Source organism: Vreelandella piezotolerans (assembly GCF_012427705.1).
Classification (GTDB): domain Bacteria; phylum Pseudomonadota; class Gammaproteobacteria; order Pseudomonadales; family Halomonadaceae; genus Vreelandella; species Vreelandella piezotolerans.
Genome location: NZ_CP048602.1, coordinates 3674316 through 3729748 on the forward strand (window position 1 = coordinate 3674316; position 55433 = coordinate 3729748).

Consider the following 55433-nt stretch of genomic DNA (forward strand, 5'->3'; position numbering starts at 1 on the left):
CTGGCCGGTATCGAAGCGCTGGCACGCTACCCCGATGCCACGCTGGTGGTCGTCGACCCACTCCCCGCAGGCGTGGAAGAGCAGTTGGAGGGGAGCGGCCTCTGGCAACACCTGCCGAGTGTTCAAAACGGCAACCTGCTGCGCCTGCCCCCGGTGTGGAGCTTTGGCGCGCTGCCTTCGGCACAACGCTTTGCCCGTGAACTCACCAGCGCGCTGAATGCTGACGTTGCTGGATAGTTCTTACTTCACCTGCTCCACTTCGGTAGCGCTCAACTCTTGAAATAAAGTAGGCTTAGCTAACGAACAGGCTCATTAAGCTGACTAAGTCGATGGATGACGTTGCGAGTGAGCGCCATGACGCTAGCGATTGTGGCCACGCGGGCAGGCGTGGGGTTGGAAGCACCGGCAGATCACCCCAAAGAGATCTAGTGTGATTTAGTTATCGTTGTTATCTGCCGCTAAAAGTAAATGAATTCGTTCAACTTCGCTCATTGAGGCTTTCTGTAAGGCTTTCCAGCTATCCGGTGGGTTGCCACTGCTGAGCATTTTCTGAAAGACAGAGTAAGCATCATGCTTACTGCCGTAAGCGCGTTTTGTGGCGTCATCATTGACCCATGCATAAATAATGATTTTGCTCGCAGCATCGTAGCGAAAGAAAAGCCGGTACTGCTGGTAGAACTTTGCTCGTTGCCAATGAGTGTGCTCTGTGCCAAGCGCGCTCCCTTGGCGGTAGTGAGTGCCTGATGGATCCTGCGGAATATCATTCAAGGCCAGCTTCATGATCGCTGCTAGGCGCTTGGTGGCCGCCTTGTTGCGATATCCGGCAGGATCTTTCGATTGAAGATGTCTCACCTTTAAGGTGAGTACTTCGACTTGTTCCAAGAACAACGGATGGGCATAAATCGTCCACCCATTAACCTTCAGAGGCTTCATTCGTCGTCATCATCCTCTTCCAGCGCCTCTTCGAGGTCTACCTCAACACCTGCGGTAAGCCGTTCGGCCTCGGCAAAGCTACTGGCAGTCACCGGGCGAATATTTTCCGGATGCGCCAGAAGATCGCGCTCTAGAAAATTGAGAAAGTTGACCATCACAGGGTCGTGCTTGGCCTCATCACTCGCCCGGGAAAGCACCACTTCTCCATCAGGACGAACGGTATAATGGATACGGTCTCGGCGCTTCAGCTTTAGCGCCCGGCGAATCGATGCCGGAACAGTCGTTTGATAGCGATCCGTCAGAGTTGAGTCGTCTTCGATAAGCGTGCTCACTGTTGCTCTCCGCTTGATAGCAATGCAAAGGTAATGCATCCAAAGTTAATGCAAGCGCATTACCTCGTCAAGCCGTCTCCGCTACTTGAACCAGTTGCTTAAGCGCTACCAAAGCCTTCTTAATTACGTTAGGTTAAATACTTAAGCTAATGTAGCTTTATCCTACATTGGAGTAAGTGACAACAGCAGAGGAAAGGCGATGACGCTAGCCATTGTCGCCACGCGGGCAGGCGTGGGGTTGGAAGCACCGGCGGTACATGTAGAGGTTCATTTGGCTAACGGTTTGCCGGGGTTGACCCTGGTAGGCTTGCCGGAAACCGCCGTAAAGGAGAGCCGCGAACGGGTGCGCAGCGCCTTGATCAACGCGGGCTTCGATTTCCCCAATACCAAGCGCATTACCCTCAACCTCGCCCCGGCGGATCTACCCAAAGAGGGTGGCCGCTTTGATTTGCCGATTGCGCTGGGCATCCTCGCCGCCTCTGGCCAAATCCCGGTAGATGCATTAGAAGGCATGGAGTGCGCGGGCGAACTGGCCCTGGATGGCAAGCTGCGGGCAGTGCCCGGCGTGCTGCCGTTTGCCCTGGCGACCCGCCGCGCCAATAAAGCGTTGATCGTCCCCCGCGCCTGCGCCGATGAGGCCGCCCTGGCAGGCGATTTGTCAGTGCTGCCCGCCGACTCGCTTTGGCAAGTGGTCGCCCATTTGCTGGGCCAGGAGAAAATTCAGCCCCATCAGCTCTCAGCCTCCGTCAAATCCACCGCCCCGGTGGCGGACTTAGCCGACGTGCGCGGCCAGCATCAGGCCCGCCGGGCGCTGGAAGTAGCCGCGGCAGGGGGCCACAACTTATTGCTGGCAGGCCCACCCGGCACCGGCAAAACCATGCTCGCCAGCCGCTTGCCCGGCATTCTGCCGCCGCTGTCAGAAGATGATGCGCTTCAAGTGGCAGCCGTGCGCTCGGTATGCGGCTTGCCGCTGGAAGCCGACTGGGGCCAACGGCCCTTTCGCCAACCCCACCACAGCGCGAGCGCCGCCGCGCTGGTCGGCGGGGGCTGTCATTTCCAACAATTGTTGCGACTAAACAATAATTGCTGCGACAATCTCTATGTTGAGTTTACATAGAGTGCGCCTTTGTGACCGTTTCTCTTAAACAATCCAGAACCTTTAGCTTCCATGATGGCACCCTAAAAAACGAGGCAGAGCGCTTGGTCGTTTGGTGGTACGGGCCTATATTTAAGAACAATCGCTTACGAAGCGTCCCTAAAATCCATATCTTCTTAAGAACCATCGACCATGAAAATAACTTAGGAGGCGTGATGAGACGTGAGACTGTCTTAACGCATCTTGGGCTATTGAGAATAGGGTCAGTATGGGAAAAGGGCGTGAGTAGCTCGCGTATTGCCTACGAGGAAAGAAAATTCTCCGTTTCTTTTTCTCCAGGCGGCTGGCGAATTGTCACCTTAGATGATTTACGACAATCAGGACGAAGCCTCTATACCGCTTTTCATGACTCGAACTACTTACCCCAGAAAAATCAGCACAAAACATACCTGATTGAATTTGACCTTCCAGATGGCAAACACTTGCTCATCCCTTGCACAGAATTTTTTATTCGCGTTTACGGCCGATCTTCTGAAATCAAGCGAGTGCTCGCCACTTACCCTTGGGAAGAAGTCAAAAAACGTCTTTATCGACCGCTTGATGCGCCTGCATCCCCAGGTACGTGGCCTGTCAAATTTACCTATCATGTTCATAAACACGATGCCATTTTGCTCGCGCATATGTTGTACGATCCGTATGCCAAGCGCGCTGCAAAATATATATATTCACAATTTGAAACCAGCTCCACGCCAGATGAGATGCTTTTAAAAGCCACCCCATGGTTTCAAGGCAGCGGGGAAATCTCTGTTTCTGGCGTTCCAATTGATGGTGGCAACACATTCCTAGGCTTGCAGATATTAGGCTGTACGCAGCCCGATGGTGCCACGATCCACCGCGAAAGAGAGAAGTCAACGACAGTACCAGCCACCGATGGCGATGATGCTCCCACTCAATTTCCCTATCATCAGCTTCAAGACATCCCCGATGTCATTGACCTGACGGATGATGAAGAGCCCGACCATGGCTCTTCTTGGCTAGACCTTCCTGAGGACGAATTCGTTATTTTAGGTAAGCCTCGCGCCGTCTTGGATAAACGATATACTCGAAAAAATGTGCCCGATACACGAGGCGTCCCCGTTCCGGGTGACGAAACTATTTTCTCCACTGGGGAGCCGCATGGATCAGGAAAAGGGGTCGGACAGGCCTCTATTCATGCTCCTATTACACTGGAATCACAGGGCTTTCTACGTGATATGTGGAATGCGCTTCTCTATTTGCAATCGGCCTATCCCGAAACGATTCGTGGCGTTAGCTGGTTTACCTTTGAAGACGGCTTTAGCACTTCCCCCGACCCTCGGTTGATCAGCCTCGAACCTTTCGAAATAGACGAGGAGGTGGAAACGTCAGTCGCTAATTGGGTTTACATTGATACTCAGACCAAGGTACCTCGCGGGGTGCTCGTCGTTCGGGTGCATGTGTTAGATCAAACGCTCTATCTCATGGAGATCCAACGACGCCCTCCAAAACCCAGAGCTGGCGGTAGCGAGGAGGCATCCAAGCCTCCTTCCTATAAAGGTTTAGTCTTCACGCTGAGCCACCAAGGCAGCTTCGAGCAGTGGTTACGCCAAGTGCTGTCTAACGTGCGGCACGTAGAAGGTGTTGTCCAAAAACTAGTTGGTCACTGCCCAGGATTCGCCGATACGTTCAAGCACCCTAAATCCAAAAAGGAACAGATACCCTGCGAAGCCTCTGTGTTAAATGCTTTTAGCAAGGTCAGTATTGGTCGCAGTGACTTAGCATAGGTACTATTTGCCACCTTTATGAGTAGCGGTGTCTGTTTTGTCGCTAAGAGCAACCTGTACACCCCGTGTGCAGGTTGCTCTTCTGACGAAGAGCCGATACGGCCATCCCTTCAGTGGCGGGCGAGGATCTTCGCTGCGATGGGCGAAGTGATCATTTGAATCACGGCAAAAAAAGCGGCTGGAATCGCGATCTCTGATGGCAAGCCGGAAACAGCGACAAACGCTGCAGCGATGCTGAATTCCTTTTTACTGACCGTGAAAAGATAGGTAATCACCTCTTTGCGATCAGAGGTGAGTAACCGTGAGGACATACCTACCAGGTACCCAATCAAATTGAGGCACAGGGCCGCGCCCGCAATCACAAACGCATACCAGCCATAGCCAATGATCGTGGTGGCATTCGGCCCGACCACGGCGAGTAGGATCAGCAGATACAGAATCGACCCTATCCCTGCATACGCTGAATCATGCCGTGCAAAGAAAGCCGAGAACTTTGTACGCAAGCTGACCCCAATCACGGTAGGAAGAAGCACGATTAGTGTTAATTCAAGAATAATTGATCCAAGCGGCACGTCTAACTGAAGGCCGGTGAGCCATAAAAACAGGGGGTATCCGGATTATCTGGTTGGTATGCGAGAGAGAAAGGTGGCCGACAAACTCAACCCACAACGGATTAGCTGGTTGATGGCTCGCTCAGTACGCTCACTTGCTAGAGAGCAGATATTTCACCAAACAGGCGATGCCCAGGACCAGCAGCAATAGTAGGGCAATTCCGATCACTGGCATTATCCAGCCCATCGCCCCCATCATCCCGCAATCGGGTAGTGTCGTGTTCATCGTGACAGAGCTCCCTGTGGTGTCCATGCCCAAAACCCGTGGTGCCGCCGCCCAGTGGCACCACGGTCGCGCTCATATCGTTCACCCGGCACAGCAGGACAACTGCGTCACATCCTTGGTGAAAGTCTGGGCACAGAGCTTGAGCCCTTCCACCATGGTCAGGTAGGGAAATAGCTCATTGGCGATGTCGTGTACGGTCATGCGTGCGCGTAGCGCCATCACCGCCGTCTGGATCAGCTCACCGGCTTCCCCCGCCACCGCCTGCACCCCCAGCAACCGGCCCGAGTCGCGTTCGGCCACCAGCTTGATGAAACCACCGGTGTCGAAATTCACCAGCGCACGCGGCACGTTTTCCAGGTCCAGCTCGCGGGTATCGACGCTGAAGCCTTGCTCGATGGCCTCGGCTTCCGTCAGGCCGACGGTGGCCACCTGGGGGTCGGTGAAGATCACCGCCGGCATGGCGCTCAGGTCCAGGGTGGCTTCGCCCCCGGTCATGTTGACGGCAGCCCGGCTGCCCCCGGCGGCGGCGACATAGACGAACTCCGGCTGATCGGTGCAGTCACCGGCGGCATAGAGCCCCGGCACCGTGGTGTGCAGATGCTCATCGACCAGAATCGCCCCACGTGCGGTTTCCACGCCGAGGCTCGCCAGGTTCAGGGCCTCGGTATTGGGTGTCCGTCCGGTGGCCACCAGCAGTTGATCCGCCCGCAAGGTGCCGGCGTTGGTATCGACAATGAATTCATTGTCGGTGTAGTCCACGCGGCTCGCCTGGGTCTGCTTGAGGACCTCGATGCTCTCGCGGCGAAACGCCGCCTCCACCGCATCCCCTACCGCCGGGTCTTCCTGGGAGAGCAGGCGGCTGCGGGCCAGCACCGTGACCCGGCTGCCCAGCCGGGCGAAGGCCTGGGCCAGTTCCAGGGCCACCACCGAGGCGCCGATCACAATCAGCCGCTCGGGAAGGGTGTCCAGTGCCAGCGCACTGGTAGAGGTCAGGTAGGGGGTGTCGGCAAGACCCGGGATCGGCGGTACTGCCGGTCGGGCGCCAGTACCGATTAAGGCGCGGTCGAAGTGGACGACCTGCTCGCCGCCCTCGTTCAGCTTGACCATCAGGCTATGGGCATCGATAAACCGGGCCTCGCCGTGCAGGACCGTGATGGCCGGGTGGTCGCGCAGAATCCCCTCGTACTTGGCGTCACGCAGTTCCTCGACACGTCGCTGCTGCTGCTCGAGCAGCTTGGCCCGATCCACCACCGGCGCCTGGGCGCTCAGGCCTGCATCGAAGGGACTTTCCGTACGCAAGTGGGCAATATGGGCCGCGCGAATCATGATCTTCGAAGGCACACAGCCTGTATTGACACAGGTACCGCCGACGGTGCCGCGTTCGATCAGGGTGATCCGGGCGCCGCGCTCGGCGGCTTTCAGGGCCGCCGCCATGGCGGCGCCGCCGCTGCCGATCACCGCGATGTGCGGGGCGTCTTCATCACGGCCCTTGGACACCGATGCGCCTGCCGGGGAAGTGGGCCCACTGTTGGCCAGTCGAGCTTGGTAGCCAAGTCGGGTCACGGCAAACGTCAACGCCGAGGCCGGTGTCTCCGGATCAACGGCTACCGATGCCGTCCCCTGAGGATAGGATACCTCCACCGACTGCACGCCGGGCAGCTTCTCCAGGGCTTCCCTGACATGATCCGCACAGCGGTCACAGGTCATGCCACTCACGTTGAGTTCAATCATCACGTTTCTCCGAGTCTTCATTAGTAAAGCCGGCATCCTGCTTCCGCTTGTGGTATCGCGCGTAGAGAGGTAAGCCGATGGCCAGGGCGGCAAACAGCAGGTAATCGAGATAGCCTGCCAACGCGGCCAGGCCCGCCGTACCGAATAGCACCAGGGCGATTGGCGCGGCGCAACACAGCACCATCAACCCGGTGCCAAGCACGACGCTTAAAAATTTCTGCGAATCTTTCACGCTTATTCCTTCACCGTGGCGGGCAAGCTCGTAAACAACTCACCCGATGACCGCGATGTGCAGCTGCTTGATGTCACTCAGGGGGCGTATTCCTTGATTTGATAGAGCCGTTGTCACAACAGGCGTCGAACTGCTTCTTACGCCAAATCGCATAAATGGTCAGGCCGATGAAGAAGGCCAGGGCCGGCAATAACACAACGTCGAGATAGCCCGTCAGCCCCGCCAGGCCCACCGTGCCAAGCAGGATCACCAGGATCGGCGTAAAGACAATGCCACCAGGACGGTGCCGATCACGCTCACGCGCAGCAGGGGCTTGGGATTCTTCATGATCACTCTCGATCCGCTTGCGAGGATGTCGGGGTTGATGGATACCCAGCGTTGATGGTGGCCTCGGTCAATGCCTCCACCGACGTTCGGGCGTCGTCAAAGGTGACCACGGCCTCGAGATCCGCGTAGCTCACGTCGACTTGCGAGACGCCGTCCACCTTGTTGAGGGCGGCCTTGACGGTGATCGGGCAGGCGGCACAGGTCATGCCCGGCACCGACAGCGTCACGGTCTGCAGGGCCGCTAAGGCGGGCGTGCTGAGCAGGGCGAGTAGCGCGATGAAGGCGAAACGAGCTTTCATGGTAGATCTCCTTTTAATAGAACAGGGGCAAGATGTAGGGGAATACCAGGGCGATTAGCACCAGCAGCGATACGAGCCAGAAGATCGCCTTGTAGCCCGTCCTGACCCGTGGCACGGCACACACCTCTCCCGGCTGGCACTTTTCCACTGGCCGAAAGACGCGACGCCAGGCGAAGAACATCGCCACCAGCGCGACGCCGATAAAGAGCGGGCGATAGGGCTCCAACGCCGCCAGATTGCTGATCCAGGCGCCGGAAACGCCCAGCGTGATCAGCACCAGCGGGCCGAGGCAACACGCCGAGGCCAGGAGGGCCGCGACTCCTCCGGCGGCCAGGGGCCCTCGCCCCGTTTTAGATGTCCGCATTGACGATTCTCCTTTCGGGATGGGGGGAGCTACGATAAGGTTACTTCCGTAGCTTGGTACGGAGTCAAGCATCATGAAGAGACATGCAGATAAAGTGGCGGACACCATGACCATTGGCGGCCTGGCCAAGGCGGCCGGCGTCAATGTCGAGACAATCCGCTATTACCAGCGACGAGGGCTATTATCGGAGCCCGAACGCCCTCCCGGAGGTATTCGACGCTATAGTGCCGCCGATATCGACAGGTTGACGTTCGTGAAAACGGCGCAGCAGCTGGGCTTTAGTCTGGATGAGATCAGTGACCTACTTCGGCTGGAAGATGGCGCCCACTGTCAAGAAGCCAGTGCTCTCGCAGAGCACAAGTTAGGGGACGTTCGCGAGAAGATCGACAGGCTTGAAAGAATTGAGAAGGTGCTGAGCGAAATGGTCGACAGATGCCATGCACAACAAGGCAATATCACTTGCCCGCTAATTGCGTCATTGCATGAAGGGCTCAGAGAAGCAGAAGACCCAAGGGAGTAACTCACCTTCAGTTCGTTGAAAACAACGCGGTCAAAGAGTCGCGATCATCTATGGACCATGTCGACAAGGAAAGTTTGCATGACTAGCTTGCCTGACAACATCCTTCACCTTCCCGAGTACCACGTCCTAGGCACCAAGATGGAAGAGCATGATCTCCACTACCAGGTCGAAGCTCCTGAGCCTCTAGCTTGCGAGGAATGCGGCGTTGAGAGTGAGTTTGTCAGGTTCGGCAAGCGCGATGTGGCCTATCGCGACCTACCCATCCACGGAAAGCGGGTCACCCTCTGGGTGGTCCGTCGCCGCTACACCTGCCGGGCGTGTGGAAGGACGTTCCGGCCAGCTCTTCCGGAAATGGTAGACGATCACCGCATGACGCGGAGGCTTTACAACCACGTCGAGAAGGAAGCCTTCAATCACCCCTACGCCTACGTGGCTGATACCACGGGCCTCGACGAGAAGACTGTCCGCGAGATATTCAAGAAGAAGGCTGAGTTCCTGGCAGCCTGGCATCGTTTCGAGACACCCCGCTGCCTGGGGATCGACGAGCTGTACCTGAACCGCCGCTACCGCTGCATCCTGACCAACCTGGAGGAGCGTACCCTACTGGACCTGCTGCCCGGTCGCCAGCAGGACGCGGTGACGAGGCGCCTCATGAGCATGACCGAGCGCCACCAGGTCGAGATCGTCAGCATGGATATGTGGAAACCCTACCGCCGTGCTGTCCAGGCGGTACTGCCGCAGGCTCGCATTGTGGTCGATAAGTTCCATGTGGTGCGGATGGCCAACGAAGCCCTGGAGAAGGTGCGTAAGGGACTCAGGAAGGATCTGAAGCCAAACCAGCGGCGGACCCTCAAGGGCGATAGGAAGATCCTGCTGAAGCGTGCCCACGACGTTTCAGATCGCGAGCAGCTTATCATGGAGACATGGACAGGGGCCTTCCCTCAGCTCCTGGCGGCCTACGAGCACAAGGAGCGGTTCTACCACATCTGGGACAGCACCACCCGGCGTGATGCCGAAAAGGCGCTGGCCCGCTGGATTGACGACATTCCACAGGGGCAGAAAGAGGTGTGGAAGGATCTCGTCAGCGCCGTCAGCGGATGGCGCGAGGAGGTGCTGGCCTACTTCGAAACCGACACCCCAATCACCAACGCCTTCACGGAGTCGATCAATCGGCTGGCCAAGGACAAGAACCGCGATGGCCGGGGCTACTCATTCGAGGTGATGCGGGCCCGGATGCTCTACACCACCAAGCACAAGAAGAAGGTGCCGCAGATCAAGGAATCCCCCTTCCTGGGCAAGGCCACCATGACCTACAGCATGGGTCTTCCCGAGCCTGAGAAAAACTACGGCGTCGATCTATCAACCTTCTGGGAGAGTTAAGGGTTCGAAGGAGCAAGGGGGCTCCATCTACCACTTAATCCGGATACCCAAAACAGGAAGGGAACAATAAACGGACATAACGCGGTGTTGACTGCGTTGAAAACAGCGGCAAGCGCCACATTGCCTTTTGCCATCAGTACCAAAAGAGGAGAGGACACATCTGTCGGCAGCGTGCCGAGCAAGGTTTGGCCAGCAGCCAGCGGGCCGCTTCCAAAAAATAGACGGCCCGTTAGCCACCCGGCAATCGACATAGGCCCATAGACCAGCCCCAATGCCAACAACTGCCGTGACGGCTTTCGGAACACGATGCGCACTGCATGCGCATCGAATGTGAGGCTGATAATCAACATCAGTAATGCCAGTAATGGCCCAATCGCGAACTTAAGCATTATTCCGGTGGCCGGAAAGAGTAAGCCTCCCCCCGCGACGACGATTACAAACCAGACAAGGTGCGCCTCGACAAAATAAATGAATCTACCCATGGTGGATTAGACGTTACCGGTTGAAGTGGATTGAGCCCCGCACCTAAAACATGATCACCTTCGGCCCAGCGCGCCATGGCTCGCTTGGTAGCTAGGGACGTGCTTCCCAATCCAGCGATGCAAATAGATAATGCTCAAGGGTTGAAGCTTTAGTTGCTAGAGGTTTTATAGTACCAAGAACAGATAATTCGAGAGAAGGTAACAGATGGGACATCATCATGATCATCCCCACATTGATCCTGCCTCTGGCGACCGGCGCGTCAGCATCTCCATTTGGGCCAATGGGCTCTTAACCATCGCTCAAATCGTCGGTGGCATTATGGCGGGGAGCCTATCGCTGATCGCTGATGCGTTACATAACTTTTCTGACATGGCAGCATTAGTCATTGCCTTTGCTGCTCGTAAAATCGCCAGACGGCCTGCCGATGTGCATATGACCTTTGGCTATGGCCGCATCGAGATAGTGGCAGCACTCATCAATTACACCACCCTCATTATTGTCGGTGTCTACCTGATTTACGAAGGCGCTATGCGGATGGTCGATCCCCCTGAGATAGAGGGATGGACGATCGTGATTATTGGTGGCGTCGCGCTCGTCGTCGATGCCCTTACCGCCATGCTCACGTGGTCAATGCAAAAAGAGAGTGTCAATATCCGCGCCCTTTTTCTGCATAACTTATCGGATGCGTTTGCCTCCATCGCCGTGATTATCGGTGGTTCGCTTATTTTACTGTACGACATGCGCTGGGTAGACCCCGCGATCACGATAGGGATTGCGCTATATATTCTTTACCTAGCCTTCTCTGAAATTGGCGGCCCTATCCGTACGCTAATGCTGGGATCTCCCCCGGACATTGACGGGCAGGCAGTCGTTGAGACCGTACGAGATATCGAGGGAGTCCAGGATATTCACCATGTGCATCTATGGCAGATGCAGGAAAACATGGCAGCCCTTGACTGCCACGTGGTTCTGACAGAAACCGGCTGGCAGCAGCTTGAATCCGTCAAAGCAGAGATCAAGGAGCAGCTTAAAATGCGCTTCAGTATTGCTCATTCCAGCCTAGAGTTTGAGCATAGTGACCACGCGCATCAAAATGCCAATCTATATGGGCATGAGTGACAGACCGAGGCCGGCTCCCAGCTCAGGTAGATAGCGAGCAGCTTACTCCCATAGCGATTGGCTTATTTTTCAACCCTACTTTTCCACCCCATCGTTGAGACAGAGAGAGAAACATGTTCAAAAAAGCGTCTTTTATATTGGCCGGTACGTTAATGCTGACCGCTGCGATCGTCGCCGTATCGAAGCCTGCCCTCTTAGACATGCAAGCTCAGGCAGCAAAAGAGAGCGGTGTCCAGGCCGAGGACTCCTTGGTGCGTTCACACTCCCCCATCTTGGGACGAGAAGACGCGCCGGTGACGATTGTGGAATTCTTCGATCCGGCTTGCGAAGCCTGCCGTGCTTTCTATCCCCTGACAAAAAGTATTCTGGAAACCTACCCAGAAAAAGTGCGGCTCATCGTGCGCTACACTCCTTTCCACGGCGACGTATCGGACAAGGCCATTCGGGTATTAGAAGTTGCTCGTCGTCAGGGCGTCTTTGAACCGGTACTGGAGAGGCTGCTGGCTCGCCAGGATCAATGGGCTTCACATGGCAGTTTTGATGAATCCGCTATCCTCGATATCGCGAGCCAAGGAGGCCTTGATTTAGCGGCTGCCGAAGAGCAACTGACTTCTGCTGAGGTGCAGGCGGTGATTGACCAAGACATGGCGGATGTCAGAGCCAATCAGATTCGCCAAACACCTACCTTTTTTGTCAATGGCGAGCCTTTAGACCCCTTTGGTATGCAAGAGCTGATTGATGCCGTCGAGAGTGAAGTAGCGGAGATCTCTGGGGAAGAGGATGGCCAGTGATGCAGCGCTGGTGGTTACTAGGCTTGGTGGGCTTTTACCCCTTGCTAGCCGAAGCCAATTGGCAAACGCATCTGTCATTGCCTCCGTCTGAACTTAGCCCTGTCAAGTTACAGGCGGCTAGCGAGCAAGAAGGCACATTACCGCTCGATAGCGTTGATACCCTAACCTTTGGGCGTGATGTCGTCATTGATACCACCCTCTACGAGGCCTTGGCAGCAGAAGGTGTCCCAACGCGTTTCGCCACTAAACTGGAAACACTGCTCAGCGAGTTTATCGCAGCGCCGCTGGAGTTTTCTGGCAGTGAACGTATTCAATTAGTGTGGGAGGAAGATCGACGCCAGGACGGCGCCCGTGTTGGGCCACCACGCCTCAGTTATGCCGCTCTGCCTGATCAGGCAGAGCCCTTGGAGGTCATATGGCCGGTCACCCAAAAGGGGGACGTAGCTCTTTTCAAAAGCGACACCCTGCTAGGCACGTTGCGGTTGCCCGTGCTTAGTGCCCGCTTAACGTCTCGCTTTGGGAATCGGCGACATCCTGTGTATGGAGGGATGCGTCCTCATAATGGAATTGACTTGGCTGCGCCGACAGGAACGCCGGTCATTGCCACCGCACCTGGGCGCGTATCCTTTATGGGTCGCCAAGGGGGATATGGGCAGGTGATCGAGGTGGAGCACGACACAGGGGCAATCAGTCGCTACACACACCTTAGCCGATTTTCCCCACAGCTAGTGGTTGGGGATTTAGTCAATGCGGGAGAGTCGCTCGGAGAGGTAGGTGCCTCTGGGGTCGCCACGGGGCCCAACCTACATTACGAAGTGAGAGTCAATAACCAGCCTGTTGACCCCCTTGGTCAAGGTCAACGCATCATGCTAGGCGAACAGCCGACTCAAAGTGAATATCAAGCGTCACTTTACGAGGCAAGAGATCGCTTAGAACAAGCTATCGGTACGGCGTCACTTTATGACTTGATCTCGTTTAACGAGCCGTAACCACTCGTGCTTAACAACGTTGCATGGGGGTTAGTAACGTGAACGTGCGCTTGTCTCGTTATGGAACCCAAGCCGTGTAATCACTCATCTATCACAACACAGGTAATCGGTATGGAAGAGGTTTCTCCCGTCACCATGGGGGTATTGGCAAGCCTTGCGGCGGGCTTGATGACGGCTGTAGGGGCGCTTCCTGTCTTGTTTACCAAAACACCGAATCGTGGTGTTCGCGATTTAGCGTTGGGGTTCGCCGCTGGTGTCATGCTAGCGGCCTCTTTCTTCTCACTGATCATACCCTCCTTAGAAGCCTCGGAGCTGCGTTATGGCGGTAGCGTGGTACCTGCTGCCATTGCTTGTGCGGCCATTTTGCTAGGGATTGGAATGGTCGCACTACTGAACGAGCTCTTACCTCATGAGCACTTCGAACAGGGGCGAGAAGGGCCAGAGGCTGCCTCACTACGCCGTATCTGGTTGTTTATTATTGCCATTACGATACACAACCTGCCAGAAGGGCTGGCCGTTGGCGTGGCCTTTGGCGCAGGGGGAAGCGAAGGAGGCATGCCGCTAGCGATTGGCATTGGACTTCAGAATGCCCCAGAAGGACTGGCCGTAGCAGTATCACTGCTAAGCGTGGGCTATTCACGTTGGCGGTCATGGACGATTGCCGCCCTTACGGGGCTTGTTGAGCCGTTGGGTGGCTTATTAGGCGCTGGAGTCATCAGCATGTCACAAGCGCTACTGCCCTGGGGGTTGGCCTTTGCAGCGGGGGCGATGTTGTATGTGATCAGTCATGAGATTATTCCCGAAACTCATCGGAGCGGGCACCAAAAAAAGGCCACGCTGGGCCTCTCCATCGGATTGGTACTCATGCTGTTTTTGGATGTTTCGCTGGGCTAACCATTGGGCGTGGGGCGTAGCGTTAGTGCTAACCCAAGTCGTGAGCCCCTCCGTGCGATTTTTCAGTGATACAGAGCTGATGATCACTGATGACCTCAATGATTCGGCAGCTTTCCACTTTACCACCGGCACACTGTGTGACCATCCGTTGAAGCTCCTCACGCAGTATGGACAGTCGTTGAAGGCGGGACTCCACTTTCTTTAGGTGATGCGTGGCGATGGCATCGACTTCTTGGCAAGGCATATCAGGTTGATCTGACATGGCCAAAAGCTCTCGCACTGACTCCACCGAAAAGCCAAAGTCACGGGCATGACGAATAAAGGTCAAGCGCCGCACAGCGTCGTCTCCATAGCGGCGCTGTCCTCCGCCGGTTCGTGTCGCATCGCGCAACAGCCCAATACGCTCGTAATAGCGAACCGTTTCAGGTTTGCAATCGGCTCGTCGTGCTAACTCACCAATGCTGATACTTTGCCCCATCATCGACATGGTAAAACTCCTTACGCAGGGCTTGAAGCTGTAGTTGCTACAAGGTTTACACTTCAAAACCATAGCTCATTGGGAGAAGAGGCACCATGAAAACATCAACGCAGGCGACAGCGCCTACCGTCTTGACACTGCGTGTTGAAGGCATGGACTGCGGCGGTTGTGAGCGCAAGGTTGTGTCGGCGCTAGAGCGGCTGGACGGCATTGAGGAAGTCACGGCAAGCTCCGTCACAGGATCGGTGAAGATTCACCAGCGCGATCATGGAGGCCCCTCGCAACAGACCATTGAGGGCATCCTGAACGAACTAGGCTATCAAGTGACTTCCCCTGCTGGCCAAACACGCGCATCTGGTGCTTCATCCTCTTGGTGGCAAACCGCTAAAGGGCGCTTGGTCATTATCACGGGAAATCTGCTGATCGTAGCCTTCGCGCTTCGTTTAGCATGGCCTGCGCTGGGTAATGTGCCGTTCATTCTGGCCACGCTGGTCGGCTTAATGCCCATTGCGCAGAGTGCCTGGGGCGCCCTCAAAATGCGCAACCCCTTTACCATCGAGATGCTGATGTGCATCGCTGCGGTTGGCGCATTGGCCATCAATGCTGCTGCTGAAGCTGCGATGGTCGTGTTCTTGTTCGCCGTAGGTGAGCTACTCGAAGGGGTAGCTGCGTCACGGGCGCGCCGCAGTATCTCAGCCTTGGCAAACTTAACACCCTCAACGGCGAGGCTGATGGACAACGGCCATCTGCGTGATGTCTCGGCGGAGTCACTTAAACCCGGTCAGCGTGTGCTGGTGCGGCCCGGTGATCGCGTACCCTGCGATGGACGCATCCTGGTGGGCACCTCCGACATTGACGAGTCGCCGGTAAACGGCGAGTCCATACCTCGTTCGCGAGCGCCTGGTGATGACATTTTTGCTGGCACAGTGAATCTTGATGCCGCCCTGGAGGTGGAGGTAACACGAGGCGCTGATGACAATACGATCGCACGCGTTATTCGTCTGGTTGAAGAAGCACAGGCCGCCAAGGCACCGATAGCACGCTTTATTGATCGTTTTGCGTATTACTATATGCCCGCCGTCGTCTTACTCGCCCTACTGATGGCGATAGTGCCACCGCTGGTATCGACCATGGCATGGTCGGAGTCGATTTACCGTGCGTTAGCATTGCTGTTAATCGCATGCCCCTGCGCGTTAGTCATTTCCACCCCTGCCGCCATCGCCGCCGGTCTCTCGGCGGGAGCTCGGCGCGGACTACTGATCAAAGGGGGAGCCGTTCTTGAACAGTTAGGTAAGCTTCGCTTGGTGGCATTAGATAAAACGGGCACCCTCACTGCGGGTACCCCAAGAGTCACAGATGTGGAGTCTTGGATTGCTGAGGAAGACGATAACAGCGTATTGCGGCTCGCCGCCGCAATAGAGCGGGATTCCAGTCACCCTATCGCCACGGCTATCGTTGAGCATGCCCGACAGTCGGGCATCAACCTCCCCACCGTCACCGGCGGCCGCGCTCTGGCGGGGCGCGGTGTTTCCGGCCAGGTGGAGGGTCGCGAGCTGAGCTTAATGACGCCTCGTCACCTTCACGAGAAAGTCATCCTTGAGGAAAGTCTCAGTGCTCGGATTGTCGCGTTAGAAGAAGCCGGTAAGAGCCTCGCTCTCCTCGTCGAAGGCGAGCGTTTACTGGGCTTGATCGCGGTTCGCGATGAGCCACGCGAAGATGCCATGGAAGGCCTAGCGGCGCTATCCCGTTTAGGCGTACAGGCGGTCATGCTCAGCGGTGATAATGCCCGCACCGTCGCTGCCACGGGGGGTCGCTTAGGCATTGAAGCGTACGGCGAACTAATGCCTGAAGACAAGGCAGCGTATGTTCGAGACTGGCAAGCGGCAGGCCGTGGCCCCATCGGTAAAGTAGGCGATGGCATCAACGATGCACCGGCACTCGCGGCAGCAGATGTGGGTATCGCGATGGGGGGTGGCACGGATGTGGCGTTGGAAACCGCCGATGCAGCCTTGCTCAAGAACCGCGTTACCGGCATCGCTGAGCTGATAGACCTCTCTCGTGCCACGCTGCGCAATGTGAAAACCAACGTTGTTCTCGCCCTTGGCTTAAAAGCCATTTTCCTAGTTACAACGGCGCTGGGTATTACCGGCATGTGGATTGCGGTGATGGCCGATACCGGTGCTACCGTCCTGGTGACGTTGAACGCCATGCGACTGCTGGGTTACCGCTTTTCGCCCAGTACCGCAATGACAGGCCTGTCACAAGGAAAAACAACGTCATGAGAACAGCGCCAAACGATAGCCCTTCACGTCGCTGGCCATGGTTCACATTAGCTTGCGTGATGGCTCTAGCCGATCAACTGGTCAAGGAAATTGTGCATGCCCAGATGTCGTTTGGCCAAGTCATTCCGCTAACGCCGTTTTTTAACTGGGTTTATACCGGGAACACAGGAGCCGCTTTCAGCTTTCTCGCAGAAGCAGGGGGTTGGCAGCGCTACCTCTTTCTTGGTTTAGCGTTGGTGGTGGTCGTCGTATTGGTTGTGCAGCTATGCAAACCCCTGTCGCGCTTGGAGGCCTGTGCGTACAGCCTGATTCTTGGCGGCGCGCTCGGTAATACTGTTGATCGCTTAGCGCGAGGGTACGTCGTCGACTATCTGGACATTTACTGGGGCGAATGGCATTGGCCCGCCTTTAACATGGCCGATATCGCGCTATTTGCCGGTGTATTGATGTTCGCGGTGGCGTTATGGCGTGAAAGTCCTGCTTTTAAGCGCTCTGAGTAACGCTATGGATGTGGTCGATAAAGATAAAGAATATACGCTTTTTGCTGGGCGCTCCTCACCAATAGTCGATTGCGTTGTAGCGCTCGCCGCTGGGGTGCTGACCACCTTGAGTGCCGCCCCCTTTTCCCTATGGTGGCTTGGCCCAGTGAGCGTGGCACTGGTCTATTGGAGAATAGCGTCGCTAACGCCCGCCATGGCCACCCTGCGTGGGTGGTGCTATGGGGTAGGCCTGTTCGGTTCAGGCACGTCGTGGGTCTTCGTTGCTATTCACGATTTCAGTGGCACCGGGGCCTTGGTGGCGATGCTCCTCACCACTCTTTTTGTCAGCGTCCTGGCGCTCTTCTTTGCAGTCCCCTTTGGGCTCTATCGACGCATCACGGGGCCACGGTTCGCCTTTCTTAGCTTTGCCGGTATGTGGGTGGTGAGCGAATGGCTACGCACTTGGATGCTCACCGGCTTTCCCTGGTTATTGCTGGGCACCTCTCAGATTGATTCTCCACTAGCCCCATGGGCGCCCGTTGGTGGTGTGTACTTGCTGTCACTCATGACCGCGCTGACAGGTACGTTAGGGGTAGAGGTACTGCGTCGCCGCTGGAGTTTCCTTGTCCCAATGGCCGCCTTGTGGATCGTTCCATTCCTATTGCCCGCCCAATGGACAACCCCGGCTGGCAAGCCCATCCGGGTGGCATTGCTGCAAGGGAATCTTGACCAGCGCATTAAGTGGACTGCCCAAGGGCAGCGCGAAGCGATCAGTATCTACACGACGATGACACGGGAGCAAGCAAGGGATATCGATCTCATCGTTTGGCCTGAGGCAGCCCTTCCCATGCTTGAGCAGGAAGCACAGCAAATACTTGAGCAAGTAGCGTCCGACCTGGGGCCTGACACCGCCTTGTTGACCGGCATTTTGCAACGCGACAGTGAAGGGCGCTCTTATAACAGCGTCATAGGGCTAAATGATGTGCAGGGCGAATACCAGAAGGCGCACTTGGTGCCCTTTGGCGAGTATTTGCCATTCCAAAGTCTCCTCGCTGGCACCCTTGCTTTTTTCGACTTGCCAGTACCTCGCCTGACCCCAGGGTCAGGCGAACAGGCTCCGTTACACGTGGCTGGAGCCACCATTGGCAATGCCATTTGTTACGAAATCATTTTTGCCGACCATGTCGCCCAACAGGCGCGTAATGCCGAGCTGCTATTAACGGTTTCCAACGATACGTGGTTTGGGCGCTCCATTGGCCCACACCAACATCTTCAAATGGCGCGTCTACGTGCCTTAGAAAATGGTCGTCACCTACTTCGAGCTACCAGTAATGGCGTGACGGCCATCATCGATTCACAAGGTCACGTCACAGCCCGTGCCCCACAGTTTGAACAGGCCAGTTTAACGGGCGAGGTGACCCCGATGCAGGGCCTAACTCCTTTCACACGCACCGGTAGTGGCCCCGCTTGGATACTCGCTGCGGTGCTGACACTGCTCGGGTTACAACTGAACTTATCTCGATCAAAAAACGACGCATTAGATGAAAAAGGAACCTAGCGATGCTCTTGGCAAAGAACGCAGCAATACTTAAGAGATTCCTCCCATGGCCAATGCAGATCGGCTTCATCGTGAGTGTGATGGTTTCGTTTCTGGCATGGCTCCCTGTCGCCATGGCGGCACAACCTTCCACTGCCCAGGAGACGGAATGGCCCAAGGGGCATTACCCGCTACCTGAGGAAGGCAATATTATCGGAGAGGCTGACACCTTCATCGTGAAGAATTACGAGGATACTCTGATTGATATTGCCAGACGTCACAACCTTGGCTACCAGGAGATTGTACGTGCTAACCCAGAGGTCAGTATTTGGGTGCCCGGAGTGGGTACTGAAGTAACCATTCCAGGACGCTTCATCCTGCCGAATGTCGAGCGTACTGGGGTCGTCATCAATATCGCCGAGCTGCGGCTTTACTACTACCCAGATGTCAAAACCGGTGAGACACCGCGCGTTGAGACCTATCCTATCGGCATCGGTCGCGAAGGGTTTGATACACCCCTTGGTGTGACCGAGACTACCATGAACATTAAAAACCCCGCATGGTACCCGCCTGAGTCGGTAAAACGTGAAGCGGAAGCACGCGGCGAAACCGCACCAAGCGTTGTACCGCCCGGCCCCGATAACCCGCTAGGAGACCATGCCATCATCCTAGGCTTCGATGGCTATTTGATTCACGGCACCAACCAGCCCGATGGCATTGGCATGCGCGCAAGCCGAGGTTGTATCCGCATGTTACCCAAAGACATCGAATCTATATTTGACCGCATTCCACCCGGCACCCAAGTCAACATCATCAATCAGCCGATCAAGATAGGTTGGGAAGGCGGTCAGCCGCTGATTCAAGCCTTTCCGCCGCTTGGAGAAGAAGAGCACAGTATGACCGCACTCACAGAGACCATGACACGCCTTAACCAATACAATGTCGATAACGTAAACCTCGATTACGAGCAGCTCAGCGATGTCCTGTCACTCTCTAACGGGCTTATAACCCCACTACATCCAAAGCAGGAACAGGAGCCACAGCGCCACAGCCCAGAAGAGAAGGCTATCAAGGGCATTTATGAAGACCTGGTTTTGACGTCATCTCAACGGTCATGACACGCCTTTTGGCACCCCGTTGAGCCCTGGCATATAGGTAGAGAGCCATAGCCCCGTCCAAACGGCGGGGCGACATTCGCCTACAGAGTCGCGGGGCCCTCCAAGTGACTGCGCGCTATCAGTGTCTTAGCACTCAATATCCAGAGGCAGCCAGTAGGTAACGCCACCCACTACCACCTGTATCCCGTCTGTCGTCCGCTCTACGGTCTGTTGTCGAAGCATTTTCTGCGTTAATTTTGTGTCATGGAAATACTCCATGGCAGCAACGATCCATGCCTCCCTCCAGGCCTCTCCTTGATCAGCACACCGGGCCATCGTCATCAGGGTGCGGGCTAGTGTTTCTTTTCGCCGCTTTCTTGCCCGTTTTACATCCACCCGAGGAGCCAACGTGGTGGCATGTTGGCGATTTAAGAAATTAGTAAACCCGTGACCGAGGCTGCTTGTCCGGGCACCGCATGCAAATAGTTGTCCACATCGCCCTGTTGAGGCAGTCGCTGCCCCTCCCGGTCAGTAGCGAGTAGCAATGCGGCTGCCGCTCTTAGTGCAAGTCGTGCGGAGGTGTGGGACGTTTTGCCCGCCTCTATACGGGTTTCCAATTGCAGCCAATAGGCTTGCAGCACTTGGTCTGATAGCGAAGCGAACGGCATAGAACTGAGACACGCTTGAATACGTCTTTTCTCTGAGTCGATCCGCTTTGCTTGGTGATCCGGCTCTACCCCTTGCTCTTCATGCAACCATCGCATGGGAAGCCTCACACGCCGCAAGCCCTCCGCCCCGAAGTGATGAAGTAGCTCCGAATAGCTCGGTATCCGTGACCATGCCTGGTCGAGCTCAAGGAAGAACGAGAAGAAATGATTGATCTTGAGGGCAGCCTTATGCGGCCCAGTGATACGAATCAGCCATTCACCAAATTCCCCAAAGGCCTCACTTAACGCTTTGGTAGTGATACCGGCTTGGCCAATGGTGATGCGTTTACGGCATGTTCGCGTCCAATAGCAGGGCTCACAGGCATCACCTCGACCCGCTGGCATGGGATTACCACACGATGGGCAGGCAATTTCCCCTTGCTCATTACAGGCTTTGCACAACGCATCCCCGTTGGGTGCCACCACCAATAAACGATGTCGACGACATGCAGAACAGGTACCGTGGTCTGCTGTCGAACAGCGTGGACATAAGCGATGATCATGCCCCGTACGCGCCACTCGGGTAAGACGTTGAGATGCTTTCCCACACGCCTCGCAGGGCTCTGGTTCTTTGAAATAGGGAGCGCAGGCGATACAGACAGGGCCGTAGGGAGTGACCTTGCCGATGTTGTAGTCTGAACTGGCTTTTCCACATCGTGCACACGGTTTGTCAACGTTGCACTGACGACAGACGGCGTCTGGGTCATTCTTAGGCAGACGGGCTAACTCACCACATCGTGGGCACATCCGCCGCTTAAACACACGAGCATAGCAAGTTGAACAGTAGCCGTGCCCTTTATGGCGTCGCCACAATTTGGAGACTTCTCGGCCACACTCATCGCAGTCGACCGTTTGGTGTTGATTCAAGAGGTTGGCTCCGCTTTCATTCTGCGTTTTAAACGCGCCCATGAGGCTCTAACAGCGCGTTCCGACATGGGGCGACAAGCCGGGGGAACACGGCGGCGATGCGGCCCATGAGGGTGGTGAGATAACCGTGATAGCAGCGGCAACAACACAACGGGGGGCGACCTTCGGGGATCATGAAGCGCGCTCGTTTTGACATTGCACGCGACCAGAACGCTGAACGTTTCTTCAAGGCCCATACTGAGCAAGCGTTCCAACGCTACCAATAAGGCACTACGCTCGCTGACAGCCAGCAGCTCAAACGCCAGGCCAGACACAGGCATTCGGCAATCCGTAACCGAAATGCCCAATGAAAGAAGCGCATCGGCCAGGGGTGACACAGGCCGCCGACTTGCACGCCGTATAACGCCAATAAAAAAGGCCACCATAGAAAACCAATCGGCGGGTGCGATAGAGGCCTGCCTAAACGTCACCTTATCCTGTTCTAACACACGATCAGCCATCACTTGAACACTGAACGCTTCAGGTAAAGGCGACGTGCATACCGCCTTTCTAAAATCGTTATGACACCGGCTGCATTGAGCTAAATGTTGATCTTCCGCTGTCAGGCGATGGGGCTCTATAGGGGCCTTGCATGCTGGGCACTCATCTACCAGCTGCACCCCATGAAAGCGGCACCCAGTGTGCCAAGCGAATCGCCAGTGCCGGCGCAAGTAGGGGGTTGAGTCCTCTGCCAAGCACAACGTGCATACCTGTTGTCCTCCATGGCGGGTTCGATTTCGGCTGCCGAGTGCCAACAACCAGGGCCAAGTCCGGGTTTCCGGTAACGAGTAACCGACCACTTTCTCACAATCGTCCCGCATCCCCGCTTTCTGAAACTTAGCGGAAGATATCCCCGAGGCATTCACTAATGGGCGCATTCTTGCGAGGGGTATTTCCCTATCAATGTCCCTCGTCCATATACGCCATGTTGGCCAAATAGCCCCGGTGAGCGACAAAGGATCACACCCCTGTCGCAACGCCGCCCGAACGAGCCATGATGAAAGGGACTCCTCAGGCAGCAGGGGCACACTCAGCGCCCAGGTCATTACAGCATCACTTCCCTAATGCCACGGGTGGGCCGCACCCATGATTTACTCTGAATAATTTTCTCATCGATGCACTCAGCTCCAGACAAAATAGCGGCATTTGCACACTCAATCAGCAGCCGGTGCAGGTCACCCAAATTACCGCCAGAAATCGCGTGGAGCTGGGTCGCCAATTGGGGCTCATGCAGTTGGGAAGGATGTTTGAGAGGTAATATCTTCTCAAAGCCAGCGAGCAGCTTCTGAAACTCCTGATTGAGCTCCCACTTTGGTAACGCGACCACATCAAAGCGACTCGCATGCTGTGGGTCTGAATGCAGCACACGCACAGCATCTTGCGTCCCCACACCAACGATGGGAATCATTAGCTCATTGCATAAAAGCTTAATGGCATTCATCGTTTCGCGCTGCTTAACAGCACCACCGGTTAACAGAGAGTGAAACTCATCGATGATCAGTAAGCGCGTATGGCAAGCACGCAGTTGATGAATCACCTGGTAGCGCAGCTTGGGAACAGGATCTGTAGGCCGGTAGGGAGCCCAGAAACTCTCTAGCACTGCGATATACAGACTTTTCTCATCGGCACTCGGGGGAGCCTGAGTGACAACAACAGGCTTCACGGGCTCTACGTCTTCATTCACGTAGCCTTCACCGTACTGCTTACGAAACCGTTGAACGATGGTTGTCTTTCCGTTGTTGGAGTCACCCACGAGCAAGAGGTTAGGCATACGAGGACGACTGGGCTTCTCCATCAACCCACGCATGACCTCAATGACACGATTGGCCAATGGATAGCCCAACCAGCGCGGTTGATCCATAAACTCCATTCGCTCTTTAGCGGACAGCCCCAAGACGTGACGAAGATCAGGATGAAGGTGTGTGCTCATGCTATGTCCCAGTTCACATCGATATCACCCGTTAAAAGACCGTCCCCTTGAGCGGGTGTCTCTTTAGGGGCCGCAGTTGAGGGCGCATGTAAAAGGGGATCTGCAGGCGTCACCTTCTTCTCATGCTCTTTACGTCGTTGTGCCTGACGGCGACTTCGCTTAGTACGTGCTTGCGACTCCTCCACATGGGTTCGCAGCTCACTAATAGCGCGTAGAATTTCAGTCTCATTGACCGAGCTTCTTCCTTCCTGCCGAAGGCGCGCTTTAGCTTGGGCATACTCCCAAACACTCATCGAGGGGAGGGCAAGATTGGCAAAGGGCACGCGAAAATAGTGCCCGAGCTCCGGGTCTTTGAACCAAATGACACTAATGTCGCGAGGGTCGCGCCGGAAAACAAAGGTGCGTTTCTTGTCTGGCATGTCTGGATCTTTGGCATTGATCCAAGGTCTTAGCGCTTCATCGTAATAGTTTATGCCATCGATGGTCACACCAAAGGTCTGGATCGTACGCTGAAAGCTGGGCAAAAAATCGAGCAATACAGAGAGCCTGTCAGCAGGCCTCGGCGCTAATCCCACTCCCTGCACATCCGCATTGCCAAACACACCAATTTCCCACTTTTTCATCGGCGACATACCAATCCCAGAATGAAGGCGCTGGTGGTAAACCTTGCAAATCAACGTCACCAGCCACTCTTCAAACTCGCTTTTCGTCATGGCCGCGTGCTTCTCTGGATCGTATCCCTCTTTCTCTTTAATGGAGGAGAAGGTCGTCCCAGGCAGGTTATGGATTTCCTTTAGAAGAGAGCCCAGTACCCGCTCAATGTGGCCACCATAACGAGGCTGCTTAACAGGCCGAAACTCAAGGTTGACCCCATAGGCTAGGCATGAGCGCCGAAACGTCTCAGAGCGAAAATCTGGGCCGTTATCGACATGAATCGTGGCGGGTGTGCCCCATACCGGCCACTCAGCCTCCACATTATGCAGTAGCAACCACTCATCTTTAGGAAGCATGGAGTGCGCCACACACATGCCGACAGATGTTTCAGAGGGCGGGTCAAACGACAAGTAATACCCCGTGACCATGCGAGTAAACACGTCCATGGCCAACGTAATCCATGGGCGACCAATCGGCTTGCGATACACGTCATCGACCAAAATAATATCGGCAGGCGTGTGGTCAATCTGCATAACGGCTAACGGATAGTCCGCATTGGGAAATTTTCCGGCAGCCGGCTGGAACTTGTTAATGGCTTTGTCTCTAAAACCATGGCCACGCAACCGGTCACGCTCTGGGATATCACGCAGACGAGCACGAACGGTACCAGGGCTCGGCGGGTCGATGCGCCGTTCATGGCAGCGCCGCATGACTTCCTGTACCGCTTTTTGTGCGGACGGACGCTGCAGCGTCAAATACACCTCTTTGATGACTTCCTGAATCACTGCCTCGGCATGCGCGGGAATACGCGACTTTCCCTTCTTCCACCCTGGCTTTTGAGGAATCAATGCAAGCACCGAGCCCGTCGCTTTATACCGCTTCAACCAACGGTAGATCGTAGCCGTATCAACCCCCGTTTGTTTCGCACGCTCCTCCGCTGCATCCCGCCCCACCGTATGGCGATCCACCAAGGGCTTAATGATGGAAAAGCGATGCTCGGCCTCCCGCCAATCGGCATCCCCAATCTCGGACATATCCTGCTCAGGGGATACGGACCCGCTATTGAGAGGCGCTAGTTCTTTGATGCGAAGCGGGCAACTACGCCCGGACTCAACGGCAATGCCAATGACTGTCTCAAAATCGAGCACCTGGGAAATTCGGTAAACGGTGCCATCTTTCTGAACCTGCTCACCCACCATAATCTGCAAGTGTTGGCGTGTTTGGGCGACGCCGTTATTGGGTTCAGTTGCGCTGCCACGATGGTTATTCATAATCGGGTACCCATACCTCTGATAGAGGACTGAAGGATTGGGCCATATCGCAATCTAACTGCCGAGTCGCCAGTAGATGCCATAAATGCGCAATCCCCTCTGCCCGGTAAATATCGCCCATAAAGTGCCGAGAAAGCAGGTAATCCAAGGTCGCCACCCCCATTTCCCTCACCGTGTTGAGGACTGCCTGGCTTTCGACAGAAGGAAACACCATCCGTTTATAGCGCGCTAGGAAGGTAATGTTGTCCAAGGTCTTATCACGAATGCGGCTTTCATCATGAATGCGAAACGCCCAGCCCTCATTGTTGGCATGCCGTATCGCCGCCTTCCATTTAGGCGACCATTCACGCCAATGTGCTTGCCACTTTTCCCGTGGTTTGACCTCCACCAGGAGAGGTTTTGGGTAATCCCTGTAATGACGGTTACCGAGACGGTAATAAACCAAATAGTCAGGTGTGTAGGTGTAGCGCCTACCGGTCACGGGATGATGAAACGGGATCTCGCACGGCTGGGATATCACACCAAGGACGCTCACATCAAAGTCAGCCTTGATGAGGAAATCACGTTCGAGCGTCGACTCGAACGCAATAGACTCCTCCCCGCGAAAGGCATAGTAGCCAGACACACTTCGTCGGGTAGGGCCGATTTTACGAACGGATGTAGGCAGTGGCATGGGCAGTCGCACCAAATGTTGAATAAAACAAGACCTGTCGCATCAATTGCTATTAATTCTGTCGCACTCAATCCTGTACAGACTACCATAATAGCCCGATATTACGCCCTGAGGGTCGCATCAATTGCTGAAAATGACAGGGGCTCGAAACCCAAACCGGGTGAAATATCGCTCGCGCACCACGGCGTGCTGTTTTTGGACGAGCTGCCGGAATTTTCTCGTAACGTCTTGGAAGTATTACGCCAACCGCTGGAAACGGGCGAAATCCACCTCTCCCGCGCCAGCCACGAACGTCGCTACCCCGCCCAATTTCAGCTCGTTGCCGCGATGAACCCTTGCCCCTGTGGCCACCTGGGTGACCCGCGCCAACGCTGCCAGTGCAGCGCCAGCCAAATTCAGCGCTATCAGGCACGCCTCTCTGGCCCGCTGTTGGATCGCATCGACCTGCAAGTGGAAGTGCCCGCTCTGCCCCCCGAGCAGCTCACCGCACAAACGCAAGGCGAGCCTTCCAGCGCGGTGCGCGAGCGGGTAATGGCGGCTCGTGAGCGGCAAATGGCCCGGGGCGCACTCAACAGCCAGCTCAGCGGTAAAGCGCTGGAAGCCGCCTGCGCCCTCAATGAAGAGGAGCGCGCCTGGCTCGCTGGCGTGCTTGAAAAGCTCAAGCTCTCCGCCCGCGCCTACCACCGCGTGCTGCGCGTCGCGCTCACCCTGGCCGACCTGCAAGGCGAATCCAAGCCCTCACAGCCGCACTTTATCGAAGCGATCGGTTACCGGCAGTTGGATCGACTGTTGAAAGGGGCATAAGCCCCTTCGTCATTGGGCGTGCGTTGCTGCAAGGGCATCGACCAAGCGCTGGCACAGCGCATCCAGCTTTTGCCCCGTGGCGTCATCATGCAGCGCGCCGCTGTCGTTGAAGGCGCTGCCCGCTTTAGGTAGCGAGAGCGGCTGGGGCAGTACGGTGAGGCTCAAGTTGGCCAGTAACTGCTGGCCCAGCGGCAGCGCGCGAATACCGCCCAGGCCACCGGGGGAAGCGGCTACGAGCGCCGCCCACTTACCGGCAAAGAGCCCCAAGCCCGGCGTGTCACCGTAGGGGCGTGAAAGCCAGTCCAGGGTATTTTTCAGCAGCGGCGTGATAAAGCCGTTGTACTCCGGCGAAGCGATCAACAGCGCTTGGTGGTCCGCCAGCATTTCGCGCAGTTTCAGCACGTTCTCCGGCATGCCTTGGGCTTCGATATCTTCGTCGAACAGCGGGCAGGGATACGCTTTCAAATCGACAAACGTGGCTTTGCCACCTAACGCCTCGATGCGCTGGGCAGCTAGCTTGGCGAGCTGTTTATTGAGCGAGCCTTCACGGGCGCTGCCAGCAAAAACCAGTACTTTGGGTGGTTGAATGGCGGTCATGGCCTCTCCTTCGTTGGGGTCAATGCACGTTCTCGACGAAATGGTCGAGCGCTTCAAACAGCTGTTGACGAATCGGCTCTGCTTCGTTCACCAAATGGTGCCGCGCTTCCGGATGACGATGAACCTCTGCATTGGGAAATTTCTCCGCCAAAATGGTCAGGTTCCACTCCCAATCCACGGTGAGGTCCTGTTCGCCCTGCAGAATCAGGGTAGGCAACGGATTGGGTTCGAGCGCCAAGAGGCGCGGCATCCAGCGGCGCATGGCGGTGATCCAGGCCACGCTCAAGCGCTCGGGCTGTAGCGGATCCTGGTCGCGTAGAAAGGCGGTGAACGCTTCATCGGTGGAGTTGGGGCGGTACTTGCGCGGCAGCTCTTTGACAAAGGGGCTGGCGATCAAATGCAGCCAGCTGGCTTGGCTCCAGCGCCAAGGGCGCACCAGCGGTGCCAGCAGCACGATACCGGCCCAATGGGCGGCTTCTCGGCGGGTGAGCGCATCGGTGGCTAAAATCGCCGCGCCGGTGCTTTGCCCCACGCCCAGCCACGGTGTGGGTGCCATGTTGAGCGTTTGCAGCGTCTTTTGCAGGTGCGCTAGGCAGTGCTGGTAATCATCGAAGTCTTCGATTTCCGCCCGGGGGCCGCTGGAAAGGCCGTGGCCGGGTAAATCCCACAGCACCACGCGCCAGCCTTTGGCCAGCAGGCAACTGAGCAGGTGGCGGTACAGGCCCAAATGATCGAAATAGCCATGAATCACGAACGCGGTGCCGGTGGGCTTGGGTGGGCTCCACACTTGGCACCACAGCGCGAACCGTCCGGTATCGACAAATCCGGCATGCACTTCGCTAGTGTCGTTGAGCAGCGCCTCCAGACCGTAGTGGCGAAAGTAGTCATGCACAGCGTCCGTTAGCGCGTCGCCTGGCGTCAAGCGGGAGAGCGACGACTCCCCTTGCGCCTGCCGGAACAGGTCTTCCAAGTGCTGGAAATTATGCATTGACGTCTCTCCGTGAACACCACACTTCCATGGGCTGAGTAACAGCACAAAATAACAGCGGCGGTGCCGCCCGCTCTTATCATTTGGTCGAGCATTTTACCGCTTTAGGGTCTACGCTGTTTACATGCCAACGCAGGTGTGGAAGTATTTTCCATAAATCACCATTCACCCTGACCGTGGCACTTCAACCCACCACGGGCACCTTCACAGGAGAACCCCATGAGCGAGCGTATCACGCGTCACCGTTTACAGGTGGCAGCCGACCTAGATCGTTTCATCAACGAGCAGGCTCTGCCGGGCACCGGCGTCGACGAAAGCGCCTTCTGGGCCGGTGTCGATGCCCTGTTCCACGATTTGACCCCAAAAAACCGCCAACTGCTCGAAGAGCGCGACACGCTGCAAGAGAAGCTGGACGCTTGGCACCGTGAAAACCCCGGCCCGGTCAGCGACATGCCCGCCTACCGTAGCTTCCTCAAGGAGGCTGGCTACTTGGTGGACGCACCAAACAGCGTCAAAGCCACCACGGCCAACGTCGATCGCGAAGTCGCCACACAAGCAGGCCCGCAGTTGGTGGTACCGGTGAGCAATGCCCGTTACGCCCTGAACGCGGCCAACGCCCGCTGGGGCAGCCTGTACGACGCCCTATATGGCACCGACGCCATCTCCGAAGAGGACGGCGCGGAAAAAGGCACCAGCTTCAACCCGAAACGTGGTGAGAAAGTCATCGCTTACGCCCGCGGCGTGCTGGACCGCGCGGCTCCGCTGGCCACTGGCTCGCACCGGGATGCGGTGAAGTACGCTATCCGCGACGGCCACTTGGTCGTCAGCCTGGAGGGCGGTCGTGAAACCGGCCTGAAAGACGCTGGCAAGCTGATTGGCTTTAACGGCGACGCCGCTGCGCCCGACTCGATTCTGCTGGCCAATAACGGCCTGCACCTGGAGATTCAGGTCGATGCCAACCACCCCATCGGCAAGACCGACCCGGCCCACGTCAAAGACGTGGTCGTGGAAGCCGCGCTGACCGCCATCATGGACTGCGAAGACTCCGTCGCGGCGGTGGATTCCGAAGATAAAGTCGGTGTGTACAGCAACTGGCTCGGCCTGATGAAGGGCGACCTGGAAGAGAACATCGAAAAGGGTGGTAAAACCTTTACCCGTAAGCTGCACGCCGACCGCACTTGGCAAACCACTGACGGCAACACCGTCACGCTGCCGGGCCGTTCGCTGATGTTCGTGCGCAACGTGGGCCATCTGATGACCACCCCGGCGATTCTGGACGAAAACGGCAACGAGCTGCCGGAAGGCATTCTGGACGCAGTGGTGACCTCGCTGCTGGCGCTGCACGACTTGAAGAAAGACGCCGACCAGCCGCGCAACTCCCGCGCGGGGTCGGTATACATCGTCAAGCCGAAGATGCACGGGCCAAAAGAAGTCGCTTTTGCCAACGAGCTGTTTGGCCGCGTGGAAGACATTCTTGGCATGAGCCGTGACACCCTGAAAATGGGCATCATGGATGAAGAACGCCGTACTACGGTCAACCTCAAGGCATGTATCGCCGAAGCGACCTCGCGCGTGGTCTTCATCAATACCGGCTTCCTGGACCGCACTGGCGACGAAATGCACACCGCCATGGAAGCAGGCCCGATGGTTCGCAAGGGCGACATGAAGAGCGCCGCCTGGATCACCGCCTACGAGAAGAACAACGTGCAGGTTGGGTTGGCCTGTGGTCTGCGCGGCCGCGCCCAAATTGGTAAAGGCATGTGGGCCATGCCTGATTTGATGCACAGCATGCTGGAGCAGAAAATCGGCCATCCGAAAGCCGGTGCCAATACGGCGTGGGTCCCTTCCCCCACCGCCGCGACCCTGCACGCTCTACACTATCACCAAGTCAGCGTTGCCGACGTTCAGCGCGAGCTGGAAGCCCAGGGCGAGCCAGACTTCTTGGACGACCTGCTCACCGTGCCGGTGGCCGAAAACGCCAACTGGTCCGATGACGAAATTCAGCAAGAGCTGGACAACAACTGCCAGGGCATTTTGGGATACGTGGTTCGCTGGGTAGAGCACGGTGTCGGCTGCTCCAAGGTACCGGATATTCACAACGTCGGTCTGATGGAAGACCGTGCCACGCTGCGTATCTCCAGCCAGCACATTGCCAACTGGTTGCACCATGGCATCGTCGATGCGCCCCGTGTCGAGGAAACGCTCAAGCGCATGGCGAAAGTGGTTGATGAGCAGAATGCTGGCGACCCCACCTACACCGCCATGAGCGCCGACTTTGAAGGCTCTACCGCGTTCAAAGCCGCTTCTGACTTGGTGTTCAAAGGCCGCGTGCAGCCGTCTGGCTACACCGAGCCGCTCCTGCACGAATGGCGCCAGGTGCACAAAGCCAAATAAGCCTCATCGCTCAATGGCCCCCAGCCCCAAGGCTCGCGCCTTGGGGCTTTTTTATTTATGCTGATTTACGTTGACGTAAAAGAAACACACAGCAAGCTATGCAACAATTAGATGCGCTGGCAGTAGGTTGCCGAGAGGGTCTTATGCCAGGGATGGCATAAGTAGCGCCCAGGGATGGGTTCACAGCGCCCTCTCGGTGGCCTACTGGCAGCAGACTCCCAGCCTGTCAGAGTGAATAACAACAATGACCGTGATGACCGTCGAGCAGATCGAGCACTTTCTAGATGAGGTCTTTCCCCAACGGGTGGGCAAAATAGAGAGCGTGGGTGAAATGTGCGCCACCATGCGCCTAAGCATTGGCCATGAGCATCTGCGCCCCGGCCCCCGTGTGTCCGGCCCTACCATGATGGGCTTTGCCGATGTGGCGCTCTACGTGGCCATACTGGCCCAAATCGGCCCCGAAGCGATGGCCGTGACCAGCGATCTGAACTGCCACTTTCTTCGCGCGGCCTCAGGCGATCACGACATCATCGCCCACGCCAAGCTGATCAAGCTGGGCCGCCGCTTGGCGGTGGGAGAGGTACAGATTTTCTCCGCCAGCGATGACACGCGCCCCGTGGTGCATGTCACCGCCAGCTATGCGCTGCCGGATAAACCCTAGGCAGCCGAACACCGCGGTCGTTCACGCCTTAACGCGCTCAACTCACTTTCGGGAGCTGGTCGATCAGCCGATCCAGCGTGATCGGGTAGTCGCGTACGCGGATGCCGGTGGCGTTATAGATCGCATTCGCCACGGCCGCCGCGACGCCACAGATGCCCAGCTCCCCCACGCCCTTGGCTTTGAGCGGCGTCGAGGCGGCGTCGGTGGTGTCCAAAAAAATCACCTCCTGCTCGGGAATGTCCGCATGCACCGCCACCTCGTAACTGGCGAGGTCGTGATTAACGAAAAAGCCGCGCTCCACATCGGGGGTGAGTCCTTCCATCAAGGCACTGCCCACGCCCATGGTCATCCCCCCAATCACCTGGCTGCGCGCTGTGACCGGGTTAAGAATACGCCCCGCGTCGCACACCGCCAGCATACGGCGCACGCGGGTTTCGCCGGTATGGGCGTGTACGGCTACTTCAACAAAGTGCGCGGCGAAGGTGCCAATCTGCAGCGTGTCTTTGAAGTCGCCAAAGTGGATGGTGTCTTCTACGACCAGCTCTTCGCCGTCGGCCACCTCCGCAAGCGCCACCTCGGTGGTGCCTGCGATCACCATGCCCTGTTCAAACCGCGGCGAGTTCATACCAAGGCGCTGGGCAATCTCCTCTTGTAGCTTCAGGCAGGCCGCGTACACACCGGCGGTCGCGCTGGCTGCACCGAACTGCCCACCGGAACCCGACGAGACCGGGTAGTCGCTGTTGCCCAGCCGCACCTCCACGTCATCTAGCGTCAACCCCATGGCTTCTGCGGCGGTTTGGGCAATAATCGTGTACGAGCCGGTGCCGATATCGGTCATATCGGTTTCCACCACCAAACGCCCAGCCTGCAAACGCACCCGAGCGCCGGAATCCATAGTGGGCGCGCCGCGATAAGCCCCGGCCACGCCGTGGCCGATCAGCCACTGCCCTTCCCGCTGGCCGCCTGGGGTGCGGTTGCGCGCATCCCAACCAAAATCGGCAGCCCCTTTTTGCAGGCACTCTACGTAGTGGCGGTCGCTAAACGGCTTGCTGGGGTCTTCCGGGTCGACCTGGGTGTCGTTGAGGATACGGAATTCCACCGGGTCCATGCCCAGCTTCTCAGCCATTTCGTCCATGGCAATTTCCAGCGCGGCAAGGCCGGAGGCTTCGCCGGGGGCGCGCATATCCGCCGACTCAGGCAGGTCCATCTCGATAGCCGTGTGGGCCACGCGGCGGCTTGCACCGGCGTAAAAGGCGCGGGTTTGGTTGACCGGATTCTCGCCACTGCCGCCGGGCAGCGTATGGGAGAACGCCGAGTGGTCGAAGGCGGTAATCCTGCCCTCGGCATCGGCGGCGATACGCAGGCGCTGAATAGTGCCGGAGCGGTGGGTGGCGTTGTTGAACACTAGCGGGCGCGGTAGCGCGAGCTTAACCGGCCGCCCGGCCGCCCGCGAACCCAGCGCGGCCAGTACGGTATCTGCTCGCAGCCAGAGCTTGCCGCCGAAGCCACCGCCCACGTAGGGGCTCTCTAGGCGAATGGTCTCGGGGTCGATCGCCAAGGTGGTGGCCAGCGCTTCGCGGGTCCAGGCAATCATCTGATTGGAGGTCCAGACCGTCATTTGCCCGCCATCCGACCAATCCACGATGGAGGCGTGGGGCTCCATCATTGCGTGGCTTTGGGAGGCGGTGCGATAGACTTCATCCAGCGTTACCGCAGCGTTTTTAAAGGCCTCATCCACATCGCCCACGTCAGAAATTGGCTCGTCGGGTGTTTGCTGATCCCAGGCGGCGTCTAAATCAAACACGCCTTGCTCGTCTTGGTAGCGCACCTCGATCAGTGCGGCGGCGCTTCTCGCCTGCTCTAGGGTGTCGGCCACCACCACCGCAATCGCTTGATGATAGTGAGCCACCGTATCGCCACCAAATAGACGCGCCTTGTTACTTTTGGCCTGCGCCAGCGGTTCTATGTCTAGGGTGGTGACCACCGCCGCTACCCCAGGAGCGGCGCGGGCGGCCGTGGCATCCATGTGGGTAATGCGCCCTTTGGCGATGGTGGCACATAGCGGGTAGCCCACTAGCTGGTGGGCCGCTACGTCATGGCGCTCGTAGGCGTAGGGCGCTTGGCCGGTCACTTTGAGCGCGCCATCGATGCGCGCATGGGGCTTGCCGACAATACGGGCGCGGTCGAACAGGTTATCGTCGGTCGATTGATTGAAATCCATCGGTTACTCCTCGGCCAGCAGCGCGGCGAGCGTTCGCTCTGCCAGGGTCAGCTTGTAGGCGTTCTCTTCGGTCGGGCGGGCACCATCCAGCAGCTCAGCCATCACTGCGGATGCGCCTTGGGGCAGCGCGGCATCCGCAGCATCGCGCCGCCAGGGCCGTGGGGCCACACCGCCCAGCGCCACGCGCCCCGTGCCGTCCGGGGCGTGAATCAGCGCCACAGACACCAGCGCAAAGGCATACGAAGAGCGGTCGCGCACCTTGAAGTAGCCATGGCGGCCTTCCACAGGCTCGGGCAGCACCACCCCGGTAATCATTTCGCCCTTGGCCAGGACGTTTTCTACCTCGGGGGTATCGCCGGGCAGCTGGTAGAACGCATCCAGTGTTAGGCTGCGGGTCTCGCCCTCGGGGGTGATGGTTTCCACGCGGGCATCCAGCGCTTGCAGCGCCACCGCCATATCGGAGGGGTGCGTGGCAATGCACGCATCAGAGGTACCAATCACGCCCAGTTGCCGAGTGGTCGCGCCTTTTCCCAGCGCCGCGCAGCCAGCGCCCGGTGAGCGCTTATTGCAGGGCATGGCGGTGTCGTAAAAATAGGGGCAGCGCGTACGCTGCAGCAGGTTACCGCCGGTGGTGGCTTTGTTGCGCAGCTGGCCAGACGCCCCCGCCACCAGCGCCCGGCTCAACACGCCATAGGCTTCGCGCACGCGTGGGTCGGCCGCTAGGGTGCTATTGCTGACCATCGCCCCCACGCGCAGGCCGCCCTCTTCCGTAGCCGTAATGGCGTTCAACCCCGTGCCGCGCACATCGATCAGGTGCAGCGGGGTTTCGATCTCGTGCTTCATTAAATCCAGCAGGTTGGTGCCGCCAGCAATGAATTTAGCGCCCGGCACCTCGGCCGCGCGGGCCGCTGCTTCGGCGGGGCTAGCCGCCCGCTCGTAGGAAAAGGCTCTCATGCGCGCTCCTTGGCAACCTGGGTAATGGCCTTGAGGATGTTGGCGTAAGCGCCGCAGCGGCAGAGGTTGCCCGACATTCGCTCGCGAATCTCGGCATCGGTGATCTCGATAGGCGCGGTGAGATCCGCCGTGACATGGCTGGGAATATTGGCGGCGATCTCCTGCAGTACGGCGTTGGCCGAACAGATCTGCCCCGGCGTGCAGTAGCCGCATTGAAAGGCGTCGTTATCCACGAACGCCTGCTGCATGGGGTCTAGCTGCTCTACCGTGCCCACGCCTTCGATGGTGGTGATCTCGTCACCTTCGTGCATCACTGCCAAAGTAAGACACGCGTTGATGCGTTCGCCATTCACCGACACGGTGCAGGCGCCACACTGGCCGTGGTCGCAGCCTTTTTTGGAGCCGGTGAGCGCTAGATGTTCCCGCAGGGAATCCAGCAGCGTGGTGCGGTTATCGAGCGTTAAGGTGTGCTGGGTGCCATTCACCACCAGCGTCACGGTTGAGCGCGGCACTTCTTGCGGTGCCTGATCGCGGCGCTGTTCAGCGCTATTTGAAGCGTTCATAAATCGGTGCCTTCCCTGCTCATTGCTGTTACTTATCGACGGTCTCGCCCCTTCAGCATAGACATAAATCGGCGGCAGCGACCTGACGCGTACCAAGCGGCTGCGCTACGCTTAGCGCAACGACCCGCGCTAAGCGGGCAGGGTGACTCACGAAAGGACGCGATATTGATGCAACACTTGGATCGACAGGTGATTGAAAACGCCCTGGCGTGGTGCCAGCAGGGCAGCTCTTTTTGGCTCTGCACGGTGCTGGCTACCTTTGGCTCCTCTCCTCGCGAGCCGGGCTCCTGGATGGCAGTGAACGAAGCAGGAGAGGCCATTGGTTCGCTGTCCGGGGGCTGTGTAGAGGAGGACTTTCTCCAGCGCGTCAAAGAGGGGGCGTTTGAGCGCCCGGTGACGGTCATCCGCTACGGCGACCCGGACGATGTTCAAGGGGCCAACGTGACGCTGCCCTGCGGCGGTATCCTAGAAGTACTGATTGAGCGCCTGCCCGCCACCCAAGCCACCGAAGCACACCTCACCACGCTGCTGGCGACGCTAGACGGCCAACAGCCGCTGGTGCGCCACGTCGATCTACCCAGCGGGCGCGTTGGCTTTCACGAGGATGCCTCACTTGGCCCGCGAGTTTACCGTGAGCAAGTGCAGGGGCAATCCGAGTGCATCTACCTACGCGTTGCCCCCGCCAGGCGGTTAATTATTGCGGGTATCTCCGCCATTACCGCCCCTTGCGCGGCCTTTGCCGTCACACTCGGGTTCGAGGTGATCGTATGCGACCCAGACGCCACCGCCTGCGCGCAGTTCTCCGTGCCCGGCGCGTTGGTTAAGGCACAGCTGCCGTCACAGTACATCGCCTCCGGCGCTTGCCATGGGGCGACGGCAGTGGTGGCGCTCACTCATGACCCGCGCATTGATGACTTAGCCATGATGGAAGCCGTACGCACCCCCGCGTTCTATATTGGCGTGATGGGCTCTCAGCGCACCTCCACCGCGCGGGCCGAGCGGCTGATACGCTCCGGCAGGCTCACCCAAGCGCAGGTGAAGCGCGTGCATATGCCGATTGGCCTAGCGCTGGGCAGTAAAACCCCGGCAGAGATCGCCCTGGCGGTCATGGCGGATATCGTACGGGTGCAGCACGGTAAGGCCGTGGATGAGCTTTGATTGCCATGAGCGCTAACCACGTTGTCGCCCTGATAATGGCGGCAGGCTACTCGCGGCGCTATGGCGAGGCCGATAAGCGCCAGGAGCGTCTTGCCGATGGCCGAACGCTGTTGGCCACCACCGTTGCGCGCACCGAGCAGGCGTTTAGCCAGGTACGGGTCGCAATTCGTGAGGAGGACGACGCGTTTCAGCTTGGCTTGGCTGCCAGCACACCGCTGCTTCGGCTGCGCCAAGCGCACCTGGGGCTGGGCGCCAGTTTGGCCGAAGCGGTGGCGGCGCTAGGCGGTGATTGCCGCCTGAACGACAGCAAGGCGGTGGCGGTACTGCTAGGCGATATGCCGCGTATTCACCCCGCGACGCTGCGAGCACTGCAGCAGCAGGCCACCCGCGATACCATCTGGCGGCCGCGCTACGGCGGGCAGCCCGGCCACCCGGTGCTGTTTGGCCGGGCTTTTTGGCCGGAACTAGCGCATTTGCGGGGCGAAACGGGCGCTAAGTCGCTGATTCAGCGCCACCCATCCCACTACCATACGCATGACGTCGACGACGCGGGCACTCTGTTCGATATCGATACGCCAGACGCGCTTGCCTGCCTTTAGCGTTTAAGCGCTCATTCGATTATCAAAGAAACCATTTAATAAACATTATAGAGTAGTGTGTGCATGCCACTGCCACACAGCGATCGATGAATGTTACTGCCCAACCTATTACTGGATCCGCAGGCGCTGAGTGCTTTGCAAGGAAAGCACGATGTTCTCCTGGTGATACTCTCCTGGCTAGTTGCTCTGGCGGCATCTTATGCCAGCTTGGAAATTATTCGTCTCGTCGGGAGCACCTCGTCGTCGCTCTGGCGCAGCACTTGGCTCGCCGCGGGGGCCAGCGTGATGGGCGCGGGCGTCTGGAGCATGCATTTCGTCGGCATGCACGCCTACCGGCTGGCGTTTCACGTTAGCCACGGCCATCTATTAACACTGCTTTCCGTTGTGCCCGCCATCGTCGGTAGCTTGGTGGCCATGACGCTGCTCTGCCGCGAGAAGCTCTCGCACCGCACGCTGATTCTCGCGGGCACGAGCCTGGGGCTGGGGATTGGCGTGATGCACTATAGCGGCATGGCCGCCATGCGTATGCCCGCCACGCTCTACTATGCGCTGGATCTATTTTTAGCCTCGTTGGTCGTTGCCGTTGGGCTGGGCATTTTGAGTGCCTATGCTTACCGCTTATGCCGCATGGAAAACGGCAAAACGCGCTATCAGCGGTACGCGTTCATATCTGCGCTGTGTATTTCGCTCGCAGTCAGTGGCATGCACTACGTGGCCATGCAGGCTGCCTGGTTCGTGCCCATGAGCGATGCCGCCGAGCACGCCCACATAGAGGCCTCCCACTGGCTTATTTTTGTGATCAGCGGGGCAGCCGTTTTTGCCGCGCTGCTGACGGTGCTGGCGATTAAAATCCAGCGCCGCCTGGAAGACAGCGAGCGCCACGGCCATATGACGCAACGGCGTCTACTGGAAGTGATTGCCGCTCTTCAGGATGGTGTGGTGCTGCTCGATGACAGTGCCCGCATCCGGCTGTGTAATAACGCCTTTGAGCAATTAACGGGCATGACCCACGCCCAGCTCATGGATGCGGATATCACGCAGGTGCCTTACGCCAAAGATAGCCAGGCACTTACCCCCACCATTCACCGCGCACTGGTGTCGCAAGGGGAGTGGAGCGGCATGATCACGGCGCTTCGCACGAATGGCGATGAGTACCCGGCATGGCTCAGCATCAGCCGCGTGAACTATGCCAACAGTAAAGATCGGGATTACGTGGCCCTGATCAGCGACCGCACCGACGAGCAAAACGCGCAGCAGCGGATTCGCTATCTGGCTTACCATGACATGCTCACCGGCTTGCCAAACCGCTTGGCACTTCAGGAGTATTTGACGACACACCTGCAGGATAGCCGTCATCAGGGCCACTACTCGGTGCTAGCGCTGTTGGACGTCAACCGTTTCAAAGTGCTGAACGACAGCATGGGCCAGGATATTGGCGACGAGCTGTTACGACAGCTCGGCAGCCGCTTGCAGCAGCAGGCAGGACAGGAGGTGATGGCAGCCCGTTTGGATGGTAATGAGTTTGCGCTGTTGTCCACGTTCACCGCCACGGATCAAGCCACCGCCGAACGGCGGGCGTACCAGCATATCGAGCAGGTACTGGCGACGCTGGTGGCCGATTATCAGCTTCACGGGCACACCTACCCTTGCAACATCAACGTGGGCATGCTGATTTTCTGCCCTCGTGAGATTGAGAGCGTCGGGCAGCTGTTCAAACGCGCCGGGCTGGCACTGTTGGAAGCCAAGCGCCAGCGAGACGGCGTGCCCAAGCGCTTCTGTTCGGAGCTGGAGCAGAAACTCGAAGAAGATATTACGCTGGAGCGTGAGCTGCGCCTGGCGATCAATAGCGGTGCGCTTAGCCTGCACCTTCAAGCCCAGGTAGATACGCACCACGACGTCATCGGTGCCGAAGCCCTGGTACGCTGGCACCACCCACAGCAGGGGATGATCTCACCGGGGCGCTTTATTCCCATCGCCGAGCAAACCGGACTCATTTTGCCCCTGGGCGCTTGGGTGTTAAAAGAGGGCTGCCGTCTGCTCGGCGAGTGGCAGCATGACCCATGCCTGCGCCATTTAAAGCTCTCGCTCAACGTGAGCGTGCGTCAGTTCCAGCAGCCCGATTTTGTCGAGCAGGTCACCACCACGCTGTGCGCGACCGGCGCCCCGCCTGAGCGTTTGACGCTGGAGCTGACCGAATCGCTGCTGATGAGCGACCCGGAAGGCACCATCGACAAGATGCGCCGACTGCGGCAACTGGGCATTCGCTTTGCGCTGGATGATTTTGGCACCGGCTATTCGTCGCTGGCGTATCTCAAATCGCTGCCGCTGGACACGCTCAAAATCGACATTGCCTTCGTCAAAGATTTGACCCTGGACATGCAGGCGACGCCGATAGCCGCCACCATCATCGCCCTGGCAGAGAGCCTGGGGCTAGACGTGATTGCAGAGGGCGTGGAAACCAACGATCAGTGTACGGTGCTGGCGCGCTTAGGGTGCCATGTGTATCAGGGCTACTACTTTGGCAAGCCAGCACCCGCAGCAGCGTTTACGCGACGCAATGGTGCCTCTTCTCCTACAGCGTCATGAACGGCTGGGCGTCTTGATTGCTGAACATATACACGTGATAAGGCTCGCTCTGGGGCCCAGGCATGCCCGGTGTGCCAATCGGCATACCGGCTAAGCCGATGCCATCGACCTCAGGCTGCTGGTCAAACAGTGCCTCAACCGCCTCCATCGGCACGTGCCCTTCGATCCAGTAGTTGCCTATCTCGATGGTGTGGCAGGAGCCCATGCCGTAAGGCACGCCCGCCTGCTGCTTAATATCACCCAGCTCGACGTCATCGATGATGGTGACGTCTACGCCAAGTTCTTCAAGATGACGCGCATACTCATCGCAGCAGCCACATTGAGGGTTCTTATACAGCGTCGCCTCATCCGGCAGCGCGGCGTGGGCGGTCGCAGCGCCGAACATCAAAGCACCGGATACCAGCAGCGCAGTGGCATGTCGTTTCATATCGCTCTCCTATGACACCGTTTTTTGCAAAGCTTACCACCTTGGGGCTACCCACAGGTCAAGGACCAGACAGCGGTCTTTCCCTCTCATTTGACCTATGGGTGGCACCGGGTTCTACGCTAAAAGGTGGACGTTGACCCCAAGACGACAAGGAGGCTAACCATGGCAGCAACGACCCACCACACTGCCCAGGTATATCGGATGAAAACCGCCGAGCACATGTGTCCGTTCGGCTTGAAGACCGTCGACTTGCTCAAACGCAAAGGCTACGCGGTGGATGACCATACTCTCACCAGCCGTGACGACGTCGACGCATTCAAGGCACAGGAAGATGTCGATACCACGCCGCAGGTATATATCGATGGCGAGCGGATTGGCGGCTACGAAGACGTGCGCGAACACTTGGGTATGAGCGTTCCCAATGCCAAAGAGACTACCTACCGCCCGGTGCTGGCCATTTTTGCCGTCGCGCTATTGGTAGGCCTGGCGATGAGCTGGGCAACCCAGGGCACGCTGCTTACGGCGCGCATTCCAGAGTTTGCCGTAGCGACCGCGATGGTGCTGCTGGGCCTGCAGAAGCTGCAGGACATCGAAAGCTTCAGCACCATGTTTCTCAACTACGATCTGCTCGCCCAGCGCTACGTGCCCTATAGCTACGTTTACCCCTACGCCGAAACCGCCGCCGGGCTGTTGATGCTGGCGGGCACGCTGATTTGGGTAGCCGCACCGCTGGCACTGTTCGTCGGCACCGTGGGCGCGGTATCGGTGTTCAAAGCGGTTTACATCGATAAGCGCGAACTCAAGTGCGCCTGCGTGGGTGGCAACAGCAACGTACCGCTCGGCTTTGTGTCGCTCACCGAAAACCTGGTGATGATCGGCATGGGCCTGTGGATGCCGCTGCGCCTACTGCTGGGCTAGCGTCGATTAAGAGCGGCTTAGCAGCGCCGTGACGCCCAGGGCCAGCCAGCCGGCCATCAGCAGCAGCCCGCCAATCGGCGTCACGATACCTACGCTCAACCCGGCCAGCGCCATCAGGTAGAGCGAACCGGCAAAGGCCAGCACACCTAACGCCCATAGCGCCAGTACGACCTGCTGACCGGGGAGCGGACGGTGGCTACGCCAAGCCAGTACCGCCAGCATAGCCAGCGTGTGCCACGCTTGGTAGCGCACGCCGGTTTCCACGATATCCACCATCGCAGCGCTGGTGCGTGCCGCTAACCCGTGGGCGGCGTAAGCCCCCAGCATCACCATGGTTGCTCCTAAAAGCGCCACCACACACCACCACAGCTTGTCGATTCGCTGCACGCCTGACTCCTTTTCACCTATGTTGGCGGCGCATCGCCACCCCGTTAATCATTGAGATATTCACCCCGCTGCATACCTTGCACGGGTCGAAACCGCTACAATAGAAGCCGTTTTGCCTCATCCACCAGGGTGCTTACTGTTTATGTCTACCCCCAATGAGTCGATACAGCTTACGCTCAACGGCGAACCCTACGCCATGACCGCTGGCCTCACCGCTGCTGACTTGGTCGAGCAGCTTGGCCTGGGCGGGCGTCGTATCGCTGTCGAAATCAACGAACAGATTGTGCCCAAAAGCCAACTGGCCGCGACCCCGCTGGCCGCAGGCGACCAGATCGAAGTGGTCCACGCCATTGGCGGCGGCTAGCTGCCGGTGCTTTTTCAAGGAATCGCTATGACGCAACTGACTGATACACCGTTCACCATTGCCGGACGTGATTTTAGCTCCCGCCTGTTAGTGGGTACCGGCAAGTACAAAGACTTTACCGAAACCGGTGCTGCCATTGCCCAGAGCGGTGCCGAAATCGTCACCTTTGCCGTACGCCGCACCAATCTTGGCCAAGATGCCGATGCCCCAAACCTACTGGACGTCATCTCGCCCAAGCAGTACACCCTGCTGCCCAATACCGCGGGCTGCTACAACGCCAAAGATGCCGTGCGTACCTGCCGCCTGGCCCGCGAACTGCTGGATGGCCACAACCTGGTGAAGTTGGAAGTGTTGGGCGATGATCATACCCTCTACCCCAACGTGGTCGAGACACTCAAAGCGGCAGAAACGCTGCTGGCCGACGGTTTCGACGTGATGGTGTACACCAGTGATGACCCGATCGTTGCACGCGAGCTGGAAGCCATGGGCTGCTGCGCCATCATGCCGCTGGGCTCACTGATTGGCTCGGGCCATGGCATTCAAAACCCACATAACGTGCGCCTGATCGTCGAGCAGAGCCGCGTGCCGGTGCTGGTGGATGCCGGCATTGGCACGGCGTCCGATGCGGCCATGGCCATGGAGCTTGGCTGCGACGGCGTGCTGCTCAACAGCGCCATCGCCCATGCCCGCGACCCGCTTCGCATGGCCAACGCCATGAAGCTCGCCGTCGAGGCTGGCCGCGATGCGTTTTTGGCGGGCCGCATGCCGCGCCGCCAAAGCGCCGACCCCTCTTCGCCTTTTGCAGGCCGCATCAACGGCTGATACAGAGACACCATGACTGATACGAACGATACCGCGCCCGAGAGCAACACCACTGGTCCCGAAAGTGCCGACGCACCGCTGCACCGTCGCGGCATTAAAAGCTATGTGATTCGCGCCGGACGTATGACCCAGGCCCAAAGCCGCGGACTTGAAGAGGTATGGCCGCGCCTTGGGCTGACCATTGCCGATGGCCGCCAGGAGTTAGACGCCCTCTTCGGCCGCCAAGCCCCTCGCGTGGTGGAAATTGGCTTTGGCATGGGTAACTCGCTGATCGAGCAGGCCGAAACCCACCCGGATACCGACTTTATCGGTATCGAAGTGCACGCCCCTGGCGTTGGCAAACTGCTCGACGAAGCCGACAAACGCGGCCTGACCAACCTACGGGTTTACCGTGAAGACGCCCTGGCCGTGCTGGAGCAGTGCCTACCCGAAGGCTCGTTGACTACCTTGCAGCTCTTCTTCCCCGACCCGTGGCCGAAGAAGAAGCATCACAAACGGCGCATCGTCCAGCCCGCCTTCGTGGAGCTGATTCGCACGCGCCTCAAGCCCGGGGGCACGTTCCACATGGCCACCGACTGGGAAGCCTACGCCGAGTGGATGGCGGAAGTGATGGACGCCGCCCCTGGCTACGTCAACACCGCAACGCCCGAGACCGCACCTTACGTGCCGCGTCCGGCCTTCCGCCCGCTCACCAAGTTCGAAGCGCGCGGCGAAAAGCTCGGCCACGGCGTGTGGGACTTGATCTACCGCCGGGAAGCCTGACGTTCGATTGGCAGCAGGCCACGCGCGGCCCTGCGTCTGCCGCCGCGACGAACTCGTACAAAAGCCCTACCCATCAAAAAAAGAAAGCCGCTCCAAAGGAGCGGCAAAAGACCGTGACTAGCAATGAGAGGGAGAAACCATGACAGGAAACTGGCGGTTTCTGTCGTGGTTGCCAGCGTCTCATCAAACGCTGACCATCACAATATAATCATTCTCATTTACCCCGTCAACACAAATGCGAATACTTTTTATTTATTTTTTAAATCAACTGATGAGCTGGAGCCACAACGGCAACGTCAGCATAGCGAGCAGCGTTTGTCCGGTAATGATGCCGGCCATCAATTCCGCATCGCCGCCAAGTTGACGGGCCAGAATATACGCCGAGGTTGCCGTGGGCAGCGCGGCAAACAGCAGTGCGACGTCTCGGCTGACGGGGTCGAGCCCCAGCAGCCAGGCTAACGACAGCACGAAAGCGGGCATGAGCAGCAGCTTGATCGTATTGGTCGCCATCACACCGCGGTCGAGGCGCAGCAGCGCCATGGGTCGAAGTGCCACCCCCACTGCCACTAGGCCCAGCGGCAGCGCTGCGCGGCCCAGCAACGAGACGGTTGCTTCACTCCAACCTGGCAGACCAACACCGCTAAGGTTTAGCCCAATACCGGCCAGACACGCCAAAATAAGCGGATTTTTCGCCAATGCCAGTGCGCTCTTGCCCAGACTTGCACTGCCTAGAGTCCCCGCCGCCACGAAACTGGCGACGCACATGACGTTTACCACAGGCACCATCAGCGCCACGGCTACCGCTGCCGTGGTGGCGCCTAGCGAACCATGCAGCGCGGCCGCTCCCGCCACGCCTACGTAGGTGTTGAAACGCACGGCGCCTTGAAACACGGAGGTAAACGCCGCCGGGCCGAGCCTTAACCAGCTACGTCCATGCCACAACAGCATGCCAAACAGCGCCATCGCTCCCAGCAGCGCCAGCGCCAATCGGCCGACGGGCACTTGGCTCACATCGGCCGTGGCCAGCGTGCCTACCAGCATGGCGGGGAACAGCACGAAATAGATCAGCCGCTCCATCTGCGCCCAAAAATCCATAGTAGGCCAGCGGGCATACCCTAAGCCTGCCCCCAATAAAATCAGTAAAAACAGGGGCCCTAGTGCCCCGGTAATGCTCTCCATTGTCATTCCTTATCAAGTGCGACATCCCAGCACAGAGACATCTGCAGGATAGCTGTTACCATGATTTGCATACCCTGACACAAATGACCCGCCTTATGGCCTGCGTAGCGACTATTCTGCCATGAAGAATTTGCTTAAACCTGTCGAGGTGACGGGTTTTCCAGCGCTGAAAGTGCTTATTCTAGTGACGGGCCTCGCGCTGGCCGCGTGCACGTGGTACGTCTTTGCTAACTGGCTGCGCGATGATCGCGATATCGTGTGGTTCATCCCCAATGGCGAATGCAACTTGCATAGAGCGCCCTGTTCGGCAACGCTGGGCGATAAAGGTGAACTGACGCTGACCATCGATACCGATGGGCGTATCGAGGCACTTGAAGTGCTGCCGCTGGATGTCGAGGTAGAGGGCGTTAACCCTCGCCATGTGACGGTCGATTTCGTAGGTCGCGACATGGATATGGGTCTCAACCGCTTCGCCCTCACCGCCACCGCACCGGGCCACTTCCACGGCCAGGGACAAGTGGGGGTGTGCACGCAAGCCGTGATGCCCTGGCGGGCGCGAGTGATCTTGGAAACCCCGGACGGTAAGCTAGGCAGCTGGTTCGATTTCGATGTGACAAGGAGTTAGCGCATGGCAATTCGCAAGCCGCTTTGGCTAGGTATCGCCCTCATGGCTCTTCTGCTGGTCGTGGCAAGCGTTGGCCTGTACCAACTCCGCGCAGGGGAGGATCCCGACGAACCAACAGGCGGGCCCATTGCCATGCCGTCGACGCAAGGCGATTTCTCACTGGATCAGCTCGGCAACGACGAGATTGCCATCGTCTCTTTCGGCTATACCTACTGCCCCGATGTCTGCCCCATGAATCAGGCGGTCAAGCGCCAAGCGCTGGCACAATTGAGCGATGCCCAGCGTGAACGAGTGGTGCCTGTCATGATTACCGTCGATCCAGAACGCGATACGCTGCCCCGCATGCGCGAGTACATGCAGTTTTTCGGCGAAGAGTTCATTGGTTTGGTGGGTAGCCAGGCGCAGCTCAACGAGGTGGCCGGGCGCTATGGTGTGATTTGGCGACGGGTCGAGGCGCCGGAGTCGGCCATGGCCTATACCATCGACCACAGCGCCTCGCTGTTTTTGGTCAACCGCGAGGGGAAGATACTGCAGCGGGTGCTCTACTCACCAACGCCCCATGGGTTGGTATCGGCGCTCGAGCGCGAACTAGGCAGTTAACGCTCTAAAACGGCTTGATGCGTTAGCGACACGGCGGCTATTCGGCCGTCGTCGCCTCCTCCGTCTGATCGGCTTGCAGCCGATCCAGCATGGCCATCAGCGCCTGTACTTGGGTGCCGTCTCGAGTATCGTGTAGCGGGTTGATCTGCCAAGTGCTCTCCGCGAAACCCCACCAGTCCCAGCACGCTTGCGGATTGGCCATGCTGCTTTCGGCCTGTGGATACAGCACCACTTGGCCATGCGTCGCCGCCCAACGGTTCAAGCCGCTGTAGCGAGCGAAGGTATCGCCGATGGTCTCTGCGTTCATCTGGCAACCGTGCAATGCTACGGTGACCGGACACCCCCCCAACTCACACGTCTCGGGCACGAACAGATAGCCTGTATCGGCCACCCCTTTCACCGCGAAATCAGATTGATCGAAGGCCAGCAGCTCGCCTTCGCTAGCGTTCGCCTCACGCTCGGGATAGAGCCACGCCAACATCTCTCCCGCGACGTCGTCGCCACAGGCCAGCACGTGACTACCACCTCCGTTATGGCAGTCACCTAGCGACTGCGGGTCGATAGGCGCATCTTTGGGCATCGCCACCGGCCAGCCGTGCCCGGTGTTTTCCCGTTGAACGAAGCGTAGCTGCTGCTCGGGGTCCGCCAGCCAGCGCTGCCACTGCTGCGCGAGCAGGTCGCCCAGCGCAGGCGAGACCGTCTCGTCCGACGTACCATGCCACACAAAAGCACGCAGCGAGCGCAGCGCCTCTTGGCTGCCGACTTGCTCCATCTCTGCGTAGCGCTGGCGACGCTGCTCCAGCTCGTCCAGCGACGGCAGGCCGCGCCGGGTCATCATGCACTGATTGAGAGCCGTACTCAAAGCCCCCTGCGCGCAGCCCCAAGGACCTGCTGCCAGTACGCCCAGTCCGCTAAAGCGCTCGGGCCAGGCCACCGCAAGCTGAGTGGCCATGTAGCCCCCCGCGGAGACGCCCACGACGCTTGCTTGATCGTTAGCCGCTGCCAGCGCTGGGAGCTCAATAGGTGCTTCCTGGGCCTGGGCAGCGCCGCTGCCCAACATAATAAGCGCCGCCATCCAGCGGCGCTGACGAGAGGCCATACCCATGGCTTATTCGATACCTAGCAGTTCGACGCGGAAAGTGAGCATTTCATTCGGACCAATCGGGCCCTGGCCGCGTTCGCCGTAGGCGAGATCCGCCGGGATGTAGAGCATCCAGCTGTCACCCACGCTCATCAGCTGCAGGGCTTCTTGCCAGCCCTCGATCACTTGGTTGACCTGGAAACTCACCGGCTCACCGCGCTCGAAGGAGCTATCGAATACGGTGCCGTCCAACAGCATGCCTTCGTAGTTCACTTCGACGGTATCTTCCGGGCCAGGCGTTGCACCATCTCCTGACTCGATGACTTCGTACTGCAGACCAGACTCGGTCACTTCGACCTCGTCACGCTCGGCGTTTTCGGCCAGGAAGTCTTGGCCCTCTTCCAGGTTCATCTGCGCCAACTCAGCGGCTTGCTGCTCGCGCGCTTCCATCGAGCGCTCTTGGAACGCCATCAGCGCTTCCATCATCTCCTCTTCGTTCATCGCTAGCTCGTTGCCATCAAAGACATCGCGCATCCCGTCGGTGAACGCATCCAGATCGAGATCTTCGATGTCTGCCTGCATGCTTTCGCCCAGGGTCACGCCCAGGCTATACGCCAAGCGCTGCTCGTCGGTTTCCGGGGCAGCGGCGGCAAACGGTGCGACTAGCAGCAGGCCAGTGAGCGCGGTAGAAGAGAGTAGTGCTTTCATGGAAAAAACCTTATCCAGCGGCGCAGCGCGCCAAATATTTTGGGGTGCTTCAAAGACTAACACCCGCCGCCTCAGGCTGCATTACCTGAAACGGCGGGTGCTGCTCAGACCACACGATTGCGTAGAGGTTTAGCCGGTCGCCTTCACACTAGACCACCAGCGTGGGGCAATGAGCGGCACCGGCCACGCGTTGGGAAACGCTGCCCAGCAGCAAATTCTTTTCCCCATTGGTTCCCTGTGCGCCAATTACGATCAGGTCGCACTCCCGCTTACGAGCAAAGCGCACGATGGTGCGGGAGGGACGTCCGCCTTTGACAAAAGCTCGCACGCGAACGCTATCGGCGCCCAGTTCGATGGCGTGGGATTTGGCGTGCACGGCAATCTCCGTTGCGTACTCCTTGAGCGCGTCATCGGGGATATCCAACCGGTTGGGGCGCACCATGGAGAGCGACGCCTCCAGCAGGCTGTGATGTTTGAACACACACAGTAGGTAGAGCTCTGCCCCGGTGAGCAGATGCAGACCAACGGCTTTTTCGAGCGCCTTGATGGCCCCCTTTGAGCCATCGACAGGGATCAAGATGCGATTGAACATCCGCGTTCTCCTTGTGACTGCTTAACGGAAGGCAACATCACGCAGGAACAGCGCAATTTGCGGGAACATGATCAGCAACGCCGCCGCCAGAATCAGCATGAAGATGAACGGTGGCGTGCCCTTGATCACCTCCCAATAGGGGCGTTTGAAGATCGCGATGGCGGTAAAGATATCGCAGCCAAAGGGTGGCGTGGCCGACCCAATCGCCACCTGTAGCGTAATCAGGATACCGACCAGTACGGGATCGAGCCCGGTGGCTGCAATCGCCGGGGCAAAAATCGGCGTCAATACCAGAATCACCACGATGGGGTCGACGAACATGCACGCCACGAAGAACGAAATACAAATGGCGATCAATACGCCCGTGGGTCCGGCCTCGTTGACCCCCACGGCTTCGAGGATCGCTTGGGGAATCTGCGCAAACGAAATGATCCAAGAGAAGCCATTGCCCACGGCCACCAGAATGAACACCACGGCGGTGATCAGGCCAGTAGACTTGGCGATGGTGTAGATATCGCGCATTTTCAGCGAGCGAAAGACGACGAACTCTAACAGCACCGCATACAGGACACAGGCGGCCGCCGCTTCGGTAGGACTGAAGATCCCGCCGTAAATGCCGCCCACGATGATCACTGGGAAGCCGAGCGGCCAGAGCGCTTTCTGAACGGCCGTGGCCCGCTCTTTCCAGCTTGAGCGCTCTTCGGTAGGCACGTCTTTTACGATGGCGTAAATGATGCAGTACGTGGAGAACATGAACAGGATAAGCAGGCCGGGACCAATACCGGCGATGAACAGCTCGCCAATCGAGGTGCCGGAAATGACCCCGTAAATGATCATGCCAATGCTAGGGGGAATCAAAAAAGCAATATCACTGGCATTGATGATCAGCGCCAGCGTAAAGGGATCGGAGTAGCCCGCTTTGAGCATCTTCGGACGCAGCGGCGAGCCTACCGCCACTACAGTGGCCTGGGTCGACCCCGACACGGCGCCGAACAGCGTACAAGAAGCCGCCGTGCTGACCGCCAACCCCCCTTTGATATGGCCAATGAAGGACATCACCATATCGATGAGGCGATTCGCAGACTGCCCTCGGGTCATGATGTCGGCAGCCAGAATGAACATCGGCACGGCGATTAGCGACGCCGGGCGTATGCCCGCCATCATCTGCTGAATCAGCGTATCCATTTGGCCGAAGCCGTTGAACATCATATAGAAGCCGATCACTGCCGCAGTGATCAGCGGGATCATCATTGGAAAGCCCAGCAGCAGCAGGGCAATCATGGTGACTACCATTATCGTCGTCATAGCGTTCCCCTAAGGTGCAATCCCTGCTTTACACTTCTGTTTCGGTGTCTTTATAGCCGTCTACCACCCCGGTAGAGAGGTAGACGTCTCGGGTGGTGAGATTCTTGATCGCGGTCAGTAGGTACTGAATCCCGGTGATCAAAAAGCCCATGGGCACCCAGACGTAGATGATCCATACCGGTAAGCCCAGCGACGGCAGTACGCGCCCTTTGCTATACAGGTCGAGGATGTACACTACGGAGTAGTAAAGCAGGAAGAACATCACCAGCGAGGTGAAAAACGCGATGCCGATCATTAGCACTTTGCGACCGCCCACCGGCAGCGCATCGTAAATCGCCGACATGCGAATATGGCGACCGTGGCGGGCAGCGTAGCCAATACCCGCAAAGGTGATCATGATGATCAGGATACGGTTCAGCTCGCCTGAGAACATGATGCTATTGCCGAACACGAAGCGGGCAACGACGTTGGTGACCGTATTCAGCGCCATTAGCAAAACCCCCATCGCCAGTATGACTGACTCGATTTTGCTAATTGCAGTGTCGATCACTCCAAGTACGCCGGGCAAACCCGAGCGGTAGTTCTTTTCGGACTCTTCTTCGGACATGGCCGTTCTCCTTTGAACGCAGCGTGGTCGCTTGCTCGATGGCGACGCGACCTTCCCATCACTGACACCGAACGGAGCAGGTTCGGCCTTGCTCATTTTGTAGCGTAATGGGTAATGACTCTTTTCGCTTCAACGCTGGATGGACGTAGATTTTTCTGTGTTCGCCCCCGCGAGCATGTGTTTTTTCGCTAGAGGGGTGGACAACAAAAAAGGGGCAGCGCTGGCTGCCCCTTGGCGACGTCATGTGATTAACGCAAGCGCGCTAACCGATTAGGACTCGCTTTCGACGGCTTCGAGGTCCGCTTTGAACTGCTCCAGCAGCTCGGCACCGCGCTCGCCCGTCATTTCGAGGAAGGCTTCCTCGACCTGCGGTGCGCGCTCGCGGAACGCTTGGATCTGCTCTTCGTTCAAGCGTGTCACGGTGACTTCGTCAGACGCTTCCTGGATTTTGGCCAGCGCTTCATCGGCTAGCCCTTTGATGTGCTCGATAGTGTGGTCGTAGGCCGCGTCCGAGGCGTTCTGGACCAGCTCTTTGTCTTCATCGGACAGGCCTTCGTAGAAGTCCTGGTTGGCCATCATCGCGGTGGTGAACCAACCGTGGCCAGTGAAAGTCAGGTGCGGAGACACTTCGTACAGACCGCCAGATTCGATCCAGAAGATCGGGTTTTCCTGACCATCGATGATGCCGGTCTGCAGGCCACCGTAGACTTCGCCCCACGGCAGCGGTGTCGGCGTCGCGCCAAAGGCGTCGTAGGTTTCCGACAGCAGCGGGTTGGTCATGGTGCGGATTTTCTTGTTATTCATGTCTTCCGGCGAGCTAATCGGCTCGTCGGTGGTGACCACCATTTCACCCTCGGGGTACATTTTTAGAAGCTCGAGACCCTGCTCGGCGTAAAGCTCCGGGAACATTTCATTGATGGCTTTACTCTCGTCGAAGAACGTTAGAACGGTCTCTTCGTCGGTCGGCAGCAGATACGGAATGAAGAAGATTTGCGCTTCTGGGATCAGCGCACCGGTAAAGCCAGGTGACTGATTGACGAACTGGAGGATGCCGTTTTGCGTCTGCTCCATGATGTCGTCGGACTCGCCCAGTTCACCAAAGCGGTAAACCTGTACGGTATGGTCGGAGTTATCTTCGATGTACTCCTTGAATGCGTAAGCGAAGACATCCTGCACGTCGCCTTCGTACTCTTCGTGTGCGTAACGCCAGTTATCTGCCTGAGCGGTCGCGCTCAAACCCAGCAGCAGTGCACCCACGCTTGCCGTGGTGAGCAACTTGGTGGTGACGGAACGAGTCGAAACTAATGTGCTTGCCTTCATGCAGAGTTCCCCTAGCAGTGGTAAGCGCGCCGTACGAGAGCGCAAGGATCTTAGTGTTTGTATATCCCGAGTCGCTCCACTTTTATTCAGCGTTTGTTCAGCCGCTAACACGCAGTAACGTCGTTCATTGCTGTGGGTTAGCGGACGATCGCCAGCGAAGCTAACACGGGTTATTCAAAAACAGCTTAATTTCAGGCTAGCGTGGTGATTCACAGCGGTCAAGCTGGCTTGCCAAGGCAAAAAGGGCCGCTCTCGTCCTCTCGCGCCCGCGTGGCGCGCGACACAAATCGTTGTCAAGCGGTGTCGAAAACAGCGTATCTTGCAGCCACTGTGCAACATTATGCTGGCTTATGTCGCTTTTTGTTAAGCGCGCGTCCGCGTCTGATGAGCCGAGCGCCCACTGCTGCCAACGTTGAAGGTTTTCACGCTCTGCCTGCAGCTCGGCACTCTGCAGCGTGGCACGCAACGCTTTGACGGCCTCGTTGTGGGCGGCTTCGGGTTTCAATCGGCGGCGAAGCGTTCGTAGCGTCGCCGTCACCTGCTGCTGCCAAGCCATGCGCTCGGCGCGTATGGTAGCGAGCGGGCCTGGCGAGGCCGCCAGACCCTGCTGATAGAGCCAGCAATGGAACAGCAGCTCACACACATCCACACCAGCCTCATCCTGCAACGTGAGGCAGGCCTGCTCGACGCCGGGCCTGGCATAGAGCGCCAAAGCAAAATCCCACAGCGGCCTCTGCTGCAAGCGCTGCAATCGGTTAGAATCGCGCATTGATTTACCCACTTTTTTCGGGAGAAAACATGATCGCACTGCGCCAAGTCGCCCTGCAACGGGGCACGCAAACGCTCCTAGAAAACGCCGATCTGACGCTCCATAACGGCGTCAAGGCCGGTATCATTGGGGCGAACGGTGCCGGTAAGTCGAGTCTATTCAAACTCCTGCTGGGCGAGCTGGGCCCGGATCAAGGCGACGTCGAGATGAGCGGTGGCCAGCGGATCGCCCACATGGCCCAGGAAGTGGAGGCGCTGGATCGCCCCATCGTGGAATACGTGCTGGATGGCGATCACGCATTGCGCAAGGCGCAAGCCGATTTGCTCGCCGCTCGGGAAGCGGGCGACGCCCATCGCGAAGCGGAGCTACACGGGTTGATCGAAACGCTGGATGGCTACACCGCCGAATCCCGCGCGGCCCAGCTACTGGTGGGGCTGGGCTTCGTCCAGTCGGACCTGATGCGCCCGCTTTCAGATTTTTCCGGCGGCTGGCGAATGCGGGTCAATCTTGCCCGTACGCTGTTCATGCCTTCCGACTTGCTGCTGCTCGATGAGCCGACCAATCACCTGGATCTGGATGCGCTGCTGTGGCTAGAGCAGTGGCTCACCCGCTACCCCGGCACGCTGCTGCTGATCTCTCACGACCGGGACTTTCTGGATGCCGTGTGCGACCACATCGTCCACATGCATCATCAAACGCTGGAACTCTATCGGGGCAACTACTCTCGATTCGAGCGCACACGGGCGGAGAAGCTCGCCCTGCAGCAGGCCGAAGCAGCCAAACAGCAGGCGCGCCGCGAAGAGATCGAGCGTTTTATCGCTCGCTTCAAGGCCAAGGCCACTAAGGCGCGTCAGGCGCAGAGCCGCGTCAAGATGCTGGAGCGCATGGAAGATATCGCCATGGCCCACGTGGACTCTCCCTTTCACTTCACCCTGCCCGCGGCAGATAAGACCTCTCACCCGCTGCTGGTGCTGGATCAAGCCACGCTAGGCTACCGCAGCCAGGCGGGCGACGTCGCACAACTCGACAAGGTGAACATTACGCTGCTTCCCGGCAGCCGGATCGGCCTGCTGGGACCCAACGGCGCGGGTAAATCCACACTGATCAAGTCGCTCACCGGCGAGCTGGCGCTGCTCGACGGCAAGCGCGTGCCCGGCGAGCACCTAGCGATTGGCTACTTTGCTCAGCATCAGCTGGAGGGGCTGGACGTGACCACGACGCCGTTCGTCCACGTGCAGCGGCTCTCGCCCACCGCCAGCGATCAAGAGATTCGCAATTTTCTAGGCGGTTTTGGTTTCAAGGGCGACGACGCCTTCGGGGAAGTCGCCACCTTCTCGGGCGGTGAGAAAGCGCGGCTGGCACTGGCGCTGGTCGCTTGGCAAAAACCCAATCTGCTGCTGCTGGACGAGCCGACCAACCACCTGGATTTGGAAATGCGCGAGGCGCTCACGGAAGCGCTGGCAGGCTTCGAGGGCACGGTCATTTTGGTCTCCCACGACCGTCACCTACTGCGCGCCACGGTCGATGAGTTTTGGCGGGTCGCCGACCACCGGGTCGAGCCCTTCGACGGTGACTTGGAGGATTACCGGGCTTGGCTCAAGGCGCGGTTGGAAGAGAACCGCCGCGACGCCCGTAGTGAAAAGAGCGAACGCCAGAGCCAACAGCCCAGCGGCGACCGTAAAGCCGCCCGCAAAGCAGCGGCCGAGCTGCGCGAAAAGCTGCGCCCTTTGAAAAAAGAGCGCGACAAGGCGGAAAAGGCCATGGAAAGAGCGCAGCACTCGCTAGAGGAGGTCGAGGCCATACTCGCCGACCCTGAGCTCTACACTGACGGCGCCCGCAAAGCGGAGCTGACCGATGCGCTGGCCAAGCAGGCAACGATCAAAGCGCAGCTAGACGACGCCGAGCAGGCGTGGCTCGCCGCCGAAGAGGCACTGGAAGCCATGGAAGCCGAATTGCTCGCCAGTGAGAGTGCCTAGAGCGCTAGCTCTCCAGCAGAAACGTGACCGGGCCATCGTTCGTCAGCGCAACCTGCATGTCCGCGCCAAACTGGCCAGTCGCCACCTGGGGCCAAGCAGCGCGCGCTCGATCGACGAGGTAATGAAACAGCCGCTGCCCCTCCTCGGGCGGCGCGGCGCTGGAAAAACTGGGGCGCAGCCCCTTGTGCGTGTCGGCCGCAAGCGTGAACTGCGACACCAGCAGCAAGCCTCCTTCGGCCTGCTGCAAGTTGTGATTCATCTTGCCCGCGTCGTCGCTGAACACGCGGTAATGCAGCAGCTTGTGCAGCAGTTTATCGGCCTCCGCCTCGCTGTCGCCTGTCTCGACACCTATCAGTGCCAGCAACCCGTGGTCGATCGCACCGATGGTGCTGCCATCCACCGTGACGCTGGCGTGTTTGACCCGCTGAATCAGTGCTTTCACGCTTACCCCTTTGTCCGTTCATTGGCGCTGTCGAAGAGGGCGAGTGTAAACTGAGGCGAGGGCTGGCCCAAGCGAGATGGTGCGTGGTCAGCCGCTATCCGTCCACGCCCAGTAGCGCGTCGCGAAACTCTTCACCCAGCGGGCGCTCGCCCAGCCAAATGCCGAACATCGCGCTGGCAAACTCGGCGCTGCTATCCTCGTAGAGCGTCTCACCGTTGAGGGCAAGGCGTAACTGCTCACCGTCCCAGCTCAACAGGTACCGATCGCCGGGAACCACATCCCGGTACCGTTGATTCAACTGCGCCATGTTCTCTTTCACCTGATTGAACTCGTAAAGCGTCAACGAATCGTTGAGCGTTTTCTCTGTCGCCTCGGCAAAGTCGTCGGCAGCAATCTCATGAAAGTAGGCAAGTTCCAAACGGCGGGGTACATCGCTTAACGGCTGAGGCTCGCGCTCCCCTTCCAACTGATAATACGCCCCCGCATAAGCGGTCCATATCATGTAACGAAATACGCCGCTTCCCAGCAGCACATAGCGCTGGCCATTCTCTTCCACCACACGGTCGAAGCGTTCGCCCCGCTCGGTCACGCTTTCGGCTTGGGCGCTACTGACCGCCACGGTGGTTCCTATGAGCAAACAGGTCGATAGCAGGGCTGTCACAAGGCGTGGTTGCACGGTGTCCTCCTCCCGTATTGGCTTGGCTGGCTTCACATATAGCTATACATACTCGCCAAGACAATAAAGGTTCCGTACAGTCATGCTCGAAACGGCACTACCGGCTACCAAGGGCGACACACCATCACGTCGCAGTGGGGTTCGCTCAGCAACATGTCGGTGAGCGGGTTGGGTTGATGCGGTCGGCAGCGGCTACCCAACATGA

The 55433-nt window shown here is 58.2% G+C and carries 58 protein-coding genes and 2 pseudogenes (2 of these 60 cut by a window edge); 26 read left to right on the forward strand and 34 right to left on the reverse strand.

What is annotated here, in order from left to right:
* Positions 1–237, forward strand: the 3' portion of a protein-coding gene (locus GYM47_RS16855) for an ABC transporter substrate-binding protein (protein ID WP_153843736.1). The gene continues 633 nt to the left of window position 1, outside the view; only the last 237 of its 870 coding nucleotides appear in the window; the start codon falls outside the window, past its left edge; the stop codon is at positions 235–237.
* Between the two features lie 198 nt (positions 238–435).
* Here GYM47_RS16855 and GYM47_RS16860 read toward each other — a convergent pair whose 3' ends face one another.
* Both GYM47_RS16860 and GYM47_RS16865 read right to left on the reverse strand, forming a co-directional pair.
* Complete coding sequence (locus tag GYM47_RS16860; RefSeq protein WP_153843735.1) at positions 436–933, reverse strand: type II toxin-antitoxin system YhaV family toxin; 498 nt, start codon at positions 931–933, stop codon at positions 436–438.
* Complete coding sequence (locus GYM47_RS16865; RefSeq protein ID WP_153843734.1) at positions 930–1265, reverse strand: type II toxin-antitoxin system PrlF family antitoxin; 336 nt, start codon at positions 1263–1265, stop codon at positions 930–932. The genes GYM47_RS16860 and GYM47_RS16865 overlap by 4 nt, the downstream gene beginning before the upstream one ends.
* Positions 1266–1464: 199 nt before the next feature.
* On the opposite strand from GYM47_RS16865, the pseudogene GYM47_RS16870 reads away from it, so the two are divergent.
* Together GYM47_RS16870 and GYM47_RS16875 are read left to right on the forward strand one after the other, a co-directional pair.
* A pseudogene (locus GYM47_RS16870) lies at positions 1465–2313 on the forward strand (YifB family Mg chelatase-like AAA ATPase); the annotation flags it as partial.
* An 80-nt stretch (positions 2314–2393) separates the two neighbouring features.
* The gene (locus tag GYM47_RS16875; RefSeq protein ID WP_128082404.1) at positions 2394–4163 is read left to right on the forward strand and encodes a hypothetical protein; all 1770 of its coding nucleotides are present in this window, start codon (positions 2394–2396) and stop codon (positions 4161–4163) included.
* A 110-nt stretch (positions 4164–4273) separates the two neighbouring features.
* Here GYM47_RS16875 and GYM47_RS16880 read toward each other — a convergent pair whose 3' ends face one another.
* The 7 genes from GYM47_RS16880 to merT form a co-directional block, all read right to left on the reverse strand.
* Positions 4274–4768: a bile acid:sodium symporter family protein gene (locus GYM47_RS16880; protein WP_246638315.1), complete on the reverse strand. Its 495-nt coding sequence runs from the start codon at positions 4766–4768 to the stop codon at positions 4274–4276.
* Positions 4769–4865: 97 nt separating this feature from the next.
* The gene (locus tag GYM47_RS18490) at positions 4866–5000 is read right to left on the reverse strand and encodes a hypothetical protein (RefSeq protein WP_008957399.1); all 135 of its coding nucleotides are present in this window, start codon (positions 4998–5000) and stop codon (positions 4866–4868) included.
* Between the two features lie 81 nt (positions 5001–5081).
* Positions 5082–6731 (reverse strand): mercury(II) reductase, encoded by a 1650-nt coding sequence (gene merA, locus GYM47_RS16885; RefSeq protein WP_082051506.1) that lies wholly within the window; start codon positions 6729–6731, stop codon positions 5082–5084.
* A complete protein-coding gene (merF, locus tag GYM47_RS16890) occupies positions 6724–6963 on the reverse strand; it encodes a mercury resistance system transport protein MerF (RefSeq protein WP_027965777.1) in 240 nt (79 codons plus the stop codon). Before merF (GYM47_RS16890) ends, merA begins: the two co-directional genes overlap by 8 nt.
* A 73-nt stretch (positions 6964–7036) precedes the next feature.
* On the reverse strand, positions 7037–7213 hold the full coding sequence (gene merF / locus GYM47_RS18540) for a mercury resistance system transport protein MerF (RefSeq protein ID WP_240470511.1): 177 nt from the start codon (positions 7211–7213) through the stop codon (positions 7037–7039).
* A 79-nt stretch (positions 7214–7292) separates the two neighbouring features.
* Positions 7293–7589 carry a mercury resistance system periplasmic binding protein MerP gene (gene merP, locus GYM47_RS16900; protein WP_022519794.1) on the reverse strand — a complete coding sequence of 99 codons (297 nt, stop codon included), beginning with the start codon at positions 7587–7589 and terminating at the stop codon, positions 7293–7295.
* Between the two features lie 13 nt (positions 7590–7602).
* The gene (gene merT / locus GYM47_RS16905) at positions 7603–7953 is read right to left on the reverse strand and encodes a mercuric ion transporter MerT (protein ID WP_027965778.1); all 351 of its coding nucleotides are present in this window, start codon (positions 7951–7953) and stop codon (positions 7603–7605) included.
* Between the two features lie 73 nt (positions 7954–8026).
* Between merT and merR the strand changes: the two genes are divergently transcribed.
* Together merR and GYM47_RS16915 are read left to right on the forward strand one after the other, a co-directional pair.
* Entirely contained in the window at positions 8027–8473 is a 447-nt protein-coding gene (gene merR, locus GYM47_RS16910; RefSeq protein ID WP_006911920.1) for an Hg(II)-responsive transcriptional regulator, read from the forward strand.
* A 78-nt stretch (positions 8474–8551) separates the two neighbouring features.
* A complete protein-coding gene (locus tag GYM47_RS16915; protein WP_027965779.1) occupies positions 8552–9853 on the forward strand; it encodes an ISL3 family transposase in 1302 nt (433 codons plus the stop codon).
* Here the strand turns inward: GYM47_RS16915 and GYM47_RS16920 are convergent.
* Positions 9850–10335 (reverse strand): hypothetical protein, encoded by a 486-nt coding sequence (locus GYM47_RS16920; RefSeq protein ID WP_231125682.1) that lies wholly within the window; start codon positions 10333–10335, stop codon positions 9850–9852. The two genes, GYM47_RS16915 and GYM47_RS16920, sit on opposite strands and share 4 nt — an antisense overlap.
* A 205-nt stretch (positions 10336–10540) precedes the next feature.
* Here GYM47_RS16920 and GYM47_RS16925 point away from each other — a divergent pair, with 205 nt between their 5' ends.
* From GYM47_RS16925 to GYM47_RS16940, 4 genes are all read left to right on the forward strand, one after another.
* A complete protein-coding gene (locus GYM47_RS16925; RefSeq protein WP_027965780.1) occupies positions 10541–11455 on the forward strand; it encodes a cation diffusion facilitator family transporter in 915 nt (304 codons plus the stop codon).
* A gap of 113 nt (positions 11456–11568) precedes the next feature.
* Complete coding sequence (locus GYM47_RS16930) at positions 11569–12246, forward strand: DsbA family protein (RefSeq protein ID WP_022521292.1); 678 nt, start codon at positions 11569–11571, stop codon at positions 12244–12246.
* Entirely contained in the window at positions 12246–13235 is a 990-nt protein-coding gene (locus tag GYM47_RS16935; protein WP_051233885.1) for a M23 family metallopeptidase, read from the forward strand. Before GYM47_RS16930 ends, GYM47_RS16935 begins: the two co-directional genes overlap by 1 nt.
* A gap of 111 nt (positions 13236–13346) precedes the next feature.
* Positions 13347–14129, forward strand: coding sequence for a ZIP family metal transporter (locus GYM47_RS16940; protein WP_027965781.1), 783 nt, complete (start codon positions 13347–13349; stop codon positions 14127–14129).
* 28 nt (positions 14130–14157) lie between these two features.
* On the opposite strand, the gene GYM47_RS16945 is transcribed toward GYM47_RS16940, so the two are convergent.
* On the reverse strand, positions 14158–14616 hold the full coding sequence (locus GYM47_RS16945; protein ID WP_082051477.1) for a MerR family transcriptional regulator: 459 nt from the start codon (positions 14614–14616) through the stop codon (positions 14158–14160).
* A gap of 86 nt (positions 14617–14702) precedes the next feature.
* Between GYM47_RS16945 and GYM47_RS16950 the strand changes: the two genes are divergently transcribed.
* Genes GYM47_RS16950 through GYM47_RS16965 form a run of 4 tightly spaced genes read left to right on the forward strand, consistent with a single transcriptional unit; the run spans position 14703 to position 20023 of the window.
* Positions 14703–16889, forward strand: a complete 2187-nt coding sequence (locus GYM47_RS16950) for a heavy metal translocating P-type ATPase (protein WP_027965783.1) — start codon at positions 14703–14705, stop codon at positions 16887–16889.
* Positions 16886–17389 carry a signal peptidase II gene (lspA, locus tag GYM47_RS16955; RefSeq protein WP_016916426.1) on the forward strand — a complete coding sequence of 168 codons (504 nt, stop codon included), beginning with the start codon at positions 16886–16888 and terminating at the stop codon, positions 17387–17389. The genes GYM47_RS16950 and lspA overlap by 4 nt, the downstream gene beginning before the upstream one ends.
* A gap of 4 nt (positions 17390–17393) precedes the next feature.
* Complete coding sequence (lnt, locus tag GYM47_RS16960; RefSeq protein WP_016916425.1) at positions 17394–18926, forward strand: apolipoprotein N-acyltransferase; 1533 nt, start codon at positions 17394–17396, stop codon at positions 18924–18926.
* 53 nt (positions 18927–18979) lie between these two features.
* Positions 18980–20023 carry a L,D-transpeptidase family protein gene (locus GYM47_RS16965; RefSeq protein ID WP_016916424.1) on the forward strand — a complete coding sequence of 348 codons (1044 nt, stop codon included), beginning with the start codon at positions 18980–18982 and terminating at the stop codon, positions 20021–20023.
* A gap of 407 nt (positions 20024–20430) precedes the next feature.
* On the opposite strand, the gene GYM47_RS16970 is transcribed toward GYM47_RS16965, so the two are convergent.
* The 5 genes from GYM47_RS16970 to GYM47_RS16990 all read right to left on the reverse strand — a co-directional run bounded on the left by GYM47_RS16970 (position 20431) and on the right by GYM47_RS16990 (position 26143).
* Positions 20431–21054 carry a hypothetical protein gene (locus GYM47_RS16970; RefSeq protein WP_231125622.1) on the reverse strand — a complete coding sequence of 208 codons (624 nt, stop codon included), beginning with the start codon at positions 21052–21054 and terminating at the stop codon, positions 20431–20433.
* 518 nt (positions 21055–21572) lie between these two features.
* Complete coding sequence (locus GYM47_RS18605; RefSeq protein WP_081139052.1) at positions 21573–22661, reverse strand: TniQ family protein; 1089 nt, start codon at positions 22659–22661, stop codon at positions 21573–21575.
* Positions 22661–23476: a TniB family NTP-binding protein gene (locus GYM47_RS16980; protein WP_231125623.1), complete on the reverse strand. Its 816-nt coding sequence runs from the start codon at positions 23474–23476 to the stop codon at positions 22661–22663. Before GYM47_RS16980 ends, GYM47_RS18605 begins: the two co-directional genes overlap by 1 nt.
* A gap of 65 nt (positions 23477–23541) precedes the next feature.
* Positions 23542–25470: a Mu transposase C-terminal domain-containing protein gene (locus GYM47_RS16985; RefSeq protein ID WP_022521281.1), complete on the reverse strand. Its 1929-nt coding sequence runs from the start codon at positions 25468–25470 to the stop codon at positions 23542–23544.
* On the reverse strand, positions 25463–26143 hold the full coding sequence (locus tag GYM47_RS16990) for a heteromeric transposase endonuclease subunit TnsA (protein WP_022521280.1): 681 nt from the start codon (positions 26141–26143) through the stop codon (positions 25463–25465). Before GYM47_RS16990 ends, GYM47_RS16985 begins: the two co-directional genes overlap by 8 nt.
* Before the next feature lie 141 nt (positions 26144–26284).
* Between GYM47_RS16990 and GYM47_RS16995 the strand changes: the two are divergent.
* A pseudogene (locus tag GYM47_RS16995) lies at positions 26285–26947 on the forward strand (ATP-binding protein); the annotation flags it as partial.
* Positions 26948–26956: 9 nt separating this feature from the next.
* On the opposite strand, the gene GYM47_RS17000 reads toward GYM47_RS16995, so the two are convergent.
* Positions 26957–27544 carry an NADPH-dependent FMN reductase gene (locus tag GYM47_RS17000; protein ID WP_153843512.1) on the reverse strand — a complete coding sequence of 196 codons (588 nt, stop codon included), beginning with the start codon at positions 27542–27544 and terminating at the stop codon, positions 26957–26959.
* 19 nt (positions 27545–27563) lie between these two features.
* Positions 27564–28532 (reverse strand): alpha/beta hydrolase, encoded by a 969-nt coding sequence (locus GYM47_RS17005; RefSeq protein ID WP_153843513.1) that lies wholly within the window; start codon positions 28530–28532, stop codon positions 27564–27566.
* Positions 28533–28751: 219 nt separating this feature from the next.
* Between GYM47_RS17005 and GYM47_RS17010 the strand changes: the two genes are divergently transcribed.
* The gene (locus tag GYM47_RS17010; RefSeq protein ID WP_153843514.1) at positions 28752–30926 is read left to right on the forward strand and encodes a malate synthase G; all 2175 of its coding nucleotides are present in this window, start codon (positions 28752–28754) and stop codon (positions 30924–30926) included.
* 244 nt (positions 30927–31170) lie between these two features.
* Positions 31171–31587: a PaaI family thioesterase gene (locus GYM47_RS17015; RefSeq protein WP_153843515.1), complete on the forward strand. Its 417-nt coding sequence runs from the start codon at positions 31171–31173 to the stop codon at positions 31585–31587.
* Between the two features lie 37 nt (positions 31588–31624).
* On the opposite strand, the gene paoC is transcribed toward GYM47_RS17015, so the two are convergent.
* From paoC to GYM47_RS17030, 3 genes are read right to left on the reverse strand one after another with little or no spacing between them, the layout of a single operon-like run.
* On the reverse strand, positions 31625–33808 hold the full coding sequence (paoC, locus tag GYM47_RS17020; RefSeq protein WP_153843516.1) for an aldehyde oxidoreductase molybdenum-binding subunit PaoC: 2184 nt from the start codon (positions 33806–33808) through the stop codon (positions 31625–31627).
* Positions 33809–33811: 3 nt separating this feature from the next.
* Positions 33812–34762, reverse strand: coding sequence for an FAD binding domain-containing protein (locus GYM47_RS17025; RefSeq protein ID WP_153843517.1), 951 nt, complete (start codon positions 34760–34762; stop codon positions 33812–33814).
* Positions 34759–35325 carry a 2Fe-2S iron-sulfur cluster-binding protein gene (locus tag GYM47_RS17030; protein WP_153843518.1) on the reverse strand — a complete coding sequence of 189 codons (567 nt, stop codon included), beginning with the start codon at positions 35323–35325 and terminating at the stop codon, positions 34759–34761. Before GYM47_RS17030 ends, GYM47_RS17025 begins: the two co-directional genes overlap by 4 nt.
* A 168-nt stretch (positions 35326–35493) precedes the next feature.
* On the opposite strand from GYM47_RS17030, the gene GYM47_RS17035 reads away from it, so the two are divergent.
* The 3 genes from GYM47_RS17035 (at position 35494) to GYM47_RS17045 (ending at position 39668) form a co-directional block, all read left to right on the forward strand.
* The gene (locus tag GYM47_RS17035; RefSeq protein WP_153843519.1) at positions 35494–36483 is read left to right on the forward strand and encodes an XdhC family protein; all 990 of its coding nucleotides are present in this window, start codon (positions 35494–35496) and stop codon (positions 36481–36483) included.
* Between the two features lie 5 nt (positions 36484–36488).
* A complete protein-coding gene (locus GYM47_RS17040) occupies positions 36489–37082 on the forward strand; it encodes a nucleotidyltransferase family protein (protein ID WP_153843520.1) in 594 nt (197 codons plus the stop codon).
* A gap of 90 nt (positions 37083–37172) precedes the next feature.
* Positions 37173–39668 carry an EAL domain-containing protein gene (locus GYM47_RS17045; RefSeq protein ID WP_153843521.1) on the forward strand — a complete coding sequence of 832 codons (2496 nt, stop codon included), beginning with the start codon at positions 37173–37175 and terminating at the stop codon, positions 39666–39668.
* On the opposite strand, the gene GYM47_RS17050 is transcribed toward GYM47_RS17045, so the two are convergent.
* Complete coding sequence (locus GYM47_RS17050; RefSeq protein ID WP_153843522.1) at positions 39655–40095, reverse strand: DUF411 domain-containing protein; 441 nt, start codon at positions 40093–40095, stop codon at positions 39655–39657. The genes GYM47_RS17045 and GYM47_RS17050 overlap by 14 nt on opposite strands.
* A 162-nt stretch (positions 40096–40257) precedes the next feature.
* Between GYM47_RS17050 and GYM47_RS17055 the strand changes: the two genes are divergently transcribed.
* Positions 40258–41013, forward strand: coding sequence for a MauE/DoxX family redox-associated membrane protein (locus GYM47_RS17055; RefSeq protein ID WP_196781568.1), 756 nt, complete (start codon positions 40258–40260; stop codon positions 41011–41013).
* A 6-nt stretch (positions 41014–41019) separates the two neighbouring features.
* Here the strand turns inward: GYM47_RS17055 and GYM47_RS17060 are convergent, their stop codons facing one another.
* On the reverse strand, positions 41020–41400 hold the full coding sequence (locus tag GYM47_RS17060; protein WP_081138629.1) for a DUF423 domain-containing protein: 381 nt from the start codon (positions 41398–41400) through the stop codon (positions 41020–41022).
* Between the two features lie 142 nt (positions 41401–41542).
* Here GYM47_RS17060 and thiS point away from each other — a divergent pair, with 142 nt between their 5' ends.
* Genes thiS through trmB form a run of 3 tightly spaced genes read left to right on the forward strand, consistent with a single transcriptional unit; the run spans position 41543 to position 43348 of the window.
* Positions 41543–41764, forward strand: coding sequence for a sulfur carrier protein ThiS (gene thiS / locus GYM47_RS17065; protein WP_153843523.1), 222 nt, complete (start codon positions 41543–41545; stop codon positions 41762–41764).
* A 27-nt stretch (positions 41765–41791) separates the two neighbouring features.
* Positions 41792–42586 carry a thiazole synthase gene (locus GYM47_RS17070; RefSeq protein ID WP_153843524.1) on the forward strand — a complete coding sequence of 265 codons (795 nt, stop codon included), beginning with the start codon at positions 41792–41794 and terminating at the stop codon, positions 42584–42586.
* 12 nt (positions 42587–42598) lie between these two features.
* On the forward strand, positions 42599–43348 hold the full coding sequence (trmB, locus tag GYM47_RS17075) for a tRNA (guanosine(46)-N7)-methyltransferase TrmB (protein WP_139526027.1): 750 nt from the start codon (positions 42599–42601) through the stop codon (positions 43346–43348).
* 264 nt (positions 43349–43612) lie between these two features.
* Here the strand turns inward: trmB and GYM47_RS17080 are convergent, their stop codons facing one another.
* Positions 43613–44527 carry an AEC family transporter gene (locus GYM47_RS17080; RefSeq protein WP_153843525.1) on the reverse strand — a complete coding sequence of 305 codons (915 nt, stop codon included), beginning with the start codon at positions 44525–44527 and terminating at the stop codon, positions 43613–43615.
* A gap of 121 nt (positions 44528–44648) precedes the next feature.
* On the opposite strand from GYM47_RS17080, the gene GYM47_RS17085 reads away from it, so the two are divergent.
* Positions 44649–45152 carry a hypothetical protein gene (locus GYM47_RS17085; RefSeq protein WP_153843526.1) on the forward strand — a complete coding sequence of 168 codons (504 nt, stop codon included), beginning with the start codon at positions 44649–44651 and terminating at the stop codon, positions 45150–45152.
* 3 nt (positions 45153–45155) lie between these two features.
* Positions 45156–45752: an SCO family protein gene (locus tag GYM47_RS17090; protein WP_139526030.1), complete on the forward strand. Its 597-nt coding sequence runs from the start codon at positions 45156–45158 to the stop codon at positions 45750–45752.
* Positions 45753–45789: 37 nt separating this feature from the next.
* Here the strand turns inward: GYM47_RS17090 and GYM47_RS17095 are convergent, their stop codons facing one another.
* From GYM47_RS17095 to GYM47_RS17125, 7 genes are all read right to left on the reverse strand, one after another.
* Positions 45790–46851 carry a PHB depolymerase family esterase gene (locus GYM47_RS17095; RefSeq protein WP_231125626.1) on the reverse strand — a complete coding sequence of 354 codons (1062 nt, stop codon included), beginning with the start codon at positions 46849–46851 and terminating at the stop codon, positions 45790–45792.
* 9 nt (positions 46852–46860) lie between these two features.
* Positions 46861–47541, reverse strand: coding sequence for a BamJ family beta-barrel-assembly machinery protein (locus tag GYM47_RS17100; RefSeq protein ID WP_139526032.1), 681 nt, complete (start codon positions 47539–47541; stop codon positions 46861–46863).
* Between the two features lie 148 nt (positions 47542–47689).
* A complete protein-coding gene (locus tag GYM47_RS17105; RefSeq protein WP_139526033.1) occupies positions 47690–48133 on the reverse strand; it encodes a universal stress protein in 444 nt (147 codons plus the stop codon).
* A gap of 21 nt (positions 48134–48154) precedes the next feature.
* Entirely contained in the window at positions 48155–49438 is a 1284-nt protein-coding gene (locus tag GYM47_RS17110; RefSeq protein ID WP_139526034.1) for a TRAP transporter large permease, read from the reverse strand.
* A gap of 28 nt (positions 49439–49466) precedes the next feature.
* A complete protein-coding gene (locus tag GYM47_RS17115) occupies positions 49467–50045 on the reverse strand; it encodes a TRAP transporter small permease (RefSeq protein WP_139526035.1) in 579 nt (192 codons plus the stop codon).
* Positions 50046–50315: 270 nt separating this feature from the next.
* Entirely contained in the window at positions 50316–51365 is a 1050-nt protein-coding gene (locus GYM47_RS17120; protein ID WP_153843528.1) for a TRAP transporter substrate-binding protein, read from the reverse strand.
* 196 nt (positions 51366–51561) lie between these two features.
* Positions 51562–52134: a TIGR02444 family protein gene (locus GYM47_RS17125; protein WP_153843529.1), complete on the reverse strand. Its 573-nt coding sequence runs from the start codon at positions 52132–52134 to the stop codon at positions 51562–51564.
* A gap of 29 nt (positions 52135–52163) precedes the next feature.
* Here GYM47_RS17125 and GYM47_RS17130 point away from each other — a divergent pair, with 29 nt between their 5' ends.
* Complete coding sequence (locus GYM47_RS17130) at positions 52164–54110, forward strand: ABC-F family ATP-binding cassette domain-containing protein (RefSeq protein ID WP_153843530.1); 1947 nt, start codon at positions 52164–52166, stop codon at positions 54108–54110.
* A gap of 4 nt (positions 54111–54114) precedes the next feature.
* On the opposite strand, the gene dtd is transcribed toward GYM47_RS17130, so the two are convergent.
* The 3 genes from dtd to GYM47_RS17145 all read right to left on the reverse strand — a co-directional run.
* Positions 54115–54552 carry a D-aminoacyl-tRNA deacylase gene (dtd, locus tag GYM47_RS17135; RefSeq protein ID WP_153843531.1) on the reverse strand — a complete coding sequence of 146 codons (438 nt, stop codon included), beginning with the start codon at positions 54550–54552 and terminating at the stop codon, positions 54115–54117.
* Between the two features lie 94 nt (positions 54553–54646).
* Positions 54647–55228 carry a chalcone isomerase family protein gene (locus GYM47_RS17140; RefSeq protein WP_153843532.1) on the reverse strand — a complete coding sequence of 194 codons (582 nt, stop codon included), beginning with the start codon at positions 55226–55228 and terminating at the stop codon, positions 54647–54649.
* Between the two features lie 104 nt (positions 55229–55332).
* A protein-coding gene (locus GYM47_RS17145) for a universal stress protein (RefSeq protein WP_139526041.1) crosses the window boundary here: on the reverse strand, positions 55333–55433 show its 3' portion. The gene runs 745 nt beyond the window's last position; only the last 101 of its 846 coding nucleotides appear in the window; its start codon lies off the right edge, out of view; it ends in the stop codon at positions 55333–55335.

Excerpts from the sequence above, each read along its gene's own strand:
- GYM47_RS17070 (WP_153843524.1), top strand. The coding sequence starts at position 41,792 with ATGACGCAACTGACTGATACACCGTTCACCATTGCCGGACGTGATTTT.
- lnt (WP_016916425.1), top strand. The coding sequence starts at position 17,394 with ATGGATGTGGTCGATAAAGATAAAGAATATACGCTTTTTGCTGGGCGC.
- GYM47_RS17035 (WP_153843519.1), top strand. The coding sequence starts at position 35,494 with ATGCAACACTTGGATCGACAGGTGATTGAAAACGCCCTGGCGTGGTGC.
- GYM47_RS17080 (WP_153843525.1), bottom strand. The coding sequence starts at position 44,527 with ATGGAGAGCATTACCGGGGCACTAGGGCCCCTGTTTTTACTGATTTTA.
- GYM47_RS16990 (WP_022521280.1), bottom strand. The coding sequence starts at position 26,143 with ATGCCACTGCCTACATCCGTTCGTAAAATCGGCCCTACCCGACGAAGT.
- GYM47_RS17055 (WP_196781568.1), top strand. The coding sequence starts at position 40,258 with ATGGCAGCAACGACCCACCACACTGCCCAGGTATATCGGATGAAAACC.
- merA (WP_082051506.1), bottom strand. The coding sequence starts at position 6,731 with ATGATTGAACTCAACGTGAGTGGCATGACCTGTGACCGCTGTGCGGAT.
- merT (WP_027965778.1), bottom strand. The coding sequence starts at position 7,953 with ATGCGGACATCTAAAACGGGGCGAGGGCCCCTGGCCGCCGGAGGAGTC.
- GYM47_RS17030 (WP_153843518.1), bottom strand. The coding sequence starts at position 35,325 with ATGAACGCTTCAAATAGCGCTGAACAGCGCCGCGATCAGGCACCGCAA.
- GYM47_RS16985 (WP_022521281.1), bottom strand. The coding sequence starts at position 25,470 with ATGAATAACCATCGTGGCAGCGCAACTGAACCCAATAACGGCGTCGCC.
- GYM47_RS16925 (WP_027965780.1), top strand. The coding sequence starts at position 10,541 with ATGGGACATCATCATGATCATCCCCACATTGATCCTGCCTCTGGCGAC.
- GYM47_RS18605 (WP_081139052.1), bottom strand. The coding sequence starts at position 22,661 with ATGACCTGGGCGCTGAGTGTGCCCCTGCTGCCTGAGGAGTCCCTTTCA.
- GYM47_RS17085 (WP_153843526.1), top strand. The coding sequence starts at position 44,649 with ATGAAGAATTTGCTTAAACCTGTCGAGGTGACGGGTTTTCCAGCGCTG.
- GYM47_RS17095 (WP_231125626.1), bottom strand. The coding sequence starts at position 46,851 with ATGGCCTCTCGTCAGCGCCGCTGGATGGCGGCGCTTATTATGTTGGGC.
- GYM47_RS16860 (WP_153843735.1), bottom strand. The coding sequence starts at position 933 with ATGAAGCCTCTGAAGGTTAATGGGTGGACGATTTATGCCCATCCGTTG.
- GYM47_RS16970 (WP_231125622.1), bottom strand. The coding sequence starts at position 21,054 with ATGCCAGCGGGTCGAGGTGATGCCTGTGAGCCCTGCTATTGGACGCGA.
- GYM47_RS16965 (WP_016916424.1), top strand. The coding sequence starts at position 18,980 with ATGCAGATCGGCTTCATCGTGAGTGTGATGGTTTCGTTTCTGGCATGG.
- GYM47_RS17040 (WP_153843520.1), top strand. The coding sequence starts at position 36,489 with ATGAGCGCTAACCACGTTGTCGCCCTGATAATGGCGGCAGGCTACTCG.
- lspA (WP_016916426.1), top strand. The coding sequence starts at position 16,886 with ATGAGAACAGCGCCAAACGATAGCCCTTCACGTCGCTGGCCATGGTTC.
- merR (WP_006911920.1), top strand. The coding sequence starts at position 8,027 with ATGAAGAGACATGCAGATAAAGTGGCGGACACCATGACCATTGGCGGC.
- GYM47_RS17090 (WP_139526030.1), top strand. The coding sequence starts at position 45,156 with ATGGCAATTCGCAAGCCGCTTTGGCTAGGTATCGCCCTCATGGCTCTT.
- GYM47_RS16935 (WP_051233885.1), top strand. The coding sequence starts at position 12,246 with ATGCAGCGCTGGTGGTTACTAGGCTTGGTGGGCTTTTACCCCTTGCTA.
- GYM47_RS17000 (WP_153843512.1), bottom strand. The coding sequence starts at position 27,544 with ATGACCGCCATTCAACCACCCAAAGTACTGGTTTTTGCTGGCAGCGCC.
- GYM47_RS17050 (WP_153843522.1), bottom strand. The coding sequence starts at position 40,095 with ATGAAACGACATGCCACTGCGCTGCTGGTATCCGGTGCTTTGATGTTC.
- GYM47_RS17025 (WP_153843517.1), bottom strand. The coding sequence starts at position 34,762 with ATGAGAGCCTTTTCCTACGAGCGGGCGGCTAGCCCCGCCGAAGCAGCG.
- GYM47_RS17045 (WP_153843521.1), top strand. The coding sequence starts at position 37,173 with ATGTTACTGCCCAACCTATTACTGGATCCGCAGGCGCTGAGTGCTTTG.
- GYM47_RS16915 (WP_027965779.1), top strand. The coding sequence starts at position 8,552 with ATGACTAGCTTGCCTGACAACATCCTTCACCTTCCCGAGTACCACGTC.
- GYM47_RS17100 (WP_139526032.1), bottom strand. The coding sequence starts at position 47,541 with ATGAAAGCACTACTCTCTTCTACCGCGCTCACTGGCCTGCTGCTAGTC.
- trmB (WP_139526027.1), top strand. The coding sequence starts at position 42,599 with ATGACTGATACGAACGATACCGCGCCCGAGAGCAACACCACTGGTCCC.
- paoC (WP_153843516.1), bottom strand. The coding sequence starts at position 33,808 with ATGGATTTCAATCAATCGACCGACGATAACCTGTTCGACCGCGCCCGT.
- GYM47_RS17105 (WP_139526033.1), bottom strand. The coding sequence starts at position 48,133 with ATGTTCAATCGCATCTTGATCCCTGTCGATGGCTCAAAGGGGGCCATC.
- GYM47_RS17120 (WP_153843528.1), bottom strand. The coding sequence starts at position 51,365 with ATGAAGGCAAGCACATTAGTTTCGACTCGTTCCGTCACCACCAAGTTG.
- GYM47_RS16945 (WP_082051477.1), bottom strand. The coding sequence starts at position 14,616 with ATGTCGATGATGGGGCAAAGTATCAGCATTGGTGAGTTAGCACGACGA.
- GYM47_RS16920 (WP_231125682.1), bottom strand. The coding sequence starts at position 10,335 with ATGGGTAGATTCATTTATTTTGTCGAGGCGCACCTTGTCTGGTTTGTA.
- GYM47_RS17125 (WP_153843529.1), bottom strand. The coding sequence starts at position 52,134 with ATGCGCGATTCTAACCGATTGCAGCGCTTGCAGCAGAGGCCGCTGTGG.
- GYM47_RS17110 (WP_139526034.1), bottom strand. The coding sequence starts at position 49,438 with ATGACGACGATAATGGTAGTCACCATGATTGCCCTGCTGCTGCTGGGC.
- GYM47_RS17005 (WP_153843513.1), bottom strand. The coding sequence starts at position 28,532 with ATGCATAATTTCCAGCACTTGGAAGACCTGTTCCGGCAGGCGCAAGGG.
- GYM47_RS17115 (WP_139526035.1), bottom strand. The coding sequence starts at position 50,045 with ATGTCCGAAGAAGAGTCCGAAAAGAACTACCGCTCGGGTTTGCCCGGC.
- thiS (WP_153843523.1), top strand. The coding sequence starts at position 41,543 with ATGTCTACCCCCAATGAGTCGATACAGCTTACGCTCAACGGCGAACCC.
- GYM47_RS16930 (WP_022521292.1), top strand. The coding sequence starts at position 11,569 with ATGTTCAAAAAAGCGTCTTTTATATTGGCCGGTACGTTAATGCTGACC.
- GYM47_RS16980 (WP_231125623.1), bottom strand. The coding sequence starts at position 23,476 with ATGGATCAACCGCGCTGGTTGGGCTATCCATTGGCCAATCGTGTCATT.
- GYM47_RS16950 (WP_027965783.1), top strand. The coding sequence starts at position 14,703 with ATGAAAACATCAACGCAGGCGACAGCGCCTACCGTCTTGACACTGCGT.
- GYM47_RS18490 (WP_008957399.1), bottom strand. The coding sequence starts at position 5,000 with ATGAACACGACACTACCCGATTGCGGGATGATGGGGGCGATGGGCTGG.
- GYM47_RS17130 (WP_153843530.1), top strand. The coding sequence starts at position 52,164 with ATGATCGCACTGCGCCAAGTCGCCCTGCAACGGGGCACGCAAACGCTC.
- GYM47_RS16940 (WP_027965781.1), top strand. The coding sequence starts at position 13,347 with ATGGAAGAGGTTTCTCCCGTCACCATGGGGGTATTGGCAAGCCTTGCG.
- merP (WP_022519794.1), bottom strand. The coding sequence starts at position 7,589 with ATGAAAGCTCGTTTCGCCTTCATCGCGCTACTCGCCCTGCTCAGCACG.
- GYM47_RS17010 (WP_153843514.1), top strand. The coding sequence starts at position 28,752 with ATGAGCGAGCGTATCACGCGTCACCGTTTACAGGTGGCAGCCGACCTA.
- GYM47_RS17015 (WP_153843515.1), top strand. The coding sequence starts at position 31,171 with ATGACCGTGATGACCGTCGAGCAGATCGAGCACTTTCTAGATGAGGTC.